The sequence below is a fragment of the Ruegeria sp. CK3 genome (genome assembly GCF_056536565.1).
In genome coordinates, this window is sequence record NZ_JBQFPV010000014.1 from 57,672 (window position 1) to 115,342 (window position 57,671).

Below are 57,671 nucleotides of genomic sequence, written 5' to 3' on the forward strand. Positions count from 1 at the left end.
CACCGTGCGAAGGCTGGGCGGACTGGTTTCCATGCGCGCCTTACCGGATGGTCGCGAGGAACCTTATGAATTGAACTGCGCCTTTTTCGAGGCCATGCGCGCGACCTTTGACGGTGAAGACCAATTTCACCTGGCGCGTTTCATCTGTTCGCAGACCATCGTAATGTCACTTGAGGGCATTCCCGCTTTCTACATCCATTCACTGTTGGCTACCCCCAACGACCATGAGGCGGTTGAACGTCGCGGGATGAACAGGGCGATCAACCGGCATCGCTGGCACTATCCGGACCTGCTGTCAAAGCTCGCTGATCCTGGATCGGATCAATCCCGAGTGTTGTCGGAAATGTCTCGCCGGTTGCGCATTCGCGCGCAGCAGTCGGCGTTCCACCCGAATGCGACGCAGTTTACCCTACGGCTTGACGAAAGGGTTTTTGGAATTTGGCGGCAGAGTCTGGATCGAAGCCAATCCATTTTTGCCTTGCACAACGTGTCTGCGGATCACGTGCAGATCAACCCGACAGAGGTAAACCTGATTGCAGAAGAAACGTGGATGGACGCCCTGACCGGCGAGGTCTTTGGTGCCAATATGTCCGAATTCTCACTGGCGCCTTACCAGTGTCGCTGGATCACGAACGCCCCTGCGGTGTGAACTCATCCAGATCCAGCGCGACCGCTTCGCTCAGGTGGTGCAGGAACTCGGCATCTGCGGCATGGACCCGGTTCCATGTCGGGATAAACGGCGTCTCATGGGGGTTCTCCAAAAAGACCCGCCCGGCGCGGATGATGTTTTCGGCAAAGAGCTCGATCGACTTTTCCTCGGTGTGGCGATCAAGCGCCAAGCCGTTCATCTTTGCATCGGTATAGTACCCCTCAAGCAAATCCAGAGCCGAGCGATAGTAGGTCGCCTTGAGGGTCCGGAATGTGTTTGTGGTGAATACGGTGCCATCTGCCGCCAGTTTGCGGAAAATGGCCTTGCATATGTCGGTCGACATCCGGCTTAGCCCGGTGTTGGCATCCTCGGGCGACAGCTTCTGATGCTTGTGATCGTAATTGTCGGCAATCTCGACCTGGCAGACGGATTTGGGCGCGAGGTTCCTCCAGGCCTCAGATAGAACGCCGATTTCCAGCCCCCAGTCCGACGGGATACGTAGATCGGGCAGGGTCGGGGTGCGAATGGCAAACTCGCCTGACAGCGGATACCGGAAACTGCGCAGGTAATCGATGTAGTCTCGATCTCCGATCACCTTCTTCAGCGCGATCAGCAAAGGGCTGACCAGCAGCCGCGTGACACGGCCGTTCAGGTTGCCATCGCCGATGCGCGGATAAAAGCCTTTGGCCATTTGGAACGGGAAGGTCGGGTTGACCACGGGGTAAACCAACCGATCCAGCAAATCCCGTTTGTAGGTCACGATATCGCAGTCGTGTATTGCCATGACCGAGCTGTCGGCGCAGGCCAGCAGATAGCCGATGCAAGACCAGACGTTTTTGCCCTTGCCGGGTTCCTGTGGTGCAAGGCCAAGGTCGCGCAGCCGTTCTTCCAGCTGCAACATCCGGGGGCTGCTGTTCCAGATCACAACATGCTTCTGGGGCAAACGGTCGAAAAACGCTCTTGCGCGTTGGTATTGTTCTGCGTTGGCCTGATCTAGCCCGATGATAATGCGATGCAGGTAGCTGACCTTGGACAATTCGTCGATAATCCCCGTAAGGGCTGGACCTTCCAGTTCTGAGTAGAGACAGGGCAGGATCAGCGTCACCTTGCGCGTTTCGGCAAAGACAGAGACTTCGTGCACCAGATGCTCGGCCGGACGGCTTCGCAGGTTGTGAAGCGTGGTGATGTTTCCGTTTTGATGGAAGTCTGCCATTTGGGCTGCCTGTCTTGGTTAACTGTCTTTGTGATCGGCTGCGGTAAGGGTCAGAATGGCCTCGGCCCAGCCTTCGGGGCCTTCGCGTGTGGTTCTGAATATCCGCCGCTCGGCTTCGGGTGCCTGGACCGGAATGGACGCGCCATGCCCGTTTGCGACAACGACACCGGTGTCGGCGGCCAGGATCATTTCCAGATCATTCGGTGCATCGCCAAGCGCAATGGTTCTTTCGGGTTTCAACTGGCGGATCACGTCGGACATGGCATCCGCTTTGGTCTTTCCGAACGACAAAGTGAGAAATCGACCGCCTTGGCGGGCATGCAGGCCGTACCGCCCGGCCTCGGACAGAAACGCATCAAGATCCTCAGGCGTGCCATCCCACACGCCCGGTTCGCTGAAATGCCGATCCTGGGCTTTCTCTGCCTCGACGAGATCAAGGCCGGTCCTGTCGCTCACCTCCTGCACGCTCATATCTGCAAAACCGCGAAAGCCGGGTTGGAGGTGTTGCAGGATATTCAGAATGTTCAGATATTCAGAGGGTCCAACGGTTTTTGGGTGGCCCGGTGTCAGAATGCCAGCCCCATTTTCGACGATCGACGGCATGTTCGAAAAGCCTATGGCTTGGCGCAAGCCAATAATCTCGGCAGCGGTTTTACTGCTGGCTAGCACGAGCCCCGCGCCAATGTCCCGAAGCCGCTTTAGCGCGGGTTGTGCGGCGTCCCAGCTATAGTCTTGATGGTTCAGCAGAGTACCATCGAGATCGGAGAAAACCAGAAGTGGCAGGCGTTGGAGCATGGCTTCTGACTAGCATCCGAGATTGCGCGGCTACATCTCAAATCAGAAGAAGACGCGAGTTTTCTGTTTAAAAAATCAGCATACAGGCGAGAACGATTAAGAATTAGGCAATCTAGGCCGGTAAGTTCTGACTTAACCCGCTCCCATGCGCACTGGACGGGCGGGAAATGAAAACGGATAAAGCTAAGAAAGCGTATCCGGGCATTGAACTTTGTGTCTGTTCCGGATCACCTGCACGACAGCGCGAGCGAAGGACGCCAACCATGCCCAGCAACGTAGAACCGAGCATCCGCCAGCTCAAAGCGCTTGAGGCGGTTGCCCGCACCGGCAGTTTCACGGCTGCGGCAGAAGAGTTGGGCGTCTCTCAACCCACGGTTTCCAACCTGATCGTCGCCTTGGAGCGGCAAACCGAGTGTCGCTTTTTGCGGCGGGGCAACAAGGGTATTGAAACCACCGAAATGTTCGAAACACTGCGTCCGCAGATCAAGGCTCTGCTGGCGTTGAAGTCCGAGGTCGATCTAGCGATTGGCGCGCGGAAAGACCTGAAGTCGGGCAGTTTTTGGGTGGGCTATTCAACCTATCAGATCGCTATGCCTCCAATTGCCCGATTTATCCAGACCCATCCGGGTGTCACCCTGAATGCGCGTGCCATGGCCAGCCTCGACCTGATGCCCTTGCTGCGCACGGGTGATCTGGATGTCGCCTTTGTCACCGCGCGCGAACCGCTGGAGACGATGCATTGCCAACAAGTTGCCTCGTTCCGGATCGGCATTGTGGCCCAAAGCGAAGGCACGTTGCGGGACGTCGAAAGCCTCAGTTGGGCCGATGTCGGGAAACTGAGACTGATACAGCGTGAGCCGAATGCCGGTACGCGTCAGATTTTTGAACGCGCAGCCTCAGAAGCTGGTATCGCGCCGGATACCATTCTGGGCCTCGGCTCCTGGGGGTCGATCACCTCTCTGGTCCGGGCTGGCGTAGGCGAGGGGGTAGGCTTCGAATCGGAGTTGGTGGCCGCCGACAAGGATCTGAAATTCATCCCGATTAACGATCAAAAACTAAGCGCTCATCAGTTTCTAGTTTCGATGCCCGCCATGGCTGCGTCGGCCACCGTCCGGCAATTCTATGAAATTACTCAAGAAACTTTGGCGAGTACAAACGAATAGGAATAGCATAGTTTAAAGCTATAAACCCTCACTCATTATTAAACTGTTACAATAGCCCCTTAACCGGGTCGTCGAACAAACCTGGAGGTTGTCATGACGATCCGTCATATTCTGATGTCCACTGCCGCGACGATGATTGCGGTTCCCGCGCTGGCAAATTGCCCGGTCCCCACCGTCGCTGATCCAAAGGGGCTAGAGCCCGCGTTCCCGCAGCAATTGGAACTGGCCGAGCTGCAATCGACCGCATCCTGCACCCTGGAATTCTCGGAAAACCCGGCGATTGCCGACCTTAACGGCAAAATCCTTGGCAACGCCGACTTGGCCGCTGTCGCAGACCGCCTGCCGGCCGAGCCTCTGGTCGTGATGCCCTATGAGAGCATCGGCCAATATGGCGGCGCAATTACTGGCATTTCGAAAGCGACCGAGTCCGGCACGTCGGACCTTCTATCCGTACGCCACGTGAATTTCGTGCGCTATGCGGATGACTTGCAGACGGTTGTGCCCAACGTCGCCAAGGCTTGGGACTGGAACGAAGACAAAACCGTTCTGACGATCACGCTGCGTGAAGGCCACAAATGGTCGGACGGCGAACCCTTCACCGCCGAAGATGTTGCCTTTTGGTACAACGACCTTCTGTTGAACACCGACATTCTGGAAAAAACCCCGGATCGCTGGCTGTTTGCAGGCGAGCCGATCAATGTTGAGGCGGTTGACCACGTGACCGTCCGCATGACCTTCCCGGTGCCGACGCCGGGCATTCTGAACCGTTTTGCCGTCGACTATGGCCAGCCGTTCCAGCCCAAGCATTTTCTGGGCCAGTTCATGCCCAAATACAACGAAAACGCCGATGCGCTGGCGCAGGAATACGGTTTCGCCAACGGCGCCGAGGCAGTTGATTTCTACTACGGCGGCTCGGATTGGAAAGACGTTCCCTCGCCGCTGCTGAAAGACGCCGACAAAGCCGCTGCGATTGGCCGTGCGGTTGTGCCGACGCTGGAAAGCCACATCGTTGTAGAAGAGACCTCGGAAGGCCGCAAACTGGTGGCGAACCCCTATTTCCACCAGGTCGACACTGCGGGCAACCAGCTGCCCTATATCAACGAAATCGTTGAGAGCTATGTCAGCGACAAGGAAGTTCAGAACCTTAAGGTCATGAACGGAGAGGTTGTCTGGAAACAGCAGGCGATCTTCCTGGAAGACTTCCCGCTGCTGAAAGAGAACGAAGGCAAAGGCGGCTACACGATCCAGTTCGCGCCGACACTGGGTGAAAACGTGTTCTTCTCGTTCAACCGCACCCATAACGACGAGGTGCTGCGCGAAATCTTCAACGATGTACGCTTCAACCGTGCCATGTCGTTGGCGATGAACCGTGATGAAATCAACGAGATCGTCTATCTGGGTCAGGGTACTCCGATGCAGGGTGTTCCGGCCGAGCCCAAGACTGTGTCGTTTATCTCGGATGACGTGCTGACCAAGGACATTGCCTATGATGTCCAAGGCGCCAAGGCCCTTCTGGCTGAAATGGGCCTGAGCGACAGCGATGGCGACGGCACGTTGGAGCGCCCGGACGGCAAGCCTCTGGTCATTCGCCTTGTCTATTCCTCGCAGGGTGTGCCGGTGAAAATGATGGAGCTGGTGCGGGATTACTGGACCGCCGTGGGCGTGCGCGTTGACCTGAAAGAGGTTACCTCGGACGAATACCGCGCATCGGGCAACAACAACGATCTGGACCTGACGACCTGGAAGTATGACGGCAACGCCGGCCCGACCATCTCGCAGGATACCACCGTTTTCGTGCCGCCCTTTGGTGACTTCTTCAACCCGGGCACCGGTGCCAAATGGGCAACATGGAAACAAACCGATGGTGCCGAAGGCGTCGAACCCCCAGCCGATATCCAGAAGCTGTGGGAGCTGAGCGAGCGGTTCATCCAGGCTGAGTTCGGCTCGGACACCAGCAACGAAATCGGGGCGGAAATCGTCAAGATCCACACTGACAACATGCTGAAGATCGGCACCGTCGGTGACATCGTTGCCCCCTTCCTGTGGCGCAACGACCTGCAGAACGTCAAACCCATCAAGTCGAAAACCTACGACTTCTACTGGACCTACCCCTACCGCCCCTCGCAGTGGTGGCTGGAACAGTAACCCCCATACGGGTTTGACACTTTCCTCCGGGGCGTTTGCAGCAGACGCCCCGGAGTTTGCAGTCCAAGCTGCAATCTCGGGACAGACGCATGCTCAGATTCACCGCCGAACGATTAGTAGGAATGGCCATCACGATGCTTCTGGTGTCGATGATGGTATTCCTGATCATGGAAATCCCGCCCGGAGACTACGCGGACCGCTACGCGTTCCGGAAATACTCGGGCACCGGGGTCAACGTAACCGAGGCCGATGTGCAGGCCATCCGTCAAGAGCTGGGTTTGGACAAGCCGATGTTGCTTCGGTATTTCGACTGGATTGGCGGTATCGTTCTGCGCTGGGATTTCGGGCAGGCATTTGCCTTTGAAACCTCGGTCACCAAGGTGATCGGTGACAAGGTTTGGCTGACCGCAGGCATCCTGTTCGCGACGCTGATCCTGACCTATCTGATCTCGATCCCGGTTGGGATCTACGCGGCCGTGCGGCGCGGTTCGGCCATTGACTATGGTCTGACGATTTTCTCGTATCTGGGCCTCGCGCTGCCGAACTTTTTGCTGGCGCTGGTCATGCTGTATTTCGCCAACCGCTGGTTCGGGGCGGATATCGGTGGCTTGTTCTCGGCCCAGTATCAGGACGCCCCGTGGAGCGTGGCCAAGGTCTGGGACATGCTCAAACATCTGTGGTTGCCCGCGGTGGTTCTGGCCTGGTCAGCGGTGGCCTATCAAATCCAGACCGTGCGCGCGACCATGTCGGATGAGCTGAACAAACTGTCCGTCACCGCAGCCCGCGCGCGTGGAGTGCCCGAGCGAAAGCTGCTGATCAAATACCCGGCCCGACTGGCAATCAACCCGGTCGTTTCGACCATCGGGTTTGACGTGAACCGCATCTTTTCCGAGCTGCCCATCGTGGCCGTGGTTCTGGGCCTGACCGAACTGGGTGAGCTGCTGCTGAAAGCGTATCTCGACCTTGACATGAACGTTGCAGGCGCGATCCTGCTGATGCTGACCTTTGCCATCGTGTTCATGAATTTCCTTTCCGATCTGCTGTTGGCGTGGCTTGACCCGCGCATCAAGCTGGGGGCGTGACATGACCGATATGACAGATCCCGAGATGACCCCGGCCCAGCGCCGGGCTGCGGAAAAAGAACGTCAGCAGCTGCTGAAATACTATTCGGCCTCGCAATGGACCCTGATCTGGTGGCGCTTCAAAAAGCACCGTGCCGCGATGTTTGCCTCGATCCTGCTGGGGCTGATGGCGCTGGCCGGTTTGTTTGCCGAGATCGTCGCCCCCTATGGCCCGGTCACGCGCGATACCTCCTACATCGAAGGTCCGCCGCAAATCCCGCGCTTTTGCGATGACAATGGATGCTCTATCGTGCCCTTTATCAACGGCACCAAGACCGAGCGTGATCCGGTGACCCTGCGGGCCGTCTCGGTGCCCGATCCCGACGTGCGCAACTATCTGGGGCTGTTCGTCAAAGGCGAACCGGTCAAGGTTCTGGGCTTTATCCCAACCGACCGCCACCTGATCGGCTTGCAGAACCCGGAGGCCAAGATCCATTTCTGGGGCACGGATGATCTGGGGCGGGATGTGTTCTCGCGCACCATCTATGCCACGCGGACGTCACTTTCGATTGGTGTGATCGGGGTGCTGATCTCATTTGTACTGGCGCTGATCATCGGCGGGATTGCCGGATATTTCAGCGGTCTCATCGATAACGTCATCCAGCGCGTGACCGAGGTGATCCGCGTTGTACCCATCATCCCGCTTTACATGGGTCTGGCCGCCGCCATGCCTAAGGAGTGGTCGACCACACAGGTCTATTTTGCGATGACACTGATCCTTGGCCTCTTTGGCTGGCCGACACTGGCACGGCGCATCCGGTCTCAGCTTCTGTCGATCCGGAACGAAGACTATGTGGTTGCGGCCCGACTGGCCGGCGCGCGCCCCAAGCGCATAATCGGTCAGCACATGCTGCCAAGCTTCACCAGCTTTATCATCGTCGATCTGGTGATCTCGTTCCCCTACATGATCCAGTCGGAAACCGCGCTGTCCTTCGTTGGCCTGGGCTTGCGCCCGCCGTCGGTCTCGTGGGGTGTTCTGCTGCAACAGGCGCAATCGGTGCGCGCGATCGAGCAAACCCCTTGGCTGTTCATTCCCGCCGTATTCGTGGTGGTGGCCGTTCTGGCCTTCACCGTGATCGGCGATGGGCTACGCGACGCGGCTGATCCTTATGCGGAGGCGAAGTGATGGCAAACATCCTCGACGTCAAAAACCTGACCCTGTCTTACCGCACCGATGAAGGGCTGATCCAGCCAGTGCGCGATGTTTCATTCTCGCTTGAGAAGGGCAAGACGCTGGGTATCGTGGGCGAAAGTGGCTCGGGCAAATCCGTGTCGACCAAGGCGGTGATGCAGCTGCTGCCCGGCATTGCCAGCATCGATCAGGGGTCCGAGATCAACTACGTCATGAAGGACGGCAAATCCGTCGATCTGGCTAAAATTCGCCCCCATGATCCACGGATGGGCGTGATCCGCGGCGGCGAGATCGGGATGATCTTTCAAGAGCCGATGGCCAGCTTTTCGCCGATCTACACCATCGGCAACCAGATCATGGAAGCGATCCAGCTGCATCGCGGGCTGAACAAACGGCAGACGCGCGAGCTGGCGATTGAGATGTTGGACAAGGTGGGTATCACCAACCCCTCTGCCCGCGTGGATCAATTCCCGCATGAGATGTCGGGTGGCATGCGCCAACGGGCAATTATCGCGCTGGCCCTCTCGGCGGGTCCGCAGTTGCTGATCGCGGATGAGCCGACGACCGCGCTGGACGTGACCATTCAGGCGCAGGTTCTGCAACTGATGCGTGATCTGCAGACCGAGCTGGGCATGAGCATGATTTTCATCACCCACGATCTGGGTGTGGTCGCTCAAGTCGCGGACGACATTGCAGTGATGTATAAGGGCGAGATTGTCGAGCGCGGCACCGTTCGCGAGGTCATCAACAACCCGCAACAGGCCTATACTCAGCGCTTGCTAGACGCGGTTCCGCGGTTGGATAAGGTCGTCCCGCCCGCGCCGTTGAAGAAGGCCAGAAAGCTGATTGACGTTAACAATTTGGGCGTCGAGTTCGAGGTGCGGAAGAAGAAACTGTTCCGAACCGAGGTTGAAACGGTCCGCGCGGTTAGTGACATCACCTTCGACATCCTCAAGGGCGAAACCGTGGGTCTTGTCGGCGAAAGTGGGTCGGGCAAAACCACCGTTGGTCGCGCGATGCTACGCGCCATTGATCCCAGCGAAGGCGAGGTGATCTTTCACCGCAAGAAAAAGGGCGATATCGACCTTGCCCACGCCTCCGAGGCTGAGCTGCGCGCGGTGCGCAGCAAGATCAACATGGCGTTCCATGAAGGGCCGGTTCAGTTGCACAACATCGGTGGCAACTTGCTACGCAGCTTCCGCCCAGAAATGAGTCTTGTCTTTCAGGACCCGTATTCCTCGCTGAACCCGCGCATGACGGTGCGGGATATCATCGCCGAACCGCTTGTGGCCTCGGGCCTGATGACAGACCGGGATCAGATCGACGAGCGGGTGCGCGAGATCGCGGCGCGTTGTAAAATCGATCTGGAGCATCTGCGCCGCTTCCCGCATGCGTTCTCCGGTGGGCAGCGGCAGCGGATCTGCATTGCGCGCGCGCTGGTTTCCAAGCCCAAGTTTGTTGTTTGCGACGAATGCGTTTCGGCGCTGGATGTGTCGATTCAGGCCGAGATCGTCGCGCTTTTAAAGGACGTGCAGGCCGAACTTGGTGTCAGCTTCCTTTTCATCGCTCATGACCTGGCGGTGGTCGCACAGATCTCGAACCGGGTGGCGGTGATGTATCGGGGGCGGTTCATGGAGTATGGCCCGACTGACAAGATCTTTTTCAACCCGCAGCACCCTTACACCAAGGCGTTGCTGTCCGCTGTGCCGCATCCCGATCCTGACGCCGAATTCAAACCGATCCGTTTTGAAGGCGCCATGATCCACCCCGTTGCCTCCAATGGCCCGGACGGGGTGTCGCTGCGTATCCCGAAACAGCCCTCGGACGAGCCGATCCAGCTGGTAGAGGTGGAGGAGGGGCATTTTGTTGCCTGTCATCTGGACCAGCACGTGACCACGGAAAGGACCAAGGCGCTTGAACCCGCTTAGCCGGTCGAAATGCCCTTGCGGGGGTCACTGGAAAACTGTAGCCACGCCATAGCTCAAACCTATGTTATGGCAGCCGTCATATAGAAGATGAATGACATGACTGATCAAACCCAAAAACTGCCATCGCCGCATTTCGGTGAGCCGTATCTGTTGACTCCGGGCCCATTGACCACGTCGCTGCCAGTGAAAGAGGCGATGCTGCGCGACTGGGGCAGTTGGGACGCCGATTTCCGCGCGATGACGGCCGAATTGCGTCGTCGCCTGCTGGATATTCTGGGTCAGGACAAAGCCCGCTATGACTGTGTGCCTTTGCAGGGCAGCGGCTCTTACGTGGTTGAGGCGATGCTGGGCAGCTTTGTGCCCAAGGACGGCAAGGTTCTGGTGTTGTGCAACGGCGCCTATGGCAAACGGGCGGTGCAGACGCTGGGGTATCTTGGCCGCGATTGCGCCATAATCGACATGGGGGACTATCTGCCACCGCGCGGGGATCAGGTGACAGATGCGCTGCAGGCCGACCCCGCGATCACGCATGTGCTGGCCATCCATTGCGAGACCAGCTCGGGCATCCTCAACCCGCTGCAAGAGATCTCTGACGCCACGCAAAAGGCTGGCCGCAAGCTTTTGGTTGATTCCATGTCGGCCTTCGGTGCTGTTTCGCTCGAGCCGCATGTGATCCCGTTTCAGGCCATGGTCAGCTCGGCCAACAAATGCATCGAAGGCGTGCCGGGCTTTGGGTTCGTGATCGCCGAAACAGATGCGATCAAGGCGGCGGAAGGCAACAGCCATTCGCTCAGCCTGGATGTTCACGCCCAATGGGCCGCGATGGAGAAGACGGGCCAGTGGCGCTTTACCCCGCCGACGCATGTGGTCGCGTCCTTCATCGAAGCGCTGCGCGCGCATGAGGCCGAGGGCGGCGTCGCTGCACGGGGCGCGCGGTATCTTGAAAACCGCAAGACGCTGGTCAAAGGGATGCGCGCGCTGGGCTTTGTCACATTGCTGGATGATGAGTGGCTGTCGCCGATCATCACCACTTTCTTCTGCCCAGATCATCCACGTTTTGCGTTTCCGGATTTCTATAACCGCATGAAAGCGCGCGGATTTATCCTGTATCCTGGCAAACTGACCGCAGCCGAAAGCTTCCGGATTGGCCATATCGGACAGGTCGATGCGCATGTGATGCAAGCGGTCGTTGACACCGCAGCCGAGGTGCTGCGTGACATGGGGGTCGACTGTGCCAGACCCTCGGACGAAACACTCAAACAGAAACAGGTTGAACCTGCCTGACGAAAGGAAAGACAATGAGCAAATTCAAAGCCGCCGTGTTTGATTGGGCGGGGACAATGGTCGATTTCGGATCATTCGCGCCGATGGGCGTGTTTGTGAAGGCCTTTGCCAAGTTCGATATCGAAGCCACGATCGAGCAGGCCCGCGCACCGATGGGCGCGCCCAAATGGGATCACATCCGCTCCATGATGGATATGCCCGAAATCGCCGCCCAGTGGGAGGCAAAATACGGCAACGCGCCCACTGATCAGGATGTCGACAAAGTCTATGAGATCTTCGTGCCGATGAACGAAAAAGTCGCCGCCGACTACGCGGATCTGGTTCCGGGTGGTAAAGCTGCGATTGATGATCTGCGGTCCATGGGCCTCAAGATCGGATCGACCACGGGCTATACCCGCTCGATCATGGAGAACGTCCTGCCGGTCGCCGCCGCTCAGGGCTATGAGCCGGACAATCTGGTCTGTTCCGACGACCTGCCCGAAGGCCGCCCCGGCCCGCTGGGGATGTATAAATGCATGGTTGATCTGGTGGCCTACCCGCCTGCGGCGATCATCAAGGTCGATGACACCGAACCGGGCATCAAAGAGGGTGTCGCTGCTGGCTGTCTGACCGTCGGCGTATCCCTGTCCGGCAATGCGGTGGGTAAAACACCGGAGGAACTGGCTGCTCTGTCCGCAGATGAGGTTGACGCGCTGCGCCAGCACGCGACCAAGATCCTGAAGGACGCCGGAGCGGACTATGTGATCGACACGGTTGCCGATCTGCCCGCGCTGATCCGTGAGCTGGACAGCGCAGAGGCCTGACCCCATGCTGAAGAAGGCTCCGCGCAATTTTCTGTTCATCGTCATCGATCAGTTCCGCGCGGACCTTCTGGCGGGCGCTTTGGGACAGCATGTGCCGCTGCCCAACATCCGCGCTCTGGCCGCGCGAGCGGTGCATTTCCGCAACCATCATACGGTTGTGGTGCCTTGCGGTCCGGCGCGCGCAAGCTTGCTGACGGGCCAATACGCCATGAACCATGGATCGGTTCAGAACGGCGTTCCGCTGCGGCGCGATATCCCCAACCTTGCAACGGCGCTGCGCTCCATCGGGCGAGAGCTGTTGCTGTTCGGCTATACGGATACGCAGCCTGATCCCAGAGGCTTGCACCCGAATGACCCGGCGCATCTGTCCTACACAGGGCCGATTCCGGGGATCACCGAGGTCACCGAGATGCGCGAGGAAGCGTGGGAGTGGCTCGCCCATCTCAGATCGCGTGGTTATGACGTGCCGGATGCGAGCGGCCTGAATGCGCTCTACAAACCTCAGAACGACACTCTCGGAGGGCCAGCGCTCTATGACGCGCAGGACAGTGATACCGCGTATCTGACCGACCGGGTTTTGACGCATCTTGACGTTCGCAAATCTCAGCCTTGGTCTGCCATGGTCACCTATATCCGGCCGCATCCTCCGTTTGTTGCCCCCGCGCCGTATAACGATTTGATCAACCCGCAGGACATCCCGCCACCGGTTGAGGCCACTTTTGAGCATCCGTTCTTTGAAGCCTATCATTCCCGCCCAAGCGGCACGGATATGTTCTGGGGTTTTGACGGACAGCAAAATGCCATGACGCCCGCGCAGATCGCGCTGTGCCGGTCCACCTATCTTGGGCTTGCCGCCGAGGTCGATCACCATATCGGTCGACTTTTTGAGTGGTTGCGAAATGTGGGTCAGTTGGACGACACGCTGATCGTGTTGACCGCCGATCATGGAGAGATGCTGGGCGATCTTGGCCTTTGGGGAAAACAGACCCCGTTCCGCGCCGCGTCCCACGTGCCCCTAATGATCGGACATCCGGATATTGAGCCCGAGGATATCGACGCATTGACCCAGTCGATTGACGTGGCCCCAACGGTTCTGTCGGTGCTTGGGGCTGCTTCGCCCTCCGAGATGCAGGGCTGTAACCTTTTGGCGCCAGACCGAGCCTACGGGCTAGAGGCCATGGTCGAGCTTGAGCTTGGATCAGAAAACGGCCGGGGGCGCTTTGAAGCCGCGTGGCAGAGCTCGCCTGATCATTGCCGCGCTCTTGCGTTTGAGAAAGACGGATATCGGCTTGCGCATTTCGCGACGGATATAGAGCCGATGCTGTTTGATGTCGAAAATGATCCCGATTGCACCCGGAATCTCGCGCGGGAAGATCTGCCCCGGCTGCATCACCTTCGGGCTGAGGCGCTGTCACACAGAATGAGAAAATGCTCTGTCTGAGGTGACCTCAGGTCCTGACCCCCAAAGCTTCATACGGTTGAAAAAGCGAAGGAATTAACTCGGAAGCGGGGAATTCCGGAGCTTTTCAGAAATGCTTGCCGCAGTCTCAACAACCGACGCGGCGAAGGTTTCAAGCTTGTTGTCGGGGAATCTGGTGATGGGCCCGGATACTGAAACGCCAGCGATGACATTCTCCAACGAGTCGAAGACAGGCGCTGCGATACAGCGCATGCCCGGAAAACGCTCTTCATCGTCGATCGCCCATCCTCTTTGGCGGGATGTCTGCAGCTCGTCCTTGAGCTGTTGTTTGTCCGTAATCGAATTGGGCGTCTGCTGAACCAGTGTCAGTGGGTCCAGTAGCTTTTCAAGTGCTGTCTCGTCCATATGCGCCATGATGGCTTTGCCGACACCGGACGTGTGAAAGTAAGCTGCGGTTCCATTCTTGATCGAGGCGCGGATTGGGTTTTCGGATTCCACCTGAATCAGATACAGCAACTGCCCACCTTCCTCGATGGCAAGGTTCACGGTTTCTCCAGTTTCCTTGGACAGTTTGCGCATCGCGGCTGGTGCGACCTCCAGCAGATTCGAGGTTTCCTCAAACGTGTTGCCGATCCGATAGGCCTGCGGTCCGACGCGCCACATACCATGTTCGGCATCGTGGACCACCATGCCTCGCTGTTGAAGCGTGGTCAGAAGCCGATGCGCCGTTGCCGTTGGAATGCCTGTCGTTCGTGCGATGTCGACAAGCGTCGCGCCCCGCGCATCTGCGACGGCAATCAGGACACGAATCCCACGATCCAGCGCCCCGACCAGAGAACCTGCGGGCTTTTCTTCATTCGCTTTCAGGCGCGGGCGCCCGCGTTTTGCAACTGTCTTTGGTTCGTTCATTTTTGGCGCGTTTGTCATCTGGCTGGTTGTGAAAAGAGTCTAGCTTGTTCGCAAGTGCAAAAAAATGAAAATAATAATTTTCTTAAAAACAAATAGTTGCGTGCATTTTGGCTCTCAAAATGAAAGAGTTTCCAAAATATTTTGAAAAATCGCGAATCTGGCTTATCGTAGATTCTATCCGCTGGAGGGCGGGTTTGGTGCCAATGCTGAAGGGATATCGGCGACGGCCCAGTCTAGGGAGGAAACATGACAAAATCTTTGAACCGCAGAAACTTTCTGCGTGGGTCCGCTGTTGTAGGTGCTGGTGCGCTTGCTGCTCCGGCTGTCCATGCGCAGGAAGGAACGACAATGAAGATGCAGGCAGCCTGGGGCGGCGGCATCTTTCTTGAGAACGCGCAATCCTACGTCAACCGCGTCAATGAAATGTCCGGTGGCAAACTGACGATCGAACTTCTGCCTGTGAATTCGGTCGTGAAAACCAGCCAGATGCAGGACGCGGTCCACCGCGGCGTTCTGGACGCGGCGCACTATGTTCCGGCCTACTGGTACTCGAAATCCAAGACAGCATCGCTGTTCGGGACGGGTCCGTGCTTTGGCTGGTCCAGCCAGGAGGTTCTGGGCTGGGTGAACTATGGTGGCGGTCAGGAACTGTTTGACGAGCTGATGGGCATCCTTGGCCTGAATGTTGTGTCGTTCTTCAACTCGCCCATGCCTGCGCAACCACTGGGTTGGTTCAAAGAGGAAATCACAAGCTCGGATCAGATGAACGGTCTGAAGTACCGTACAGTTGGTCTTGCGGCAGATGTTCTGCTTGAGATGGGCATGTCCGTTGTGCAGCTGCCCGGGGGCGAGATCCAGCCCGCGATGAAGTCCGGCCTGATTGATGCGGCCGAGTTCAACAACCCCACATCCGACCGCGACTTTGGTATGCAGGACGTGTCCAAACACTATCACCTGGCCTCGTTCCACCAGAGCCAGGAGTTCTTCGAGGTCACGTTCAACAAAGACAAGTTCAACGCGCTTGCGCCCGAGCTTCAGGCGATCCTGAAATACGCGTCCGAGGCCGAGAACTCGAACTTCTACTGGAACAACACCAAGCGCTACGCTGACGATCTGGTGACGCTGGCCGAAGAGCAGGGCGTCAACGTGTATCGCACGCCCGACAGCGTGATGCAGGCCCAGCTTGAGGCTTGGGATGTTGTTGTCGAAAGGATCTCGAACGAAGATCCGTTCTTTGCCAAGGTCGTCGACAGCCAGAAGGCCTATGCGAAGACTGTCATGAACTACCTCAACCTCAACCAGCCGGACTACAAGCTGGCGTACAAGCACTATTTCGGCTGAGGCCTGACAACTCTTTAAAAACGGAAGGTCGCGCTGGTGCGCGGCTTTCTGAACTGCGGGCGGAACAGGCGAGGAACTGACCTTGATCAAGACAATCCACGCCATCGAAGGGCTAAGCCAATGGGTCGGCAAAGCCTTCGGTTGGTGCATCCTAATTCTGACACTTTCGGTGTCCTACGAAGTGTTCGTCCGGTACGTGCTGAACAAGCCGACCGTCTGGGCGTTCGATATGATGGTGCAGATGTATGGCGCCCTGTTCCTGATGGCCGGGGCCTATGCGCTGGCGCAAGACGCTCATGTGCGCGGCGACGTGCTGTACCGCCTTTTCTCGGTCCGCTGGCAGGCGCGGGTCGATTTCGTTCTGTATATTATCTTTTTCTTCCCCGGCATGTTTGCCCTGTTCTGGTACGGCTGGGAAATCGCTAAGGACAGCTGGCGTTATGAAGAAGTCAGCTGGAACAGCCCCGCCAGAATTCAGATCTATTTCTTTAAAACTCTGATCCCGGTCGCCGGTGTTCTGCTGATGTTGCAAGGGCTTGCCGAGATGGCAAGATGCTGGCTGGCGATGCGAAACGGCGTCTGGCTCGACCGTCTGGATGACGTGCGCGAGACCGAAGACATGCTGATGGAATCAACCGTCGACCGGATTCATACAACAGGCACCAAGCAAGGAGGTCGCAGCGATGACTGACCCACAAGTCGCCATCCTGATGCTCAGCCTCTTTATTGTGCTGGTGCTGCTGGGCTTTCCGATCGCGTTCACACTGCTCGCCATGGGCGTCGCGTTTGGTTACTATGCCTACTACCAGTCCGCGCCTGAGAGCATTGCGGACATCTTCAACAATAACATCTTCTACCTGCTGAATCAGAACACCTATTCGGTGATGGAGAATGACACGCTTGTTGCCATCCCCTTGTTCCTGTTCATGGGCTACGTGGTCGAAAGGGCGAATATCGTCGACCGGCTGTTCTTTTCGCTCTACATGGCGGCCCGCAACCTGCCTGGGTCTCTGGCGATTGCGGCGCTGCTGACCTGTGCGGTGTTCTCGACTGCGTCGGGGATTGTGGGCGCGGTTGTCACCCTGATGGGTTTGCTGGCCTATCCGGCAATGGCCAACGCGGGATATCAACGTAGCTTTGCCTCGGGCGTGATCTGTGCAGGTGGCACCTTGGGCATCCTGATCCCGCCGTCGATCATGTTGATCGTCTACGCCGCCATTGCCGAGCTTTCTCCGCTGCGCCTCTATGCAGCGGCGGTCTTTCCGGGCCTGATGCTGGCGGGTCTCTACATCGTCTACGTGATGGTGCGCGTCTGGCTGAACCCGTCGCTGGCCCCCAAACCGCAGGAGGATGACGTTCCGCCAAAACGGCAGATCTACATGGACCTGCTGATCTCATTTGTGCCGTTGACCGTTTTGATCCTGCTGGTGCTTGGCTCAATCCTCGGCGGTCTTGCAACACCGGCCGAAGCGGCGGCGATGGGTGCCTTGGGCGGGCTTGTGCTGGCAGTGCTCTACCGGTCGCTCAGCTGGGACAAGGTCAAGCAAAGTGTCTTCCTCACGGCTAAGGCCACCGCTATGGTGTGTTGGCTGTTCGTGGGCTCGTGGACCTTTGCGTCGATCTTTTCCTATCTCGGCGGGCATGACGTGATTGAGCATTGGGTTGTTGGTATGAACCTTCAGCCCTGGCAGTTCCTGGTGCTTGCGCAGTTGATCATCTTCCTGCTGGGCTGGCCGCTTGAATGGTCCGAAATTCTGATCATCTTCGTGCCGATCTTCCTGCCCATGCTCGAGACGTTTGGCGTCAACCCGTATTTCTTCGCGATGCTGGTGGCTCTGAACTTGCAGACCTCATTCCTGACACCGCCGATGGCCATGTCGGCCTACTATTTGAAGGGGGTCCTCAAGAACCAGATCCAGCTGATGGAGATCTTCCGAGGCCTGATGCCCTATCTGGCCATCGTGATCCTGTGCATGGTGTTGATGTATCAGTTCCCGGGTATCGCGCTGTGGCTGCCTGACTACCTGTTCGGGGTCTGGGTGCCATGACCAAACACGATCTGTCATTGTTCTCGGCGGTTCAATCCGCCGAGGGCATTCGGGACGGGCGTATCTTGTCCGAAGCGCTGGTTGAGGACTGTCTCAAACGCATCGAAGAGACCGACAGCACCATCCGCGCCTGGGCTTACCTGGATGCGGGCGTCGCGCTGGATCAGGCGCGTGAGATGGATCGCATTCGCAAGGCCGGACGGGCGACAGGCCCTTTGCACGGCTTGCCTGTGGGGCTGAAGGACATTGTCGATACACAAGACATGCCCACGCAGCGGGGCACGCCGATCTTTTCGGGTCGACAGCCGGAGGCAGATGCTAGGCTCGTAGAATGTCTGCGAGAGGCCGGTGCCGTCATCATGGGCAAGACCAAGACGACCGAGCTTGCCTTCATGCATCCGACCGACACCACCAACCCTTTTGATGCGACCAGAACACCAGGGGGTTCGTCCAGCGGCTCGGCTGCGGCTGTCGCGGCAAGACATGTGCCTCTGGCCATCGGCACGCAGACCGGGGGCTCGGTTATCCGACCGGCCTCTTACTGCGGCGTCTATGGTTTCAAACCCACCCGGGGAATGATCTCGCGACATGGGGTTTTCAGGACGTCGGTCTCTTTGGACCACATTGGGGCGTTCGCAAACACGCTGGAAGATATCGCTTTGCTGACAGACGTGGTCGCCGGATATGACCAGCGCGATCCCGCCAGCTTTGCCCGGCCGCGAGCGGATATGCTCTCCAGCGCGCAGGCGGAGGTTCCGGTCGAACCGAACATTGCCTGGCTGCAATTTCCATTCAACGACCGCCTTGATGAAGATGCGCTTGAGGGGCTGAACGCTGTTATTGATGGGCTTGGCGGTCGGGTCGAGCGTTTTTCGGTATCGCCGCAACTGGCCGATCTGATCACCGTTCACAAAACGATCTATGACTTTGAGATTCGCCAGAACATGGCCGAAATCTCGAATGCGTATTGGTCGGACCTCAGCCCCGAGATGCGGGCCGCCATCACCCGCGGCGGAGATATCAGCGAGGCCCAATATGAAGACGCCTTGGCCGTCATGGCGTCCGCTCAGGGCTTCTTTGCCGAGTATTTCAATGAATTCGACGCAATCCTGGCCCCGGCAGCAACCGGCGAAGCCGTGCCGCTGAGTGCGGGCCATACCGGAGATTCCGTTTTCTGCCTCACCTGGACGCTGGCAGGTTTGCCCTGCCTCACGCTGCCTTTGTTGGTGGGGCAGAATGACTTGCCCATAGGTGTCCAGCTGATCGGCGCGGTCGAAGAAGACGATCGGCTTCTTCGCACTGCTTCATGGGTTCAAAGAACCCTCAGAACGCAAGAATAAAAGGGAGAGTAATCCTATGTCACGACTGACAAATATTCTCATGGGCCTCATCGGCACCGGCCTGATGATGGTGTTCGTTCTCGGCCTTGCCCACAGTATCTCGACCGGTTTCGCCGGGTTCTGGGGCGGGTTTCCGTTCTTGTGTATTGCGGTCTTCGTCATAGCCCTTGCGCTGTACAATTTCTGGGAAGACGCGATCAAAAAGGACTGACCCCATGAGCGATAGACCCGTTCTCTGGCTGCCGCGCCGGGTGTCCGATGCCACGATTGCGCGCGCGCGGCAAGGCTATGACGTGATCCTTAACGAGGCCGACACGCCAGGCACGGCAGACGAGATCATCGCCATGAGCGCGAAGGTCGACGCGATGATGCCTTGTCACTCGGAACATTTCTCGGCTGAGGTCGTCTCAAAGCTTGATCCACGGCTTAAGATCGTGGCGAACCATTCAGTGGGCGTAGATCATTGCGACCTTCCGGCGCTGGCTGCGAAGGGGATTGTCGTGACAAACACGCCCGACGTCCTGTCAGACGCCACGGCTGAGCTTGCGATGTTGCTGATGCTGGGTGCCGCGCGGCATGCGGTCCGAGGGGACCGCCTGATGCGCACCGGTACTTGGGACAGCTGGAGCCCGTCTTTCATGGTCGGCAAACAGCTCACCGGCGCTCGGCTTGGGATTGTCGGTATGGGTCGTGTGGGCCGCGCGTTCGCAGAAAAGGCGCGCGGGTTTGATATGGAGGTTCACTACTTCAACCGCACCCGCCTGTCGCCTGAACAAGAGCACGGAGCCACATACCACGACAGCATCGAAACGTTGTTGATGGTGGCGGATTTCTTGTCACTGCATTGTCCTGCAACACCGGAAACCGTGAACCTGATGGATGCCCAAAATCTGGCAAAACTGCCTGACGGCGCGGTTCTGGTGAATTCGGCGAGGGGTGCGCTTGTTGACGAAGACGCGCTTCTGCACGCGATCGAAAGCGGCAAGCTGGCGGCTGCCGGGCTTGATTGTTTCAAGAACGAACCGGGTGGAAACCCAAAATTCGCCGAGCACGAAAACATCTTCATGTTGCCGCATATCGGCAGTGCCACAACCAAAACCCGAGACGCTATGGGCTTTCGAGCGTTGGACAATCTGGATGCTTTTTTTGCGGGTCAAACACCGCGAGACCTTTTGTAGTAGAGGACATAAGTAATGGCTAAACTTGCTTTTCTCGGCCTGGGCGTGATGGGCTATCCGATGGCAGGCCACTTACAGGCTGCAGGCCACGACGTGACTGTTTTCAACCGGACGGCAGCCAAAGCCGAAGCCTGGGTTGCCGAACATGGTGGCTCGATGGCCGCAACCCCGCGCGAGGCGGCCGAGGGGGCAGAATTTGTCATGACCTGTGTGGGGAATGACGATGACCTACGCAGCGTTTGCACCGGGGCAGACGGAGCTTTCTCCGGGATGTCGCAAAGCAAAACGCTCGTGGATCACACGACCGTTTCAGCTAAAGTCACACGCGAGTTGTATGCGGCAGCGAAGGATCAGGGTTTGGGCTTTGTAGACGCGCCGATTTCGGGCGGTCAGGCGGGGGCCGAAAACGGTGTCCTTTCGATCATGTGCGGCGGGGATCAGTCTGTTTACGATGCAGCCGAGCCGATCATGCAGGTCTATTCGAAGATCTGTCGTCGGATTGGCGAAAGCGGTGCGGGTCAGATGACGAAGATGAGCAACCAGATTGCGATCGCCGGTCTGGTTCAGGGTTTGAGTGAAGCCCTGCACTTTGCCGAGAAAGCCGGTCTGGACGGGCGCGCGGTCGTCGAGGTTATCAGCCAAGGCGCAGCTGGAAGCTGGCAGATGGCGAACAGGTACGAGACGATGCTGGACGACCACTTTGACCACGGGTTTGCCGTAGATTGGATGCGCAAAGATCTGGGGATTTGTCTTGATACTGCAAATGAAACCGGGGCGAGCCTTCCGGTGACGGCGTTGGTCGATCAGTTTTACAAGGATGTTCAGAAACTCGGCGGCGGCCGCTGGGATACTTCGTCTTTGCTAAAGAGACTTCGGGCTCTGGATTGAACAACACGTCTGCGATTTCGATGCCTCCCAGCTGAGCGCTTGCAAAGCAAACCGAGGTAGGGTGGCGATTCGCCTGACACGCAGTCCAAGCGCCAGATGGTTCGCTAGCCCAGGCGCTTCTTGAACCTCAATGTTGCTGCCAGCAATCCGAAAATGGCAAAGCCGATCATCCACAGGATCTCCGAGCGCAGATCATAAAGCGAGGCGTCGCGCAGAACCACGCCTCGGATCATTTCCATAAAATGCGTGGCTGGCAGCACCTGTGCGATGATCTGTACCGGTTGAGGCATGCCGTCGAACGGGAACATGAACCCGGACATCAGGATGGACGGCAGCAGGATAAAGAGGGTCATCTGCATCGACTGAAGCTGGTTCTGGGCCAGCGTGGAAATCACCAGCCCCAGCGAAAGGCTGGCAATGATGAACAGCAGCGTCACCACCAGCAATGTGCCCAGCCCTCCGTTAATTGGGACGTCAAACAGAAGATGCCCAAGCCCCAGAATGATCGCGACCTGGATCAGGCCCAGAAAGATGTAGGGGATGATCTTGCCCAGCATCAATTCGATCGACTTGATCGGTGTGTTGATCAGCATCTCCATATTCCCGCGTTCGCGCTCCCGAACGATCGCGGCGGAGGTGAACAGGATCATCGTCATCGTCAAGATCACCCCCACAAGACCTGGCACGATATTGACTGCGGATCGCTGTTCAGGGTTGAAATACAGTGTCACTTCAAATGTCGGAACCTGCCGGTTAGCAGGCAGCCTTAGCAGTTCGGTCAAGGGCATTGTCCGCAGGGATTTGATTGCGCTTGCCACCATGGTGTCCGAGCCATCGACGATCCAATGCGCAACAGGTCGACTACTGGTTTGATCTGTTGAATTGGGCAAGCCAAGCCCAACAGACGGGCTGCGGGCAAGGCGCTGGCTAACGTCCGGAGGGATGATTAGCGCGGCCCGCACGCGGGATTCCGTGATCGCGCGCTCGGCCTCTTGTGGGGTTGTCAGTTGCTCGGTGACTGTCACGACCTGCGTGGCCTGAACCATCTGCGTCAACATGCGGGACAGCTCGGTTTGGGATTGATCAACAACAGCCACAGGCACGTGGCGCAGGTTGGTGTTGATCGCATATCCGAACAATAATAGCTGGATCAGCGGGATCATGATGACCATGGCGAAGGTCATCCTGTCCCGCCGCAGTTGCAACAGTTCTTTCCTGAGGACGGCTGCGATCCGGCGGGCCGAGATCATGGGTCTTCCCCCCGCGTAGCGCTGACAAAGACGTCCTCAAGATTTGGCCTCTGGGGTGTCAGAGACAGATCAGAGAACCCCTCAAGCTGGGCGCGCAGCATGTCCACCGGCTGAGGTTCGGACTTGTCCACCAGAACCCGCAAGCGAGAGCCGACCTGAGCGGTCGACAATATCTTTGGCGTGCCGTCCAGCTCATGTTTGACCCTACGCAGATCCGGGCCTTCGACCTCCACAACGTCGGCTTGAAGATCATTCATAAGCTGGCGCGGTGATCCGTCCGCTTTCTTGACACCATGCTGGAGGATGGCCAGGCGGTGGCAGCGCTCGGCCTCATCCATGAAGTGGGTAGAAACGATCATGGTCGCACCCTGATCGACCAGATCGAACAATTGCTCCCAGAACGTGCGGCGTGTTTCGGGATCAACGGCCGAGGTCGGCTCGTCCAGAAACAGCAGTTTAGGCCGGTGCAGGATCGTGGCCGCAAGTGCCAGCTTTTGCCGCTGCCCTCCGCTCATGCTTCCGCTGAGTTGATTTACGTTGGTCGTCAGGTCGTAAGTGTGTAGCAGCTCGTCGATCCGATCTTTCGCTGCTTTTGCCGGGATACCGTAGATTTCCGCCGCGAACCTGAGGTTTTCCAGCACGGTCAGGTCGCGGTAGTAGGAGAAGATCTGGGTCATGTACCCGATCTCGTTCTTGAGCGGTTCTGCTGCCTCGGGCATGGACCGGCCCAGAACCGAGATGGATCCGCTGGTCGGTGTCAGCAGCCCGGTCAGCATGCGCATGGTCGTGGTCTTGCCGCAGCCGTTAGGGCCAAGAAACCCGTAGATCTGGCCTGTTCTAATCTCAAGATCCAAATCGTTGACGGCGGTGTTTGTTCCAAACTGCCGGGTCAGGCCGCGTGTCGATACGACGACATCTGTCATGGCATGGGAACCTGCACTGGAACGCCGGCTGGCAGATCCGGCGACGCGGTGGGCAGGTCAATCTCGGCCAGATAGACAAGCCGCGTTCGGTCATCTTGGTTCAAGCCATAGTAGGGCGTAAAGGACGCGTCATCGCTGATCCAACGGACCACGCCGTCCAGCGGGTCATCCAGCCCATCGACATTCACCTTCAGCGCATCGCCGGGTTTCAGGTTCACCCGATGCGGTTCGGGTACATAAACTCGGGCATAGGGTGTCTGTCCCGTGACCAGAACGGCCACGGGGCTGCCGGTTGCCACCCGTTCACCAAGGTTCCAGGGCAGCGAGTCCAACACGCCGTCGCGTGTTGCGACAACGGTCAGATCCTCCAATACGGTCTGTTCCGCATCGACTGATGCTTCGGCTGCGCGGACGTTTGCTTCGGCGACGGCGAGATCTTCGGGGCGGGTGCCGTTCTGAAGCTCTTTCAACGTTTCCTGAGCACCGACCAATTCGGCGCGTGCCGAGTCCCGTAAGGCCAGATCATTTGCGACCTGCGCCTCGGTCACGACCGAGTTTTCCACCAAACGGGCATTGCGTTCATAGATTGCTTCAGCATCGGCCAATCGCGCGGTAGCTCCGGCGACTTTGGCTTGGGCAATTGCGATCTCTTCCTCGCGCGGCCCAACCTGCAGCTTCAAAAGGGTGGCTTTTGCTTTTTCCAGTTCCGCCTGAGCCAGGTTCAGCTTTGCGGTCTGCAATGTGGGATCAAGTTGAACCAGCGTATCGCCGGCCGCAACGACTGAGCCCTCGGCAACGGGCAGATCGACGATGATTTCGCTGGCCGTCGCGGTCAATGCGACGCGGTCGCGTGCCAGTACGCCAAGGGCCACACTCGTATCCGAGGCAGAGCATCGGTCCAGAACCGCAGGCAGTATTGCTGCCAATATCAAAGGTATGGGGATCGACAAATTCAGCACGGGGTCCCTCCGGGTGTTAACCTCTGGTCGCGTTGGGCAGTTTGTTGAACCATACAATCATGAAATCGGAATTGTATATATTGTCCAGCCATCCACGGAGGCCGCGCCGATCATGCAATGCGTTGCGCCGGCCTCAAGCCTTAAGCTTGTCCTGACAAACCATTTCCCTGCTATGCCTTCGGCAGTGTTGGATCAATGGGGTTCTCAAGAGCATCAAAAGTCAAAACGCGCGCTGTCATAGCGGGCGAATAGAACGTCACAGTCATCAGACTCCGGTCGAATGGGTCTAGGGAAATCCAGAATTTCAAACCCGTTCTGACCCATGAAAGAGACCAGCTCTGAGAACCTGTATCCACCCAAATAGCGCCGTTTCACATTCGCTTCGGCCAACACAAATTCGGCTCTTTTCAGGGTTTCTGTTGCGCCTTTCATGACCTCCAACTCGAACCCTTCGGTATCAATCTTGATGCCGATCGGGCCCTGCAGGTCTGCCGTCAGACTGTCCAGCCTGCGCATTGGTACCTCGCGCGTTTCAAACGATGCGAACTGGTCTTTATTGCGTCCTTCGAACTCCATGGCTGTTGCTCGGCTTGTGCGGGTTTTCGTAGCCGTCGAGGGGATGTTGACTGTGATGTTGCCGTCTTCGGGACCTAGGGCGCAGCACTCGAACCGAAAATCCAGTTTGCCTTTGTATTTTTGGACCCTTTGCTGGGATTCGATCAACGGGTCCACAAGCAGGAACTTTGCTTGCGGAAAGGCGTCGTAGATCATCGGGGTGCCCTGATCTACGCCAATATCGATGACGGATTCAGGCTGAAACCCGAAGCCTCTCAAAACTGCGGCGGTGGGTTTGGTCTGTTCGATCTCAAACCCCCGGCGCGACAAGGCTCGAAACAGTTTGCGTGGGCGGATTTCGGCGCCCGGCTCTTTTGGCGCTAGGTCTACCCCCAGCTCACGCAAGTGACGAAGGAACAGGCGAGGTGTCGAACGTGTCATGTCGTGGGCCGGTCTGGTTGGTGTTCAAGAAGGATGTTCATCAGCTTGGGGCTTATCACCTCGGGCGAGTGTATTTGCGCATGGTTCAAACAGGCTTGTCGCAGCCTCTGATACTCTGAGGTTTCCATCTGCAGCGATCGGATCATGGCGCGGATCAACCCTCGGGGCAAGCTTGGGTCATAGAGTGTTGTCTCATGCAGTTCCGGCGGCGTAATTTCTTTCATTTCACGCAGGGCAGGGCCGATGATCGGTAATCCGAAACTTAAGGCCAGTGAAACAGTGCCCGAGCTGAAAAGCTCGGAATAGGGGGCCAGAAAGAAATGCGCGTTCGAGAAGATTTGGGGGATCTCTTCATCCGGGATACGGTCGGTTCGGAGAGATATGTTCTCATTCCAGCCTAGGCGCCTCAGCAACCGTCTTTGGCTGCTGAAAGCCTTGCCATACATGTTCAGACGATAGTCATAGTCCCGCTTTGTCAGCTTAGCGGCGGCGTCCCGGATGCGCTCTGCCCCTTTTTCTCCTCGAAACATTCCGAAGAACAAAAACGCGGTTGGGCTGCGATCCGGCATGGCGCGCGCCAGCGTGATGTCTTGCGGCTCATACGACCCGAGGTAGCTTGGATGGGAAATCACATGAATGCGGCTTGGGTCGGCCCCGTATTCCGAGATCATGTGATCGCGGGCATGGGAGGCGTGAACGTGGATGGCGTCGGCCCGTTTGACCAGCGATTGGCGGGCTTGGCGAAAGCCGTCAAGGCTGATCACCTTGTGCGGGCGGGCATTGTGAATGGTCCAGACCAGCCGACCGCCCCGCGCACGGTAGCTGTCAATCGACAGTTCCGCCTTGTGCAAAAGGTCCGTGTTGTTTTGCGCATCTGCGTCACGACCAAAGATCCGGTCATCCCAATGTAGATGGGTTACTGGGTGTTTGGCCGCATCCAAATTCAGAAGTGCGCCTTTGCCGCCGCCGACGAACTCGACCCTGTCCGCCGCGCAGCGATACATCAGATTGCGCTGATAGGGGTTTCCGTCGGCGGTCGGAATGTTGAGGACCTGCACCGGATTTCCACCGTTCACAAGGACCCGCCGATTTCGTCTTGGGCGGGCGTGGCGTATTTCTTTCTGGGGTTCGGTGAAACTGTCACTTGGCTCATATCTACCCAAATTAAAGGGTCTGTTATCGACTGCATCCAACGAAATTGGATGCTCGGCGTATGCAGGCTTGCTTGATGATGGGGGTGATAGCAACCCTTTTCTGCCAGCAACCTCGGCCTTGGCCAAGCGCATGGTCGCCTGGGCAGGGGTCCCTGCTCAGCTATGGGCAACCTGACCGTCGAACAGCGGTTTGCGGTTCCCGCAGTGACGCTCGATAAGCTTCGAAATCCACTTGCCCTTTTCAGGCACCAGCCGTGCCGTCAGCGGCTGAAAATCAACCGCCGCACATTCTGGGAAAAGCTCTTTGATCTCTTGCCGCGCTTGGGGCGAGATGGCCTGCATGGTCAGCGGCCCTAGAAAGAGGCTTTCCGTGGGCGTGCCGTTGGACCAAATGATCTCATGCTGATCGAACAAGATGTGGTGATACCGAACTCCACCAGACAGGTCGTCCAAAACATCGACACCGCTCAACGGCAGCAATTTCTTCGCGGGCAGCAGGATATCCTTACAGTCAAACATCCGTTTGGCGATGGCTGAGGAAACCAAAATCCGGTGCTGAGGCGACACGATCAGATCGCGCTGCGGATAGCCAGGACCCAGCGCATTCGCCCTGATCACAATGGGTTTGAGGTGCGGTTTGTCCTCAAGCTGAGTTTGGCTCAGGCCACGAGAGCCAATCCAGCAAACCGGCCGCAGCCCGTTGTCATACGTCAGGACCTGATCGCCGACCTTCAGGTCCTCGACGCGAACAAGCCCCTCTGATGTTTCGATCAGTGTTCCGGATGCAAAACAGGGTACATCCTCGAATTCACCGCTCGCATTGGTCGGGCCGGTCACGACCTGATCGATTTCGATGGTGTTGTCACCATCCTCGTTCCAGGCTGCCGCGATTGCGTCGGTGTTCACGGTCAGGCCGTTGAACAATTCCAACGGGACAAGCGCGCCATCGTTGGACTTCACACCGAACAGGGCGATGGTCCCGTCCGGGTTCACCTCGAGCCGGACAACAGGATCAGTGTCCGAATTTTGAAGCTGCCATACGGCAGGCGTATTCACCTCGTACCGGTCGCCATCTGCAAATCGCACGGTTTGACCGGAGGTTCCGCTAATCTGGAACTGTAGCTCATTGGGTGCTCCGGCAGGGCCGCCGACAAAAAGATCAACACCGTTGATCTGCACGCTGAAGCTGTTGTCGAGCAGCCTGAAGTCGATAACAAAACCCCCGCCGGGGGTTGTGTCGGTAAATGTGGTGGATGCGCCGCCGACGATGCTGAAATCTGGCATTCAAGTCTCGTTTCAACCTGTAACCTGTTTTCCTTCCGTAGACGCGTAAACCCTTGCTTCTTCAAGACAGAAATTCGTTCATTTTGTGAAAAATTCGCCCCTGACGTCAGGTCCATTGGTTTTGGTTCTGCCCTAGACCGACGTGGGAATCCGCGGGCAGCGTCCTGACGCATATTCGGGGCGGGAGCGCGCGCCACTCAATGGCGTGTCGTGCTCAGGCGGCCTCATCCAGAGTGCGCAAAATCCAATCTCTTACCTTTCGCGCATCATCGGACAGAGGGGTTTTCTTGGACCAAACCAGATAGAACCCTTTACCCGTCGTCCATTGCCAATCGGATCGGGCGGCCAGAAGACCCTGATCTACAAGACGGTCGGTCAGGTGTTTCCAGCCGAAGGCAAACCCCTCACCGGCCATCGCCGCCTGCAGGACAAGCGCATAGTCATTCAGCCGCAGCCCCGTGTTCGGAACTGCCGTCCTGATTGAGAAATTGGCGAACCAATCGCTCCAACTCGGACGCTGACGAATGGGTTCTTCCAGATGAATGAGGCGTTGGGACAGGAGATTGGGCAGGCTTCTCAGATCAACTGCGGCGGCCATGACGCGGGGCGAGGCGACGGGATAGATCGCCTCGGGCGCGATCAGGGCGCTTTCGCAATCCGCCCAGTTTCCATCCCCCAGACGCACCGCAAGGCTGATGTTTTCCGCGTCGATATCCGGTTCCCGGTCACTGGATTGCAGGCGCAAGTCGATCTTCGGATGCTGGCTTTGCAGATCGGCAAGTCGCGGCATGATCCAATAGTTGTTGAAGGCCGTTGATGCGCTGAGGGTTACATAGCCCGCCTGTTTGGTCTGCTGAATGGACTCAACCGACAGGGCCAATTGCTCGAATGCCCGCGAGACATCAGCCAACAGCCGCTCACCCGCTCCGGTCAGTACGACCTGACGGTGACCGCGGGTGAACAGGGGCGTTCCCAGGCCTTCTTCCAGCCTACGGATGGCAACGCTGACGGCGGGTTGTTGCACGTTCAGCTCATGCGCGGCGCGGGTAAAGGACTGAAGGCGGGCGGCGGCCTCGAATACGACCAGATTGCGGGGTGAGCCAAGCTGCTTCCAGAGTTCTTGCATAAACTGCTTTTATGCTAAGCATTCAAATTTTCAAGCGTCACATGCGTTTTCTTGTCGATTAATATGCACCAAACAAATGGAGTGCTATGTATGGCTCGGCGCGCACGTCAATCCCGTTCCCGCGGTTCCGAGGCCGGTTCCGTCCCGGCCTCCCCCTATATCCAACGAAAGTTGGCGTTTTTTGATCCTCTGAACGAGGAAGATTTGGTCCGTATTGAGGCTCAGGTCGACTGGATTTTCCAGGACGTGGGAATCGCCTTCCGCGACGACCCCGAAGCGCTGGAGCTGTGGCGCCGTGAAGGCGCGCGGGTCGACGGTGATATCGTGCGGGCCGACGCGCAATGGATTCGCAGCCTGTGTGCCAAGGCGCCCAAAAGCTTCAAACAAGTCGCACGCAACCCCGAGCGTTCGGTCGTCATAGGTGACGGCAATCAGGTTTTCGCGCCGGTCTACGGCGCGCCTTTTGTGCGTGATCTGGAAGGCGGTCGCCGTTACGGCGACATCGCGTCATTCGAAAAGCTGGTGAAACTGACCTACCTGCATCCGAACCTGCACCATGGCGGTTTCGTGACCTGCGAACCCTGCGACGTGCCGGTCAGCAAGCGTCACCTCGACATGATGTTTGCACACATGACCCTCAGCGATAAACCGCATCTGGGTGCCATCACCGAGATGAGCCGCGCACAAGACAGCGTTGACATGGCCGAGATCATCTTTGGCGCGGATTTCATGGAAAACAATTGCGTCATCATGGGCAACGTGAACACGAATTCTCCATTGCTGGTTGACCGCGTTGTTACCGAAGCGGCACGGGTCTATTCGACGCGCGGCCAAGGCATGATCGTGGTTCCGTTCATCCTGTCCGGCGCGATGGGTCCGGTCAGCACTGCCGCCAGTGTCGCACAGGCCATGGCCGAGGCGATGATGGTCTGCGCTTACGTCCAACTGCTGCGCCCTGGCGCGCCTTTTGTTCTGGGCAACTTCCTGTCGTCCATGTCGCTGAAATCCGGCGCACCGACCTTTGGTATGCCCGAACCAGTGATCTCGAACTACGCCATCGGCCAACTGGCCCGCCGTGCTGGTCTGCCGCTGCGTTGCGGTGGATCGCTGACGGGTTCCAAGATCGAGGACGCGCAGGCCGCCTATGAATCGGCGGATTCGATGCATTCGACCATGCTGGCCGGTGCAAACTTCGTTCTACACTCGGCCGGTTGGCTCGAAGGCGGCCTGTGTACTGGTTTTGAAAAGCTGATCATGGATGCAGACCGTCTTGGCTCATACCAAAAGGTCCTCAGCCAAGGGTTAGACACCAGCGACGACGCCTTCGCTCGTGACGCCTATGATGAGGTCGACGTAGGCGGTCACTTCCTCGGCTGCGCGCATACCATGCGCAACTACCAGACCGCATTCTACGAACCCAAGCTCAGCGACAGCGAAAACGTCGAAAGCTGGGAAGAGGGCGGTTCCAAGGACATGCGCCGCCGCGCCTATGAGCGCTGGAACCAGATGCTGAACGAATACCAGCCCCCCGCCATGGACGAGGCCAAGAAAGAAGAACTGGCCGCCTATGTGGCCAAACGCAAAGAAGAGATCCCGGACGCCTGGTACTAAAACCGGGATCCCTTCATCTGGCCAGAAATATCCTCGGGGGGAATCGCGCCGAACGGCGCGATGAGGGGCAGACAGCCCCCCTTCCTCCATCACCACAAGAAAACGACACAGGAAACTCCAATGCCTGAGATTCAAAAAGACGAAACCACGTCTGGTAAAAAGCTGCCTTCCCACGCCAAGGTCGTTGTCATCGGCGGCGGCGTTGTCGGCTGTTCGATCCTCTTTCACTTGGCCAAGTTCGGCTGGAAAGACGTTGTCCTGTTGGAACGTGACGAGCTGACATCCGGCTCCAGCTGGCACGCGGCGGGTCAGATCCACACGATCAGTTCGGACCCCAACATCTCGCGCCTGCAGAGCTATACTATTGATCTGTACAAAGAGATCGAAGAAACCTCGGGCCATTCGGTCGGTATGCACATCACCGGTGGTTTCTACGCGGCCTCGACAAAGGAATGGTACGACTACCTCAAGCGTGAACGCTCGAAAGCGCGTTACATGGGCCTGCATCAGGAATTCATCAGCCCGCAGGAACTGGCCGAGCGTCACCCGCTGATCGACCCCAAACACTATCACGCCGCCCTTTGGGACGAGCAGGACGGCGATGTCGATCCCTCGGGCGCAACCTACGCCTTCGCAAAATCCGCCCGTCACCACGGTGCGCAGTATTTCACCCATTGCGGCGTGACCTCGATGAGCCAGCGCCCCGATGGCAGCTGGGATCTGACCACCCCCAAAGGCGTCATCAACGCCGAGCAGGTCGTGAACTGCGGCGGCCTCTGGGCGCGTGAAGTGGGCCATATGTCGGGCATCCACCTGCCCGTACAGCCGATGGAGCACCACTACCTGATCACCGACGCGATCCCGATGATCAAGGACCGCATGGAGAGCATGGGCGAAGCCGGTCGTCTGCCCGCAGGCATCGACTATGAGGCCAACATCTATTTCCGTCAGGAACGCCATGGCATGCTTCTGGGCACCTATGAGCCGAAATCGACCCCGTGGAAGGTCGATGGCACGCCTTGGGATTTCGGCCACGAGCTGCTGCAACCCGATCTGGACCGCATCGCCGACCGTCTGGAAATGTCGTTCGAGCGTATCCCCGCCATTGGCGAATCCGGCATCAAGGACGCCATCAACGGCCCGTTCACCTTCGGCCCCGATGGCAACCCGATGATCGGCCCGGTTCCGGGCATGAAGAATTACTGGGTCGCGGTGGGCGTCATGGCAGGCTTTTGCCAAGGCGGCGGCGTTGGCCTGACCATGGCCGAATGGATGATCGACGGTGAGCCTTCGATCGACGTCTGGGCGATGGACGTGGCCCGCTTTGGCGAGTTCGCAACGCCGGACTGGGGCACCATCAAATCCTCGGAAAACTACGAGCGTCGTTTCGTGATGACCTTCCCGAACGAAACGCTGCCCAAAGGCCGGATGCAGAAAACCACCGCGCTCTATGACCGTCTGGTCGAAAAGGGCGCGGTGATGGGGCAGGGCTTTGGCCTGGAAAACGCCCTGTGGTTTGCCAACAATGCCGAAGACGCCCATGAAACCCCGACCTTCGAGCGGAACCGCAGCCACGATTATGTCGCGCGCGAAGTCAAAGCCGTGCAAGAGGCCGTCGGCGGTATCGAAATCGCCAACTTCGCCAAGCACGAGTTCAAGGGCGCTGGCGCGCGTGAATATCTGAACCGCACTCTGGCCGGTTACGTCCCGAAACCGGGCCGTCTGGCGCTGACCCCGATGCTGACCGAAAAGGGCCGTCTGTACGGTGACCTGACCGTGGCATGCCTGGGTGACGATCACTTCATGCTGTTCGGTTCCGGCACGATGCAGGACGCACACAGCCGTTGGTTCGAAAAGGACCTGCCTGCGGATGTGTCCTATGCGAATGTCTCGGATGACTGGCATGGGATCGCTCTGTCGGGCCCCAAATCGCGCGAGCTGCTGGCCCGTATCACCCGCGACGACGTCAGCGCCGATGCGCTCAAGTTCCGCGATCTGCGTCAGACCTTTGTGGGCGGGGTTCCGGTGATCTTGAACCGTATCTCGTTCTCGGGCGAGCTGGGCTTTGAGATCTACTGCAAGCCGATGTACCTGCTGCGTCTGGCCGAGGCGATCGAAGAGGCCGGGGCCGATCTGGGTTATCGCTGGTACGGCGCGCGTGCGCTGATGTCGCTGCGCCTTGAAAAAGGCTGGGGCGTCTGGACCACCGATTTCCGTCCTGACTTCAACGCGGTCGAATCCGGCATGGATGTCTTCATCAACTGGAAGAAGGACTTTGTCGGCAAGGATGCGACGCTGAAGTTCAAGGAGGATGGCGTTGCCCGCAAGCTGGTTACGATGACCATCGACGTGGACGGCATCGATGTCTCGAATGACGAGGCGATCCTGAAAGATGGCGAAGCGGTCGGTTATGTCTCGTCCGGCGGCTACGGCCACCGCGTCGGCAAGTCGATGGCGATGGGTTACGTCGCAACCGAGAGCGCCGCTCCGGGAACCAAGCTGCAGGTGGAAATCCTGGGCGCGTTCTACGACGCCGAAGTTCTGGGTGCACCCGCCTATGACGCCAATGGCGCCAATATGCGGACGTAAGAAAGGAAAGCCGGAATGGGTCGTCCCGAGATCAATTTTGCAGATGCAAGCACACGGGTGAATGAGCTGAATCGCTTCATTTTCCTGCTGACGCCGGGGTTCTCTGCTTTGGACCTTGGGGCCGGGATCGACTCATTGGGGGCGGCGAATGCCGCCTCCGAGCAGGCTATTTTCGAATGGAATATCGTCAGCGAAACCGGCGAAGCGGTGACCTCATCCTCGGGGATGACGGTTGCTGTTGATGGCGGTTTGATCAAGACCCGCCGGGGCGATTGCATTGTCATTTGCGGGCCGATGACCGTGGATCGGTCGATCTCGAATGAGTTGAAATCCTGGTTGCGGCAGGGGCGTCGGTTCGGCGTTCAGCTTTGCGGCATCGGGGGTGGGTCCGGTATTCTGGCTATGGCCGGAGTGGCCAGCGGCCAGAGCCTGAGCGCACATTGGAAACAGCAACCCGTGATGGTTGAGCTGTTCCCCACTGTGGAATCCAACTGCTCGGTCTTTGTAGATGAAGGCCCGATTGCGACCTGCGGCGGAGGTGTCACCACGCTCGATCTGTTCTCATCGCTGATCGGTCAGGCCTGTGGTCAGACTGTTGCCTCCCGCGTGGCGGATCAATTGCTTTATGCGTCGGTGCGTCCAAAGGACGGCAGGCAGACGCAGACGGATCTGTTCCGCTTTGGCCGCCGTCATGAGAAGCTGGCGACCGCCATCATGATCATGCGCGAAAACCTTGAAAACCCGCTGTCGCCCAGTGTCGTGGCCGAAAGCGCGGGCCTCTCGACCCGACAGCTTGAGCGCCTGTTTCAGCGGTATGTGGGCACGAGCCCAAAAAACTATATGACGCGCCTGAGGCTCGAGCGTGCGCGCACCCTGTTGCAGCAAACCGATATGCGGGTGCTGGATGTGGCCATCGCCTGCGGCTTTGGCTCAGCCAGCTATTTCTCCAAATGCTTCCGCCGGTATTTCGGAACCTCTCCGCATATGCAGCAGAAGTCGGTCTGAAAGACCGAGCTTTAGTCCGAAAACCTGCTCTTACCCCGCGCTGGGCGAACCTTTGTGGTGCAGAATACGCCCAATCGTGTTCATGAGGATCTGTGCCGCCAGAATGGCGGTGCTGCCCGTGTGATCATAGTCCGGGGCCACTTCGACCAGATCCATCCCCACCACATCCCCACGCTGGGTCAGACCGTCGAGCAGTTCCAGCACTTCGTAGTACAGGAACCCACCGTGGCTGGGTGTACCGGTCCCGGGCGCGATGGAGGGATCGAAACCGTCAATGTCTATGGTGACATAGTACCTGGCGCCCTCCGGTATCCGGTCCAGAACGGCCTCGGTCCCCAGTTCGCGCAATTGCCGGACGGACAGGATGTCTGACCCCATACGACGGGCGTCCTCATAGCCCTCTTTTGCGGTCGACGAGACGTTGCGGATGCCGATTTGCGTCAGGCCCGAGACATAGGGTTTCTCCGCCGCACGCCGCATTGGGTTTCCGTGCCCAAACCGAACCCCGTGCCGTTCATCCACGAAATCCAGATGCGCGTCGATCTGAACTATGTGAATGGGGCCGTTCTTTTCGCAATCCGCTGCGAAGGCATCAATGCAGGGGATGTTGACCGAATGATCTCCGCCCAGAACCACGGGCAAGGCCCCGGCCTCAAGGCATTTTTCGACACCGAGTTTTATGTTCTCGTGGCTTTTTTCGGTGCTGGTATGCACGATATCCGCATCGCCCAGATCCACGATCCGGGTGGTTTCCGACGGCAAGTAGGTGATGTCATCCTCGTGGTCGTATGCGCCGCCATGCCCGAAGGAAAACAGGGTCGAGGCTTCGCGGATGGCCCGTGGGCCGAACCGCGCGCCGGGCCGAAACTGTGTGCCAAAGTCGAATGGAGCGCCCAAGATCGCGACATCAGCGTCGATCGCATCCCAGTCGCTGACATAGGGATATTTGCCAAAGGTCGAAATCCCGACAAAGGGCAAGTTTAACCGACCGCCTTCATATCCATGTGCGCTCATTCTTCCGTCTCCAACCACTATTCTTGCGCCATAGTGTGGGATAATTTTCCGAAGGGCCATAGGGTTGTGGAGAAGAGGGCGAAATCTATCGCCCCCTCAGCGCATTACAAACGGGTTCGACATGGGATGATCTGATGTATTCAGCCAAACGGTCTTGGTGCGCGTATAGTCCTGAATGGCCTCGATCCCGGCTTCGCGGCCATAGCCGGATTGGTTGTAGCCGCCAAACGGCGCGATGGGTGACACCGCACGATAGGTGTTGATCCAGCAAATACCGGCCTTTAATCGGGACGAAACGCGATGCGCGCGGGCGACATTTTCGGTGAATACGCCCGATCCCAATCCGAACGGGGTGTCGTTGGCCAAAGCGATTGCTTCTTCTTCGGTGTCGAAGGGCAACAGGGACATGACGGGCCCGAACATCTCGACCTTAAGGGTCTCGGTCTCGGGTGATGCACATTCGACCAGAGTCGGGGCCATGAAGTTGCCGGGCCGGTCGAGGGGCGCGCCGCCAAATCGAATGCGCGCGCCCTGATCGGCGGATTTAGCCAGTACCGTCTTGATATTGGCGATCTGTGCATTGGTGCAGAGCGGCCCGATATGGGTTGCGGCGTTCAACGGATCACCCACAACAACGTCTTTCATTTTCTCTTCGATCCTGGCGGCCAAGGCCTCCAGAATTGGGCGATGTATCAAACCGCGTGATCCGGCGACGCAGCTTTGCCCGGAGGCCCCAAAATTACCTGCGATCAGGCCATTGGCGGCCCCGTCCAGATTGGCATCGTCAAATACTAAAATCGGGGATTTTCCGCCCAGCTCCAGCGTGGTTACGGCGAAGTTTTCGGCCGAGTTGCGAACCACATGGCGCGCGGTTTCGGGACCACCGGTAAAGGCGATGCGATCCACGTCGGGGTGTCGGGTTAGGGGGATCGCGCAGTTTTCTGCGTCGCCCGTGATAACCGAGACGACGCCGGGCGGGAAGCCCGCCTCCTCGACCAGACGCGCGAATTCCAGCATCGGAGCGGGCGCAATCTCAGAGGCCTTCAGCACCACCGAACATCCGGCGGCAAGGGCTGGTCCCAGCTTGGTTGCCGTCAGAAACATCTGCGCGTTCCAGGGCACAATTGCGACGACGACGCCGATCGGTTCGCGGCGGGTAAAGACATGCAGGTTGGGCTTGTCGATCGGAAGCACCGCGCCTTCAATCTTGTCGGCCAAACCAGCATAGTAGCGATAGTAGTCGCCGACATAGGCCGTCTGGCTTGCGGTTTCGGCCAGGAGCTTTCCGCTGTCTTTCGTCTCAATCTCGCCAATGCGATCGGCGTTTTGTTCGATCAGCTCAGCAAGCCTGAACAACAGTTTGCCGCGTGCAGTTTGCGTCAGATCCCGCCAAGCCGGGTCATTCAGGGACCGACGCGCCGCCGAGATGGCGCGATCTACATCCTCTGGTGCCGCGCAGGCGAAACTCGCCCAAGCTTCGCCGGTGGCAGGGTTTTGCGAGGTCATGACCTGCCCGTTGGCGCCCTCGGTCCAGGTTCCGTCGATGAAAAGCTGATAGTGTGGGTTCTGTTGCATCACGGGTCCTCACTGAAACTTTGGCATCACGTCGTCGATGAACCGGGCCAGCGAAGCGCGCTTGCGCTCAAAGCTCATGCCGCTGTCCATCCAGAACGAGTATTCATCATAACCAAGGTCTTCATAGTGCTTCAGGCGATCCGTGACCTGCTCAGCCGTGCCAACTGTCAGATCACGGCCGATGTTTTCGGGGGCCATCATGGTGTTGGCGGCCATTTCCTCATCCGTCAGAGTTTGGATCAGCCCCTGATGTACGGGTCGCTTGTTCTGAAACCACGCACCGAAATAATTGTAAAAGCGCGAAAGCTCACGCGTGGCCTGATCCACATCAGCGGCGTCCTGCCCGACATAGGTGTGGTGAAGCAGCATGATCTTGGGGCGCGGCCCGTCATAGTTGGTGCAGGCATCATTGAAGCGGCCCATCAAACTCTCAATCTCTGCGTTGCCTTGCCAGAGAGGCGTGACCTGAATGTTGAAGCCATTTTGGACGCCGAATTCATGGCTGTTCGGGTCGCGGGCCGCGATCCAGATCGGTGGCCCTCCGTCCTGAACGGGTTTCGGGGCAGAGGTGGTGGCGGGGAATTGGAAATACTCTCCGTCATGGGCGCAGTCGCCTTCCCACAATTTGGGCAACAGGGGGGCGATTTCCCGCATGCGCTGGCCCGCGTCCCAGGCATCCATGCCAGGGATCAATCGCTCATATTCATAGGAATAGGCCCCGCGTGCGATACCCAGTTCGATGCGTCCCCCGGTCATCAGGTCGGCTGCGGCGGTTTCACCGGCCAGTTTGATCGGGTGCCAGAAGGGCGCGATGACGGTGCCGGTACCAAGGCGGATGTTTTTGGTGTGATGCGCGATATCGACTAGGGACATCAATGGATTGGGCGCGATGGTGAAATCCATCCCGTGATGCTCGCCCGTCCACACCGCTCGCATACCGGCGTCATCCGCCATTTTGCACAGCTCGATAAACTCTTCATACAGTTTCTCATGAGGCTGTTCGGGGTTGAGCCGCTCCATATGAGCAAAGAGGGAAAACTCCATCATTCAGTCCTTTCCGAGAGAGTATGTACATCGCCCCGCTGTGCGTCGCCGAGGTATAGCGAAAAGTCGCGGGTCAGGCTTTCAAACGCAAAGCGAGACATCATGGTGGCGATGGCTGGGGTTGCGAAAGTCAGGTTTGCAAGGTTTTCGATGGCAACCGATTCAAGGTTGTTGTTGAGCGGTAGGGTCGATGCCGACGCGAGCGTGTAGACATGGTGCGTCGTGGCATCGTCGTAGACGGAATAGACGGCACCCAAATGCGCCGTGATCCCGCGCTTTGCCAAGTCTTGCTGCAGGCTTTCGCGCAGGGCTTGATGATCCGACAAGCTGATCTGCGGCGGGCGGTATCCGGACGCGGTTTTCTCCAACAGCACTTTTTCGTCGCATTCGATGATAGCGCCGCAGACAACGGTTCGGTCTGCGGCCTCGAATGCGCCGCGTTCAAGGCCGAGGCTGAAATACTGCCCGTTGGCATATCCGAGGCCTCGGGTTTCGGCATGTGAGTAGGCCTCAACCTCTCCGATCAGAATACAGTGATCTCCGGCCTCGATGGTCTGATGGGTCCGGCATGAAAACGTCGCGACCGCGCCGTCCAGAAGAGGGACACCATGAGCGTTCAGCTGATGCGCGGTTTTCGCAAATCGATCCCCTTTGAACCCGGCGAAGGTGTTTGAGACATCCTCTTGCCCCTCAGCCAGAATGTTCACCGCGAAATGCTCGCAGCACGTGAAGGCATCGTAGGAGGACAGGTTCTTGCCCGGGCAAACCAGCAAGAGCGGCGGGTCCAGAGAAACGGATGAGAAGGAGTTGGCAGTGAACCCCAACGGAACGCCCGCGGCATCGCGCGTCGTCACAACTGTGACGCCGGTCATGAAGCTGCCAAAGGCGCGCCGCAGGTCGCGAGGATCGAGACTGGTCATTGTTGCACCTCATTCAGAAAGGTTGACAGTGCGGCGTTAACCTCTGCGGCGTGGGTCATCGGCATCATATGAGCAGCGCCCTTGATGATCTGCGCCCGCCCGTTCGGAACAAGCTCCGCCATGGCGCGTGACATGTCCGGGGTCGAGTTGGGCTCAAGATCACCCGTTATAAACAAGGCGGGGTAGGTGAGCGTCTTCAAATCGTCCCGGCGCGGGATCGGACTGTTGGCAAATACCGTATAAGCTTGCTTGTAGGCCGCTGGATCTGTGGTCGTCAGCCAGGTTCGGCACGCAGCACATTCTGGCGGATCAGTGTCACCAAACCAACGCTGTAGAGTGACCGTCGGATCACTTGGTGTTTGACCGTCAAGTGCGGCGGCGCGGGTTGTAACGGCCTTTGTGGCCTCGGAACTGCGTTCGAAAATGGCGTTCAGTGCAACGACACCGGCGACATGTTGCGGTGCCCTTGCCGCAAGATCGAGCGCGATCATTGCGCCCATGGAATGACCAACAACGACCGTTGGTCCCCCCAGTTGATCCAGAACGCTTAATGTAGCTTCGGTGTATCCCGACAACTCTGCGCGCGTGCTGCCTATTGGGCTTTCACCATGACCTGGCATGTCCGGTGCGGTCAGACGCGCCACCGATGCCAGCGCGTCCAATTGGGCGCCCCAGGCCTCTGCGCGCAATCCAACGCCGTGCAGCAGCAGGACATTCGGTCCCGCTCCGGTCTGGATTGCTACGAGCCCGCCGATCTCAGACCGCGGCCGGGTTGTCCACGTCATGGCCCAAATCCTTGAGGTCCTGATAGCGGTCGCCAATGCGGTGATGCGGCCTGCCCGAGGTCGCCGCGCCAAGCACCACAACAATCTCGTCGTCTCGTGGTGCGTCGGGGATCGAAAACTGGATGGTCAGATAGTGCGAGCGCCGCCCGGCGTCGTTCTTGTCCATCAGCGGCACCATGATCGGAGCGTTCGCGGGCCCTCGGGTGTTGGTAAAGGCGAGATATGACTTTGCGTCGACGGCCTGCCGGTAGTGGTTGCCAAAGCGCAGAGTGTGAATGAGGCCTGAGGCATGCTCGACCTCGCCATTCAGACCAACCACTGCGGCCTTGCCATAGGCCTCGATCGCATCGCCGCTGCCAGCCAGCGCAATCATGCGCTTGGTCATCATCTCACCCAGAACGGGACCGTAGGCCTGAATCTCGGGCTTCAGGTCTTCGACATATCGGCCGGCCCATGGGTTGGTGACCACAGCGGCCACTGCGAACATGCGCCATGGGGTTTTTGCGGGGCGAAACCCCTCGACCAGAACCTCTTCATCATAGGTTACGATTTTGCGTATTTCCGGCTGCATAAAACTTCTCCTGTCGCGCGGGCCGACGTTAGAAACGGGGCTGGTTTTTGACAAATGATAGAATTATGTGCTTTGACATTAACAAGACTAATGACTGGCTTGGCCTATGGCAAAATCACTTACCCCTCTGACCTGGTTCCGTTCCTTCGAGGCCGCCGCCCGCACGCTTAGCTTTACCGCTGCGGCCGAGGAAATCGGTCTGACGCAATCTGCGGTCAGCCAGCAGGTGAAATCGCTTGAATTGCGGTTGGGCGCATCCCTTTTCGTGCGCCATCCGCGCAGTCTGGCGCTGACGGATGCGGGGAGAAAGCTGTTGCCCGAGGTGGGCAAGGCGCTTGAGGCGCTGGCCGTTGCTGCCGGGCAGTTCGACACCAACGCGTCCGGAGACGTTCTGACGGTCGCGACCTCGGTCAGTATCGCGCAATGGGTCATCGCCCCACATCTGCCCGCGTTTGCCCATCAGCACCCGGATATCCGTGTGCGGCTGCTCAGCGCGATTTGGCCGGACGATTTCAATGCTTCTCAAGCGGATGTGCAGGTGCGGTTCGGATCGAAGAAACAGGTGGGGCAGGGCGCTGTTCGTCTGATGCCGGACCGGCTTGTTCCCTTCAAATCCCCGGCCCTGTTGGGGGACATTTCGGACCTGCCACTGATCGAGGCGGTAGGGACTTCAGGCGGGTGGAGTCGATGGTTGGAAAGCCAAGGGTTACAAAGCCAGCCCACCGTTTTTGTGGATACTTTTGGCATGGCGCTTCAATTGGCGGCGCATGGGGGTGGCGTGGCTTTGGTGAGCGAGCTTTTGGCGAAACACGCGCTTGATACGGGCTTGGTCGAGCGCGCGCATAGCGGGTCGATCGACAGCAATGAGGGGTATTTCCTATCCGCCAATACCGCGAACCCGGCAGCGGGATTGTTTCATGACTGGCTCTTGGAGCAGATCGGTTAACGATCAGGAGAGTTGACAGATCAAGGGCGATCGGATCACGTCAGGCAAAAAGGCGGGGAGTCACATGAAAATCGTTGCGAATACACACCGGGCAGGTCCCAATCTTGCGCCCTCGGCCCCTTATCCGTCGACAGATGCGGCCCGCGTTGCGGCATTGTTGTCGATGTGCCCGGCGGCGAAAGAGACACCGTTGGTGGATGCCGCAGGCCTCGCCCCGGTTGCGAAGCTTTGGGTCAAGGATGAACGCGCGCGCATGAATCTGGGCTCGTTCAAGGCCCTCGGTGCGGCTTATGTGGTTGCGCGCCATGCTGCCGAAGCCTCTGATGCGCCGGGTGCAGACACATTGGCAGGGTCAACCTACGTGACCGCCAGCGCTGGCAATCACGGGATGAGTGTTGCGGCGGGCGCGCGGATGTTTGGCGCAAAAGCTGTTGTCTATATTGCCGAGACGGTGCCCGAGAGCTTTGCCGCCCGACTAAAAGGCCAAGGTGCCGACGTGGTTCGCAGTGGGTCCGATTATGCAGCCAGCATGCAAGCCGCAAGCGACGCGGCTGACGAAAACGGGTGGACCTTGCTCTCGGACAGCTCATGGGACGGGTATTTTGATCTGCCGTGGACCCTGATGGAGGGGTATCTGCAAATGGCGTCTGAGGCGGTGGACCAATGCCCCGAAGTGCCGACTCACATCATGTTGCAGGCCGGTGTTGGTGGTCTGGCCGGGGCTGTTGCTGCCTACGCCCGCAAAGCCTGGGGTGACGCGCCGAAAATAGTCGTGGTCGAACCTGAAGCCGCGCCCGCCCTGCAGGCCAGTATCGAGGCCGGGTCGTGCGTGTTCGCCGATGGGCCAGATAGCATTATGGGGCGTTTGGATTGCAAGGAGCCTTCGCTGATCGCGCTGAACGGACTGGCACGCGACGCCGACCTGTTCCTGACACTTTCGGACGAGGACGTATCCGAGAAACTGGCCGCCATGGCCGCAGCGGGGTTGGAGACAACAGCCTCGGGCGGCGCTGGGCTCGCAGCAGTTCTGAATGACCAGGCGCGGGCCGAATTGGGAATGACCGAGACCTCGCGCGTGCTGTGTATCCTCTCCGAGACCGCAGAATGAGGGGGTTTGCGCCATCCGAGTTTGAAGCGCGTACCAAGCGCGCGCAGCATTTGATAGATGCGGCGGGCCTATCTGCGCTTTTGCTGACAACCGAGACGGATGTACGCTATTTTACCGGGTTTCTGACCCGGTTTTGGGAAAGCCCGACCCGCCCGTGGTTCCTCATTGTGCCAGCCGAGGGCAAGCCGATCGCAGTGATCCCGTCGATCGGGGCAGCCCTTATGGCGCAGACATGGATCGATGATATCCGCACGTGGAGTGCGCCTGATCTGAAAGATGACGGTGTCTCCCTGCTATGTGACACGCTGGCGGAAGTGACACCCGAAGAGGGGCGAATTGGGATCCCGGATGGGCATGAGACGCACCTCCGCATGCCTTTGGCAGACCTTGAACGTCTGCGCCGCCGGCTTGGACCAAGGGTGCTGACAGGCGACAGCGGCATCCTGCGCCGGTTGCGTATGGTCAAGTCCGAGGCCGAGATTGCCAAGATCGAAACCGCCTGCAGCATTGCCGGTCGGGCCTTCGCCCGCGTCCCCGAGATCGCCGGAGAGGGAGTGCCGTTGGATGAGGTGTTCCGCCGCTTTCAGATGCTGTGCTTGGAAGAGGGCGCCGATTGGGTGCCCTATCTTGCAGGCGGTGCGGAGCAGGGTGGCTATGCCGATGTGATTTCACCAGCCTTTGGCGTACCGCTGGCGCTGGGCGATGTGTTGATGTTGGACACTGGTTTGGTCTGGGACGGGTATTTCTGTGACTTCGACCGAAACTGGTCAATCGGCCCGCCTCAGCCTGATGTGGCAAACGCCCATGCTAGGTTAATCGAGGCATCGGATGCTGCGTTCGAAATCGCTCGTCCGGGCGCAACCGCAGCGGATTTGTTTCATGCCATGAACGCGGTTCTCACGGCGGATGCAGAGGGTACGGATGCGGGTCGCCTGGGCCATGGTTTGGGAATGTCCCTCACCGAATGGCCGTCCCTGATCCCGTCGGACAACACCGTTCTGGAGCCGGGAATGGTTTTGACACTGGAACCGGGCATCGCCGTTGGCGACAAAATTCTGGTGCATGAGGAAAACATAGTCATCACTGACAGCACCCCACGGTTTATCAGCCCGAGGATCGGGCCGGAGATGATGCAGCTATGACCCATGTCCCTTACACTCTGGACGAAGACGATCCAAACGCCTCGCCGCTTGGGCTGATCGTTTTGCAGGTCGATGAGACGCTAGAGCCTGAATTCGGCGCATATTTCGCGGACCGCAAATATCCCCTTCACGTCACGCGTATTCCCAGCGGGATCGAGGTGACGACCGAAAGCCTTGCCGAGATGGAGAAGGCGCTGCCCGCAGCAGCGCGTTTGCTTCCAAATGCGCGACCCTACAATGTTGTGGGTTATGGCTGTACCTCGGCCAGTTCTGTGATCGGGTCAGAGCGCGTGGCAGAACTGGTCAAACAGACATGCAACACCCGTGAAGTAACGAATCCTCTGCGCGCGGCGATTGCCTGCGCCGCCGACCTCGGTGTTTCGAAATTTGCCCTGCTGTCGCCTTACATCGAAGAGGTCAACATACCGCTGCGTACTGCGTTTCAGGCCAGTGGAATAGGCATGGATGTTTTTGCAAGTTTCGGGCAGGCAGAAGAGGCCAAGGTGGCGCGGATATCGACGGAATCCGTGGTCGAGGCGGCCTCCGAATTGGGGGCAGATCCGGCGGTCGAGGCGGTGTTCCTGAGTTGTACCAACCTGCGAACTCTCGACGCGATACCGAAAATCCAAGAGCGGATCGGAAAACCTGTTTTGTCGAGTAATCAATGTCTTGCGTGGCATATGCGGCGCTTAAACGCTGTGCATTGACAGGTAAGTGTGAACTCAATTTTGGCAAAAGCACCATAACTTGTTGCCAAGTACGTATCGCTTGGTCTTAACTGTGGATCACAGATCAATGAAATCCGAAAGCCTCGGGTAATCATTTGACGAAACAGGGGGTCTTGTGACCGGTACAACGAACGACGCCGCGTTTGTCGAATTTCAACGCGTTCAGAAGTCTTATGATGGCGAGAATCTCGTCGTTAAAGATCTCAACCTTGCAATGCCGAAGGGCGAGTTTCTGACAATGCTCGGGCCGTCAGGTTCAGGCAAGACAACTTGCCTTATGATGCTCGCCGGGTTTGAAACCGCTACCCATGGTGAAATCCTGCTGGATGGAAAGCCCATCAACAATATCCCGCCGCACAAACGTGGGATTGGCATGGTGTTTCAGAATTACGCTCTGTTCCCGCACATGACGGTGGCCGAAAACCTTTCGTTTCCTCTGGAAGTTCGCAAGTTGGGCAAGTCCGAGCGCGACGAAAAGGTCAAACGCGCTTTGGACATGGTGCAGATGGGTGCCTTTGGCGGGCGCCGTCCGGCGCAGCTTTCCGGTGGTCAGCAACAACGGATCGCTCTGGCACGGGCCCTGGTGTTCGAGCCGGAACTGGTTTTGATGGACGAGCCGCTGGGCGCGCTGGACAAACAGCTGCGCGAGCACATGCAGTTCGAAATCACCCGACTGGCGCATGAGCTGGGCATCACCACGGTTTACGTGACCCACGACCAGACCGAGGCGCTGACGATGTCAGACCGGGTCGCGGTGTTCGACGATGGCCGCATTCAGCAGCTGGCCCCGCCGGATCAACTTTACGAAGAGCCCGACAATAGCTTCGTCGCGCAGTTCATCGGCGAGAACAACACGCTGGAAGGTGTGGTCAAATCCATCGACGGCGACGGCTGTGTGGTGCAGCTGGATGACGGATCAGAAATTGATGCGGTGCCGATCAATGTGCACAATCCGGGCGAACGGACCAAGGTTTCGATCCGGCCGGAGCGTGTGGAATTCAACAAGGATCGTCTGCATGCCGACGCGCATACGCTGAAGGCGACGGTCAAGGAATTCATCTATATGGGCGACGTGTTCCGCTTCCGCATGTCTGTAGCGGGCAATGACGAGTTCATCGTCAAGACACGGAATGCCCCCGATGCTATTCGCCTGCAACCCGGTCAAGAGATCGATATCGGTTGGCTGGCCAAGGATTGTCGTGCGCTTGACGCATAGACCAAGCCGCGCGGCACAAGCGCGGTTACACTGAGGGACCGGCTGGCGAAAACCCGTGCGTCGGCTGACCATACAACAAACGGGAAATACTGGGAGTTTTACATGAAACCAACAAAGACACTGCTGACTGCAGCGGCTCTGGCAACAGCGGCCGGTGGCGTTTCCGCCGAAGAGATGACCATCGTCTCATGGGGTGGGGCCTATTCCAAATCGCAGCTCAAGGCCTATCACGAGCCCTATTCGGAAAAGACTGGCGTCACCATCCTGAACGATGACAGCTCGGCCGAAGCGGTTGCCAAGCTGCGCGCGATGAATGAAGCCGGGAACATCACTTGGGACGTGGTTGACGTTGTTGCGGCGGACGCGATCCGTCTTTGCGACGAAGGTCTGGCGATGGAAATCGATCCCGATACCATGCTCGCCCCGGCACCTGATGGCACGCCCGCATCCGAAGACTTCGGTGACCTGCTGGTCAGTGACTGCTTTATCCCGCAGATCGTTTACTCGACCACATTCGGCTACCGCACCGACCTGGTCGGTGACACACCGCCGACAGACGTCTGCGCCGTGTTTGATCTGGAAAACTACCCGGGCAAGCGCTCGCTGGAAAAGCGTCCGATCAACAACATGGAATGGGCTCTGATCTGTGACGGCGTTGCCAAGGACGACGTGTATGACGTGCTGGCGACTGCAGAGGGTCAGGACCAGGCTCTGGCCAAGCTCGACACCATCAAGGACAGTGTTGTCTGGTGGTCGGCAGGTGCTGACACCCCCCAGCTGCTGGCTGATGGTGAGGTCATCATGGGCTCGACCTATAACGGTCGTCTGTTCAGCGTGATCGAAGAGCAGAACCAGCCCGTTGCTATGCTGTGGGATGCGCAGGTGTTCGATCTGGACGGTTGGATCATCCCGGCCGGTTTGAGCGAAGAGCGTCAGGCACGCGCACTGGACTACATCATGTTCGCGACCGACACTCAGCGTCTTGCGGATCAGGCCAAGTACATCTCGTACGGTCCGGCCCGTGCCTCTTCGGCTCCGCTGGTAGGTCAGCATGCTGATCTGGGTATCGACATGGCACCGCATATGCCGACCGATCCCAACAACGCCAAGAACACGTTCTTGTATAACTACGAGTTCTGGGCTGACTACCGCGACGACATCGACGCCAAGTTCCAGGCGTGGTTGGCGCAGTAAGCGTCTGATTTCATGACAAAGTCGGGGGCGGTGCGCCGCCCCCGGACCAAAGAAAACCCAAGGGGCACTGATGACTGACGCAAGCCAAAACGCCGGACCTATGCTGGCAGCGGACGGAACGCCGCTCAAGCAATCGCTGGCACGTTCGTTGAGGCGACAAAAGCTGCGGGCGCTGATGCTGGTGGCCCCTCTGCTATTGTTCGTGCTGTTCTCGTTCATCGTGCCGATTGCATCGATGCTTTTCCGGTCGGTGGAAAACAGCATTGTGCAGCAAACCCTGCCCCTGACGGTCGAAGCATTACAAAGCTGGGACGAAAACAGTGGCGAACTGCCTGACGAGGCCGTCTATGATGCCTTTGTCCGGGACATGGTCGTGGCTGTCGACAACAAGACACATACCCGACTGGGCTCGCGTCTGAACTATGAAGAGACAGGCATGTCCTCGATGTTCCGCCGCTCGGGTCGTAAAATGGGCAAGCTGGATCCCGAAACAGATGGGCCGTTCAAGGATCAGGTGATCGAAATCCACGAGGGCTGGGGCGAACCGCAGACTTGGGCGGTGATCAAGACTCACTCGCCCGCCGTGACGAATGGCTACTTTCTGAACGCGGTCGATATGCGCCGCACGCCCGAAGGCGCGCAGGCGCAGCCCGAGGACAAGCAGATCCTGATCAAGCTATTCGGGCGTACTTTGTTCATGTCACTGGTGATCACCGCGTCCTGTATCTTGTTGGCCTATCCTGTCAGTTACCTTTTGGCGACGCTTCCAATGCGGGTGTCAAACTTACTGATGATACTCGTTTTGTTACCTTTCTGGACCTCGCTATTGGTGCGAACCTCGGCGTGGAAGGTCATGCTGCAACAACAGGGTGTGATCAACGAAACGCTAGTCTGGCTTGGGTTGGTGGCCGATGACGCCCGACTTGTCATCATCAACAACCAGATCGGTACGATCATCGCGATGACGCATATCCTGCTGCCCTTCATGATCCTGCCGATGTATTCGGTGATGCAGACGATCCCCGAATCCTACACCCGCGCCGCGAAATCCATGGGCGCGACGAATTGGACGACCTTCTGGCGCATCTATTTTCCGCAATCCATTCCGGGCATCGGCGCGGGGTCGATCCTCGTGTTCATTCTGGCCATCGGCTACTACATCACGCCCGAGATCGTGGGCGGCACCAAGGGCGTCTTCATCTCGAACCGGATCGCCTACCACATCTCGTCCTCGCTGAACTGGGGGCTGGCGGCGGCGCTGGGCACGATCCTGCTGGCCGTCGTGCTGTTGCTCTACTGGTGTTACGACAAGATCGTCGGCATTGATAACGTGAAGCTTGGATAATCGACATGGCCGCACTTACTCCGATTTCCCGCAAACCAATGTCCATGGTGCTGCCGAGCGTTGCGTTGGCAGGGGCCTTCGCCGGTGTCTTCGTTGGCGCAGGTAATGGTTCGATCCTTCTGGGCATCATTGGCGGAGCCGCCCTGATCGCGGCACTGGCTTGGATCTACATCGCTGTTCTAAAGAATGAGAATCTGGCCCGCTGGATCACCATTTTGGGCTTCGGCATCGCCGGGTTTCTGATTTCGGGTCCCATGGGCGGCGTTCTGGGCCTGCTGGGCGGCTGGTTCTTCGCATGGTTCATCTACTGGCTATATGAGGGCCGTTATCGCCGTAAATTACTGCCGTATCTGACTGCGAAGCAGGTGTTCTATCACTACCTGTTCCGAGTGATCTGCGGTGCAATCTTCGTCTTCCTGATCACGCCCATCCTTGTGGTTCTGCCACTATCGTTCAACGCGCAGGACTTCTTTACCTTCACGCCCGAGATGTTGCGACTGGACCCCGAGGGGTATTCGCTGAAGCATTACCGCGACTTCTTCACCAACAATGAATGGCAGCGCAGCTTCAAGAACTCGCTGATCATCGCGCCAATTGCGACGGTGATCTCTGTCTCGCTGGGCACCCTGGCGGCCATCGGCCTGAGCCAGAGCCATGTTCCCGGTCGCCGCGCCATCATGGGTATCCTGATCTCACCCATGATCGTGCCACTGATCATCTCGGCCACTGGCATGTTCTTTTTCTACAGCGATATCGGCCGCTTCATGGAAGGCACGCTGGGTATGAACAAGAACTTCGTTGGCTATGTGAAGGTCATCCTCGCGCATGCCGTTCTGGGCATCCCGTTCGTCATCATCACCGTGACCGCCACGCTGGTCGGCTTTGACCGCTCGCTGACACGGGCGGCGGCGAATATGGGCGCAGGGCCGGTGCGGACCTTCTTCAAGATCCAGATGCCGCTGATCCTGCCGGGCGTGATCTCAGGTGGTTTGTTTGCCTTCATCACCTCGTTTGATGAAGTGGTCGTGGTGCTGTTTGTCGGCTCGGCCAGCCAAAAGACCCTGCCATGGCAGATGTTCACTGGTCTACGCGAACAGATCAGCCCGACCATTCTGGCGGTGGCGACGATCCTTGTCGTGATCTCGATCGCGCTGTTGACAACGGTCGAATTGCTACGCCGCCGGTCCGAGCGTCTGCGGGGGCTTTCCCCCGCTTGACGCAAGCGCGCGCCTGATCTAACGATTTAACCGTTCATCCCAGCCGCGATGGCGTCGCGGGCGCACTGGGATGATCGGCTCTCGGACCCCGAGACCGCCTGTCCTGAACGCCGGGACAAGTGGCCGGGTTTGCCACCCGGCAAAGATGAGAGACCTGAACATGACAAATCGCCCCGAATTCTTCACCTGCCACAATGGCGACAAAGCCCCCCTGCCGTTCAGCAAAGGTGAATACGACCGCCGCCTGGACAAACTGCGCGCTATCATGGCCGCGCGGGATATCCCCGTGGTGCTGCTGACGTCGATGCAGAACATCGCCTATTACTCGGGCTTTCTGTACTGCGCCTTTGGCCGGCCCTATGGCTGCGTAGTCACGCAGGACGCCTGCACCACGGTTTCGGCCAATATCGACGCGGGCCAGCCGTGGCGCCGCTCCGTCGAAGACAATGTGATCTATACCGATTGGAAGCGCGACAATTATTGGCGCGCGGTGGCCAGCCTGATTGGTGGCGCGAAACGGATCGGGATCGAGAGCGATCACATGACACTCGCCGCGCGCGATACGGCTTTGGCGATGCTGGGCCTGCCTGAACTGGTTGACATCGCGCCCGACACCATGGCGGTCCGTATGGTGAAATCCGCCGAAGAGATCGAGTTGATCAAAGGTGGTGCCCGAACCGCTGATGTGGGCGGAGCGGCCATCCACGCCGCCATCCGCGAAGGCGCAACCGAGATCGAGATCGCCATGGCAGGCCGCGACGCGATGGAGGCGGAGATCGCCCGCGCGTATCCCGACGCGGAATACCGTGACACTTGGGTCTGGTTCCAATCCGGCCTTAATACCGATGGCGCGCATAACCCGGTCACCAAACGGGCGCTGCAAAAGGGCGATATCCTGTCGCTGAACACCTTCCCGATGATTTCGGGTTACTACACGGCACTGGAGCGTACCCTATTTCTGGGCGAACCCGACGCCGACAGCCTGCGCATCTGGAAGGCTAACGTCGCCGCGCACGAGCTTGGCCTGAGCCTGATTAAACCCGGCGCGACCTGTTCGGGCATCACCGCTGAGATTAACCGCTTCTTTGAAGATGAGGGTCTGCTGCAATACCGTTCCTTCGGCTATGGCCACTCCTTCGGTGTGCTCAGTCACTACTATGGTCGCGAGGCGGGTTTGGAACTGCGCGAGGATATCGACACGGTTCTGGAACCCGGCATGGTCGTGTCCATCGAACCGATGCTGTGGATCCCCGAAGGCCAGCCCGGAGCCGGAGGCTACCGTGAGCATGATATTCTAGTGGTCGAAGAAGACGGGGCCGAGAACATCACTGGCTTCCCCTACGGTCCCGGCCACAACATCATCGACGCGTGATACTAAGGGGGTGGGGCGTGTGCCTCACCCTTTGCCACAAACACGCCGAGTGCGGTCTAGGCCTGATAAAACGGATCCAGCTTGGCCTTGGCTTTTTCGTTTACGATCGGGATATAATTCAAGCGTCCGCTGGCAGATTGTGGAATAGCTTGCTTTAGAGCCTCAAGGTCCCGCACTGCCAAAACGACAGCATCGCCGGTTTCTCCGCCAAAACCTGCGATCTCTTCTTCGGTGAAACCGATCAGTTGAACGACGTCTTTGGCAAGAAACAATTTGACCTCAACGGATTGCGATAGCTTGAGAATTTCGTCCTTCAGCCGCTGGGCTGTTTGCGCAGGCATGGTAACGACGGCCATTTTCGGTCCTGGTTGATTGGGGTACGCTGTAATTGATCACACTACAGGAAAAAGATACTAGGGTTGTCAATTTAAGGATGCATTAGTACGCACGAGATAGAATATCGTTATTCTATGCAGTTTAAGCGGTTTGGGAGAAGCAGTAGTGCCATTCCTATTTGATTGGTCAACTCTGGGCAGTGCGAACAGTTCGACCGTGCTGACAGACGGTTCGAACTCGTCGACGCTAACCGTGGCCTCTGATCCAGGGGTATTCTTCAATGGGTTTCTTGGTGGAAACCTGTTTGTTTCGGGCATCCCCGGCCCTGCTACATCAGAGGTGACGTTTTCAACCGCTGTTAAAAACGTGACGTTCGAAATTCTGGATCTGGACAGCAACGAATTCTCTTTCGACGATAGAGTGACGGTTCTGGCGTTTGATGTGAACGACAATCCGGTCCCGGTTGTTTTCTCCAACCTCAGCCCATTTCACGTCCAGACCGGCAACACGGTCGAAGCCAACGGGAATGTGTCTCCGGGTGTCGAAGGACCGGGCGCGCCAGATTCGCTGACCGTTTCCATTGCAGGCCCGGTGTCCCGGATTGAGGTCATCTTTGAAGGGGGTCTGTCTTCGGGTGCCAATACCGGTGCAATCGGCTTTGGTGATATCTCCGGCGATATTCTGTGTTTGTGCGCGGGAACCATGATTGAAACGCCGAACGGCCCAACCGCTGTTGAAGATTTGTCTGTGGGGGATGTCGTTCTGACCAAGGGAAATGGCCCGCAGCGGTTGCGGTGGGTTGGTTCCAAGACAGTGGACTTTGCGGCCCAAGGTGTAGCTGCGGAAAAACTACGACCTGTCCGTATCTCTGCCGGCGCGCTTGGGCAGGGGCTTCCGGCAAAAGACCTGCTGGTGTCCAGACAACACCGCATGTTGGTGTCTTCCAAAGTGTCCGAGCGTATGTTCGGCAGTCCCGATGTCCTTGTGTCGGCATTAAAGCTGGCCGCGTTACCTGGGATCTACGTGGATGAAGACATAACCGAGGTCGTCTATTTCCACCTTCTCTTCGATCAACACGAGGTCATTTTCGCCGATGGTGCTCCCTCGGAGAGCTTGTTCACAGGCCCCGAAGCAATCAAGGCGATATCGGAAGAAGCCCGAGAAGAAATCTTCACCCTTTTCCCGGAAGTGAAACGTCAGGGCTACGCCCCGGAAACGGCATATCCCGTGCCAGCCGGTCGTTTGCAGAAGAAATTCGTCGAGCGGCATCTGAAGAACGGAAAGCTGGTTCTCGAGGACACGCCCATGGCGTCAGACCGCCTGCATTAAGCGTTCACAATTCGATCTAGCCGGAGTCGTCTCGAAAGTTTGAACTGGAGTGGTCGTCTTCGGCCTCTGCGATTGACCAAGGCCCAGGTGCATTTTAGCTGGAAATTGCCTCGGAAAATGCAGTCAGGCGATCACTCAGATCGCTCTGCCCATCGGCACCGATTATCATGTAGCCATAGCCATCTTGCGCCCAAGTGGCCGTTGCCAGACCGCTGAGAACGGCAAGGTTCACATCCTTGTCCGATGCCCCTGGCCCTTGACGGATCACGCAAAAGGCAAAGGGCCGCCCCTGATCATCCGCAAAGACGACCTGAACCAGTGGCTTTCCCTTGAAAGACAGAACCTGAGCGCGTTTCAGCTCTGCACCCGGCAAGGCGCTCAGGGCTTCGCGATTCAGTGATCGGCCTAGCGTGGCTTCGGCCTGAGCAAACTGGGCCTCAAGCGCCTCGGGAGCGGTGTCCAGAGTGGCAATTGTTTCAGGTACATAGAGCGATTGGTAGATCGCCGCCTGCTGCGTCCAACCTAGCGGCGCGGGTCGTGTCGCCCACAACGTCGCCGAGACCGCCACAATCGCGACCGAGGCCGCAACGGCCAGCAATCGAAAAGGTTGAGACGCGGGTTGAGACGTCGCGCGGTCCGGCAAGGTGATCTGAGGCGCATCCTGCGGAACATCCTTGAAGACCGAATGCACAACGGGTCCAAACGGATCAAGCGCCATCAGGCGCTGTTCTAGTTCTGGATCGGCTTCGACCGCGCTCTCGATCTCTTGCGCGTCGGTCTCGTCCAGATTTCCATTCAGATACGCCATCAGCGTTTCATCGGAAAACGTCATTTGCCACCCCGTCGAACGGCGTCCGCAGCCTCGTGCTGCATCACGGTTTTCAGTTTCTGCCGAGCCGTAGAAAGCCGGCTCATGATTGTTCCAATCGGCACCTCAAGCAAGGCTGCTGCCTCGCGATAGCTATACCCTTCCACGAAGACAAGCATCACGGTCTCGCGCTGTGCTTCTGGCAGGTGCATCACTTGAGTAAACACTTCAGCCGCGAAAATATTCGTTTCTGAATCCGGTCCTGTTGCAATTAATTCGGTTTCTGGGGTCATAGACAAGGCCTGCGCCTTGCGAACGGATCGCGCGCGCACCTCATTCAGCCAGATCGAACGGCAGATCGTCATCAGCCAGCTGTCCAGCCTGTCATGGGATGTCACCTGATGGTGACGCTCCAGCGCGCGCAGGCATGTGGATTGCAAAAGGTCGTCGGCCACATCCGAGGCGCCCGACAGGGCAAGCCCGAAGCGCCACACGCGTTTCGAATGCGTCTGGATCGCGCCGCGCACGGCCTGTTCCGAGCTGATTTCACCACTCATCGAATAAATCGCGACCTGTGTGTGTTTGTCTTTCACGGACCGGGCCCGCGGGGTCAGAAATTACATAACCTGAGGAGAAATGAAATGAAACTTCTGTTGAAAGCAGTCACGATTGCGTCTGCAATTGTTGCAACCCCGGCTCTGTCGGAAAGTTGGACTCTGTCCTCGGAGGCCTCTCATCTGGCCTATGGCACGATCAAGAAAGACACAGTGGGTGAGGTCAATTCCTTCACCGGGCTGAGCGGTTATGTCAGCCCTGATGGCAAGGCCGAGATCGAGATTGATCTGTCCTCAGTAGAAACCAACATCGACATTCGCAACGAACGGATGATCGAATACGTGTTCCGCAAGGCGGGCACCGCTGCTTTGACCGCTAAATTCGACATGGATGAGGTCTCGGGACTTGCCGTGGGCGCATCATCGATCATCGATGTCGAGGCCGCGTTGTCTCTGGTCGGGACCGAGATCGAGTTCGACGCTGAGATGTTCGTGGTGCGACTGACCGAGACGTCGGTGATGGTTTCTACCAATGATATGGTTTTTCTCAGCACCGAGGATGCAGGCGTGGATGCAGGCGTCGACAAGTTGATGGAACTAGCCGACCTGCCCGGCATCACACGGACCGTACCGATCACCGCGCGGCTTGTGTTTACCATGGACGACAACAAGGCCGAAACCGCGCCCGCCGCCCCGGTTGCAATCGCCGCGGTAGAGGGGGATCTGAAAGCGGGTAAGAAGGTCTTTCGCAAATGCAAGGCCTGCCATCAGCTGAAAGAAGGCCGCAATGGCGTAGGGCCCTCGCTGTTCAATGTGGTGGGTGCATCTGCGGCGCAGGTGGACGGGTTCAAATATTCCGACCCGCTTGCCAGCGGCGATCTCGTCTGGACGCCCGAGAATCTGGCGGCGTTTCTGGCCGATCCAAAAGGGTTTCTACCCGGCAACAAAATGCAGTTCCCCGGCCTGAAGAAAGAGGCCGACATCACCAATGTCATCGCCTACATGCAGGATGAGGCTCAGGGCTGAGGGAAACAAAATGCGGTGTGGCAGACCCTGCCACACCCGTTGGATGCGCGTTAGGCGCGGCGCTTATTGCACGAATTGTTCTGCAACAACTTCTCCGAACTTGTCGAAGAACTTGCCGGATAGCTTTTTAGCCGTCCCTGCAATCAGGCGGCTGCCTAATTGTGCGATCTTACCGCCGATCGTGACCTTGGCGGTGTACGACAGAACCGTCTCATCCCCGTCGGCGGTCAGGGATACATCTGCGCCGCCTTTGGCAAAACCAGCCGCGCCGCCTTTGCCTTCGCCGGACAGTGAAAACGCATCTGGCGCCTGGGAGTTATCCAGCGTCACTTCGCCGTTGAAGCGGGCCTTGACCGGGCCGATTTTCAGGACGACTTTGGCCTCTAGATGTTCGGGCGAATGCTGGATCAACTCTTCGCAGCCCGGAATGCATTCGCGCAGCACATCGGGATCGTTGAGCGCACGGTAAACGGCATCCTTGGGGGCAGCGATGCGGATTTCGTCAGTGAGTTCCATCTGGGGGGTCCTTTTTCAACAACATTTCGGAAAGACAAGGAGGGCTTTTTCGGTTGCCTCCTCCGCGGTCAACTCGGGCTGCGCCGCCTTGAAAGCGTGCAGCCAGCTAAGCCATTTTCTCATCATGGGATGTCTCCTGGGCTTTATCAGAATTTCGCCACATGATGATTTCAGCCAAAATCGAAAGTGCGATTTCATGCGGGTCGATGGCGTGGATATCCAACCCAGCGGGCGATTTCAGGCGCTTGGTCTGCTCTGTGCTCAGCCCTTGTGAATCCAGTTTGGCACACAGCACCTCGGCCTTGCGGCGACTCGCAACCATAGAAACGCGGCGCGCGGGTGATTGCAGCGCGGCTTTCAATGCCGCTCCGTCGCCTTTGCCTTGCGACGCCACCACAACAAAATCACGCGCTTCAACGCCCAATGCGTTCAGGTCTTTGGGATCAAAGGGGGTGTATTTCACCGTGTTTTCAGCACCCTCAGGCAAACACACGCGCAACCCAGCCAGTGCCGCATGGGACGCCAACGCCTGCGCGATCGGAGAGTCTCCGAATATGATCAAGCGCGGAGCGTGTTGATAGGGTTCGATCAGCATGTCCACTGTCCCTCCGGATGGGCACCCGCTTTTGTAGGTCTGAACACCGTCCGGGTCGGCCATTGACACAACCTTGTCCGAGGGTTTGACGCGGATCATTTTTGGCTCACCCGACACCAGCGCCTCTTGTGCTGCGGCGCGTACGGCCCGTTGTACGCAGGCACCCCCCAGATGGCCTAGAACCGTACCGTCGCGGGTGATGGCCGCCTTGCCTCCGGCCTTGGCCGAGGTCGCATCGGCGGTGCGCAGAACTGTCGCCACGCAAAAGGCATCGCCGGTACGCCGCAGCTCTTCAATCGTGTCGAAAATGTCGAAACCTGCCATCGGTGTATCCTTTCACAGTTTTCTGAATTCGGGTTCCAGCGCCGCTAGCGCCTCAAGCGTATTGGCGGGCAGATGGGCGTCCAGATGGGGTTCTGCGGCCTGCATGGCAGCGGCAACGGGTTGGTAATTCTGCCAACCTTTCAGAGGGTTCAGCCAGACGACCCCGCGCGCTTTGCGTTGGATCCGTTCAAGAACCTGCCCCAAGGCCTGCGGAGCCGTGCTGCAATACCCATCCGACAAGATTAGCACGATCGTCCGTCCGTTCAGCGCCCGCGCGCCGTAGCCGTCCAGAAAGCTTTCGAGACTGCCAGAGATATCGGTCCCGCCGCCAAACCCCTCAGCCATCAGTGAAAGCCGTCCCGCAGCGCGGATTGAGTCGTGATCGCGCAGCGCGTCCGTCACGCGCATCAGACGGGTGTGGAACAGATAGGCGTCGGCTTCGGTTCCGCTGCCGATCAGGCCCTTGAGAAACGCCAGGAAAACGCGGGAATAAACGGTCATCGACCCACTGACATCGCATAGCGCAACGATCCGCATCGGTCGCGGCGGTCGCGCACGGCGATAGAGGTCTATCGGCTCTCCACCCCGCGCCAGGCTGGCCCGTTGTATCCGCCGCATGTCCAGCGTCCGACCACGCTGTGCCTGTTTATGGCGGCGCGAGCGGCGGTCGCGGATCGCCCGGGCCAGCTGGGTTGCGGCGCGTTCAGCCTGTCTCAGCGACTCGTCATCCATCAATTCGCGCAGATCCCGGCGCAACAGGTTGGCCGTTCGGGTCGCGATCAGCTTCCCATCCATCCCTTCGGCCTCCCCGTCGCCCGGATCAGGAGTGGCGGCTGCCTGATCTGTATCCGTTTTCGGATCCTGTTCGTCTTGTGTTTGCTGCTGCCAGATCTTCGGTTTTGCGGACTGCACCCGTACATGTGCGGTCTGCGCTGTCCCACTGCGCTGCTTGCCGACATTGAACCAGTAGGCGTCGAACAGCTCATCAAAGCGTCGCCAATCCTCGGCGCTGCCTGTCAGCAACACGCACAAGGCCTGCCTGGCCTGTGTCGCATCGGTTGCTTCGACCGCCGCCAAGGCGGCCAGCGCGTCACAGGTTTCGGCGGGACCCACGCGCAATCCGTTCATCCTAAGATGGGCCATGAAGCCGCTCATGCGGTCCGCCAAGCCTGCCGCGCGGGAAGGGAACCGGGTGACCTGCATCACGCAACCTTCCCGATCAAGCGATCCAGAACCTCAGGCGGAGCGGCATCATAGTCGGCGGTCGTTTTCAGCAGACACACCAGTGTCGCCTGCACTTCGCCCCGAGACTGGGCCATGTCGTTCACACCTAGCCCAGACAGGGCGGCGGCCCAGTCCAGCATTTCGGCAATGCCCGGCGTTTTCTCGAGGTCTTCCTTGCGCATGGCCTGAACAACCCCGACGATCTGACGTGCCAACAACCCTTCAACAGAGGGCATACGCGCCTTCAGAATGGCCATCTCTGTCTCACGCGAAGGATAGCCGAGATAGCTGTACAAACACCGCCGCCGCAATGCGTCGGAAAGGTCCCGCGTGCCATTGGCCGTCAGGATCACAATCGGGCGGGAGCGCGCCTTGACTGTCCCAAGCTCCGGAATCGTGATTTGAAAATCAGACAATATCTCAAGCAGATAGGCCTCGAACTCCTCGTCTGCACGGTCAATCTCATCAATCAAGAGAACCGGAGGGTCGTCTTCACTGATTGCCTCCAAAAGGGGTCGTTTCAGGAGG

Annotated in this window: 53 protein-coding genes (2 of these 53 cut by a window edge); 30 read left to right on the top strand and 23 right to left on the bottom strand. The window is 58.3% G+C overall.

The window, feature by feature from the left end; all coding sequences use genetic code 11:
• A protein-coding gene (locus ACR0C3_RS20340) for a sugar phosphorylase (RefSeq protein ID WP_480760220.1) crosses the window boundary here: on the top strand, positions 1-649 show its end. Its footprint begins 1,094 nt before the window's first position; only the last 649 of its 1,743 coding nucleotides appear in the window; its start codon lies off the left edge, out of view; it ends in the stop codon at positions 647-649.
• On the opposite strand, the gene ACR0C3_RS20345 is transcribed toward ACR0C3_RS20340, so the two are convergent.
• Together ACR0C3_RS20345 and ACR0C3_RS20350 are read right to left on the bottom strand one after the other, a co-directional pair.
• On the bottom strand, positions 627-1,862 hold the full coding sequence (locus ACR0C3_RS20345; protein WP_480760222.1) for a glycosyltransferase family protein: 1,236 nt from the start codon (positions 1,860-1,862) through the stop codon (positions 627-629). The two genes, ACR0C3_RS20340 and ACR0C3_RS20345, sit on opposite strands and share 23 nt — an antisense overlap.
• A gap of 18 nt (positions 1,863-1,880) precedes the next feature.
• Positions 1,881-2,657: an HAD-IIB family hydrolase gene (locus tag ACR0C3_RS20350; RefSeq protein WP_480760224.1), complete on the bottom strand. Its 777-nt coding sequence runs from the start codon at positions 2,655-2,657 to the stop codon at positions 1,881-1,883.
• A 263-nt stretch (positions 2,658-2,920) separates the two neighbouring features.
• On the opposite strand from ACR0C3_RS20350, the gene ACR0C3_RS20355 reads away from it, so the two are divergent.
• From ACR0C3_RS20355 to ACR0C3_RS20390, 8 genes are all read left to right on the top strand, one after another.
• Entirely contained in the window at positions 2,921-3,820 is a 900-nt protein-coding gene (locus tag ACR0C3_RS20355) for a LysR substrate-binding domain-containing protein (RefSeq protein ID WP_480760226.1), read from the top strand.
• Between the two features lie 93 nt (positions 3,821-3,913).
• Positions 3,914-5,965, top strand: a complete 2,052-nt coding sequence (locus ACR0C3_RS20360) for an ABC transporter substrate-binding protein (RefSeq protein ID WP_480760227.1) — start codon at positions 3,914-3,916, stop codon at positions 5,963-5,965.
• A gap of 89 nt (positions 5,966-6,054) precedes the next feature.
• Positions 6,055-7,047 (top strand): ABC transporter permease, encoded by a 993-nt coding sequence (locus tag ACR0C3_RS20365; protein ID WP_480555242.1) that lies wholly within the window; start codon positions 6,055-6,057, stop codon positions 7,045-7,047.
• Position 7,048: 1 nt separating this feature from the next.
• Positions 7,049-8,212, top strand: coding sequence for an ABC transporter permease (locus ACR0C3_RS20370; protein WP_480760228.1), 1,164 nt, complete (start codon positions 7,049-7,051; stop codon positions 8,210-8,212).
• Positions 8,212-10,146, top strand: coding sequence for an ABC transporter ATP-binding protein (locus tag ACR0C3_RS20375; RefSeq protein ID WP_480760229.1), 1,935 nt, complete (start codon positions 8,212-8,214; stop codon positions 10,144-10,146). The genes ACR0C3_RS20370 and ACR0C3_RS20375 overlap by 1 nt, the downstream gene beginning before the upstream one ends.
• A 96-nt stretch (positions 10,147-10,242) precedes the next feature.
• Positions 10,243-11,430: a 2-aminoethylphosphonate--pyruvate transaminase gene (locus tag ACR0C3_RS20380; RefSeq protein WP_480760230.1), complete on the top strand. Its 1,188-nt coding sequence runs from the start codon at positions 10,243-10,245 to the stop codon at positions 11,428-11,430.
• Between the two features lie 14 nt (positions 11,431-11,444).
• Entirely contained in the window at positions 11,445-12,233 is a 789-nt protein-coding gene (phnX, locus tag ACR0C3_RS20385) for a phosphonoacetaldehyde hydrolase (protein WP_480760232.1), read from the top strand.
• A gap of 4 nt (positions 12,234-12,237) precedes the next feature.
• Positions 12,238-13,674, top strand: a complete 1,437-nt coding sequence (locus tag ACR0C3_RS20390) for a sulfatase-like hydrolase/transferase (protein WP_480760233.1) — start codon at positions 12,238-12,240, stop codon at positions 13,672-13,674.
• 54 nt (positions 13,675-13,728) lie between these two features.
• Here ACR0C3_RS20390 and ACR0C3_RS20395 read toward each other — a convergent pair whose 3' ends face one another.
• Positions 13,729-14,562, bottom strand: coding sequence for an IclR family transcriptional regulator (locus ACR0C3_RS20395; RefSeq protein ID WP_480760234.1), 834 nt, complete (start codon positions 14,560-14,562; stop codon positions 13,729-13,731).
• Between the two features lie 246 nt (positions 14,563-14,808).
• On the opposite strand from ACR0C3_RS20395, the gene ACR0C3_RS20400 reads away from it, so the two are divergent.
• The 7 genes from ACR0C3_RS20400 (at position 14,809) to ACR0C3_RS20430 (ending at position 21,357) form a co-directional block, all read left to right on the top strand.
• Positions 14,809-15,903, top strand: a complete 1,095-nt coding sequence (locus ACR0C3_RS20400) for a TRAP transporter substrate-binding protein (protein WP_170380352.1) — start codon at positions 14,809-14,811, stop codon at positions 15,901-15,903.
• An 82-nt stretch (positions 15,904-15,985) separates the two neighbouring features.
• Positions 15,986-16,594 carry a TRAP transporter small permease subunit gene (locus ACR0C3_RS20405; protein WP_170380353.1) on the top strand — a complete coding sequence of 203 codons (609 nt, stop codon included), beginning with the start codon at positions 15,986-15,988 and terminating at the stop codon, positions 16,592-16,594.
• Positions 16,587-17,951, top strand: a complete 1,365-nt coding sequence (locus tag ACR0C3_RS20410) for a TRAP transporter large permease (protein WP_480760235.1) — start codon at positions 16,587-16,589, stop codon at positions 17,949-17,951. Before ACR0C3_RS20405 ends, ACR0C3_RS20410 begins: the two co-directional genes overlap by 8 nt.
• Positions 17,948-19,291 carry an amidase gene (locus ACR0C3_RS20415; protein WP_480760237.1) on the top strand — a complete coding sequence of 448 codons (1,344 nt, stop codon included), beginning with the start codon at positions 17,948-17,950 and terminating at the stop codon, positions 19,289-19,291. Before ACR0C3_RS20410 ends, ACR0C3_RS20415 begins: the two co-directional genes overlap by 4 nt.
• 16 nt (positions 19,292-19,307) lie before the next feature.
• Positions 19,308-19,502, top strand: a complete 195-nt coding sequence (locus tag ACR0C3_RS20420; protein ID WP_170380356.1) for a hypothetical protein — start codon at positions 19,308-19,310, stop codon at positions 19,500-19,502.
• A 4-nt stretch (positions 19,503-19,506) separates the two neighbouring features.
• Positions 19,507-20,469: a 2-hydroxyacid dehydrogenase gene (locus ACR0C3_RS20425; RefSeq protein WP_480760238.1), complete on the top strand. Its 963-nt coding sequence runs from the start codon at positions 19,507-19,509 to the stop codon at positions 20,467-20,469.
• Positions 20,470-20,484: 15 nt separating this feature from the next.
• Positions 20,485-21,357: an NAD(P)-dependent oxidoreductase gene (locus ACR0C3_RS20430; protein WP_480760239.1), complete on the top strand. Its 873-nt coding sequence runs from the start codon at positions 20,485-20,487 to the stop codon at positions 21,355-21,357.
• A gap of 104 nt (positions 21,358-21,461) precedes the next feature.
• Here the strand turns inward: ACR0C3_RS20430 and ACR0C3_RS20435 are convergent, their stop codons facing one another.
• The 7 genes from ACR0C3_RS20435 to ACR0C3_RS20465 all read right to left on the bottom strand — a co-directional run bounded on the left by ACR0C3_RS20435 (position 21,462) and on the right by ACR0C3_RS20465 (position 29,049).
• On the bottom strand, positions 21,462-22,607 hold the full coding sequence (locus ACR0C3_RS20435; RefSeq protein WP_480760241.1) for an ABC transporter permease: 1,146 nt from the start codon (positions 22,605-22,607) through the stop codon (positions 21,462-21,464).
• Positions 22,604-23,530 carry an ABC transporter ATP-binding protein gene (locus ACR0C3_RS20440; RefSeq protein ID WP_170680147.1) on the bottom strand — a complete coding sequence of 309 codons (927 nt, stop codon included), beginning with the start codon at positions 23,528-23,530 and terminating at the stop codon, positions 22,604-22,606. Before ACR0C3_RS20440 ends, ACR0C3_RS20435 begins: the two co-directional genes overlap by 4 nt.
• A complete protein-coding gene (locus ACR0C3_RS20445; protein WP_480760242.1) occupies positions 23,527-24,489 on the bottom strand; it encodes an HlyD family secretion protein in 963 nt (320 codons plus the stop codon). Before ACR0C3_RS20445 ends, ACR0C3_RS20440 begins: the two co-directional genes overlap by 4 nt.
• 213 nt (positions 24,490-24,702) lie before the next feature.
• Entirely contained in the window at positions 24,703-25,485 is a 783-nt protein-coding gene (locus tag ACR0C3_RS20450) for an FkbM family methyltransferase (protein WP_480760244.1), read from the bottom strand.
• A complete protein-coding gene (locus tag ACR0C3_RS20455; protein ID WP_480760245.1) occupies positions 25,482-26,561 on the bottom strand; it encodes a glycosyltransferase family 4 protein in 1,080 nt (359 codons plus the stop codon). The genes ACR0C3_RS20450 and ACR0C3_RS20455 overlap by 4 nt, the downstream gene beginning before the upstream one ends.
• A 234-nt stretch (positions 26,562-26,795) precedes the next feature.
• Positions 26,796-27,923, bottom strand: coding sequence for a Hint domain-containing protein (locus ACR0C3_RS20460; protein WP_480760246.1), 1,128 nt, complete (start codon positions 27,921-27,923; stop codon positions 26,796-26,798).
• Positions 27,924-28,137: 214 nt separating this feature from the next.
• Positions 28,138-29,049 (bottom strand): LysR substrate-binding domain-containing protein, encoded by a 912-nt coding sequence (locus ACR0C3_RS20465; protein WP_480760248.1) that lies wholly within the window; start codon positions 29,047-29,049, stop codon positions 28,138-28,140.
• Positions 29,050-29,139: 90 nt separating this feature from the next.
• Between ACR0C3_RS20465 and ACR0C3_RS20470 the strand changes: the two genes are divergently transcribed.
• The 3 genes from ACR0C3_RS20470 (at position 29,140) to ACR0C3_RS20480 (ending at position 34,254) form a co-directional block, all read left to right on the top strand.
• Entirely contained in the window at positions 29,140-30,660 is a 1,521-nt protein-coding gene (locus ACR0C3_RS20470) for a trimethylamine methyltransferase family protein (RefSeq protein ID WP_480760249.1), read from the top strand.
• Positions 30,661-30,780: 120 nt separating this feature from the next.
• Positions 30,781-33,249, top strand: coding sequence for a GcvT family protein (locus tag ACR0C3_RS20475; RefSeq protein WP_480760250.1), 2,469 nt, complete (start codon positions 30,781-30,783; stop codon positions 33,247-33,249).
• A 15-nt stretch (positions 33,250-33,264) separates the two neighbouring features.
• A complete protein-coding gene (locus tag ACR0C3_RS20480) occupies positions 33,265-34,254 on the top strand; it encodes a GlxA family transcriptional regulator (RefSeq protein WP_170490462.1) in 990 nt (329 codons plus the stop codon).
• Between the two features lie 30 nt (positions 34,255-34,284).
• Here ACR0C3_RS20480 and speB read toward each other — a convergent pair whose 3' ends face one another.
• The 6 genes from speB to ACR0C3_RS20510 form a co-directional block, all read right to left on the bottom strand.
• Entirely contained in the window at positions 34,285-35,268 is a 984-nt protein-coding gene (speB, locus tag ACR0C3_RS20485; RefSeq protein ID WP_480760252.1) for an agmatinase, read from the bottom strand.
• 96 nt (positions 35,269-35,364) lie between these two features.
• Positions 35,365-36,843 (bottom strand): aldehyde dehydrogenase, encoded by a 1,479-nt coding sequence (locus ACR0C3_RS20490; RefSeq protein ID WP_480760253.1) that lies wholly within the window; start codon positions 36,841-36,843, stop codon positions 35,365-35,367.
• Between the two features lie 9 nt (positions 36,844-36,852).
• A complete protein-coding gene (locus ACR0C3_RS20495; RefSeq protein WP_480760255.1) occupies positions 36,853-37,887 on the bottom strand; it encodes an LLM class flavin-dependent oxidoreductase in 1,035 nt (344 codons plus the stop codon).
• On the bottom strand, positions 37,887-38,807 hold the full coding sequence (locus tag ACR0C3_RS20500; RefSeq protein WP_480760257.1) for a flavin reductase family protein: 921 nt from the start codon (positions 38,805-38,807) through the stop codon (positions 37,887-37,889). Before ACR0C3_RS20500 ends, ACR0C3_RS20495 begins: the two co-directional genes overlap by 1 nt.
• Positions 38,804-39,592 carry an alpha/beta fold hydrolase gene (locus ACR0C3_RS20505; RefSeq protein ID WP_480760258.1) on the bottom strand — a complete coding sequence of 263 codons (789 nt, stop codon included), beginning with the start codon at positions 39,590-39,592 and terminating at the stop codon, positions 38,804-38,806. The genes ACR0C3_RS20500 and ACR0C3_RS20505 overlap by 4 nt, the downstream gene beginning before the upstream one ends.
• Positions 39,564-40,163: an amino acid synthesis family protein gene (locus tag ACR0C3_RS20510; protein ID WP_480760259.1), complete on the bottom strand. Its 600-nt coding sequence runs from the start codon at positions 40,161-40,163 to the stop codon at positions 39,564-39,566. The genes ACR0C3_RS20505 and ACR0C3_RS20510 overlap by 29 nt, the downstream gene beginning before the upstream one ends.
• A gap of 106 nt (positions 40,164-40,269) precedes the next feature.
• Here ACR0C3_RS20510 and ACR0C3_RS20515 point away from each other — a divergent pair, with 106 nt between their 5' ends.
• The 9 genes from ACR0C3_RS20515 (at position 40,270) to ACR0C3_RS20555 (ending at position 50,431) form a co-directional block, all read left to right on the top strand.
• A complete protein-coding gene (locus tag ACR0C3_RS20515; protein WP_480760260.1) occupies positions 40,270-41,109 on the top strand; it encodes a LysR family transcriptional regulator in 840 nt (279 codons plus the stop codon).
• A 64-nt stretch (positions 41,110-41,173) separates the two neighbouring features.
• Entirely contained in the window at positions 41,174-42,217 is a 1,044-nt protein-coding gene (locus ACR0C3_RS20520) for a pyridoxal-phosphate dependent enzyme (protein ID WP_480760261.1), read from the top strand.
• The gene (locus tag ACR0C3_RS20525; RefSeq protein WP_480760262.1) at positions 42,214-43,359 is read left to right on the top strand and encodes a M24 family metallopeptidase; all 1,146 of its coding nucleotides are present in this window, start codon (positions 42,214-42,216) and stop codon (positions 43,357-43,359) included. The genes ACR0C3_RS20520 and ACR0C3_RS20525 overlap by 4 nt, the downstream gene beginning before the upstream one ends.
• Positions 43,356-44,066 (top strand): maleate cis-trans isomerase family protein, encoded by a 711-nt coding sequence (locus ACR0C3_RS20530; protein WP_480760264.1) that lies wholly within the window; start codon positions 43,356-43,358, stop codon positions 44,064-44,066. The genes ACR0C3_RS20525 and ACR0C3_RS20530 overlap by 4 nt, the downstream gene beginning before the upstream one ends.
• 136 nt (positions 44,067-44,202) lie before the next feature.
• The gene (locus tag ACR0C3_RS20535; RefSeq protein ID WP_170556042.1) at positions 44,203-45,303 is read left to right on the top strand and encodes an ABC transporter ATP-binding protein; all 1,101 of its coding nucleotides are present in this window, start codon (positions 44,203-44,205) and stop codon (positions 45,301-45,303) included.
• Positions 45,304-45,405: 102 nt separating this feature from the next.
• Positions 45,406-46,497: an extracellular solute-binding protein gene (locus ACR0C3_RS20540; protein WP_170380379.1), complete on the top strand. Its 1,092-nt coding sequence runs from the start codon at positions 45,406-45,408 to the stop codon at positions 46,495-46,497.
• 70 nt (positions 46,498-46,567) lie between these two features.
• Positions 46,568-47,842 (top strand): ABC transporter permease, encoded by a 1,275-nt coding sequence (locus ACR0C3_RS20545; RefSeq protein WP_170556043.1) that lies wholly within the window; start codon positions 46,568-46,570, stop codon positions 47,840-47,842.
• Positions 47,843-47,847: 5 nt separating this feature from the next.
• Positions 47,848-49,059, top strand: a complete 1,212-nt coding sequence (locus ACR0C3_RS20550; protein WP_170640181.1) for an ABC transporter permease — start codon at positions 47,848-47,850, stop codon at positions 49,057-49,059.
• Between the two features lie 160 nt (positions 49,060-49,219).
• The gene (locus ACR0C3_RS20555) at positions 49,220-50,431 is read left to right on the top strand and encodes an aminopeptidase P family protein (RefSeq protein WP_480760265.1); all 1,212 of its coding nucleotides are present in this window, start codon (positions 49,220-49,222) and stop codon (positions 50,429-50,431) included.
• 56 nt (positions 50,432-50,487) lie between these two features.
• Here ACR0C3_RS20555 and ACR0C3_RS20560 read toward each other — a convergent pair whose 3' ends face one another.
• Positions 50,488-50,787 (bottom strand): hypothetical protein, encoded by a 300-nt coding sequence (locus ACR0C3_RS20560; RefSeq protein ID WP_480760267.1) that lies wholly within the window; start codon positions 50,785-50,787, stop codon positions 50,488-50,490.
• A gap of 145 nt (positions 50,788-50,932) precedes the next feature.
• Between ACR0C3_RS20560 and ACR0C3_RS20565 the strand changes: the two genes are divergently transcribed.
• Positions 50,933-52,096: a Hint domain-containing protein gene (locus ACR0C3_RS20565; RefSeq protein ID WP_480760268.1), complete on the top strand. Its 1,164-nt coding sequence runs from the start codon at positions 50,933-50,935 to the stop codon at positions 52,094-52,096.
• A 94-nt stretch (positions 52,097-52,190) separates the two neighbouring features.
• Here ACR0C3_RS20565 and ACR0C3_RS20570 read toward each other — a convergent pair whose 3' ends face one another.
• Positions 52,191-52,928 (bottom strand): anti-sigma factor family protein, encoded by a 738-nt coding sequence (locus ACR0C3_RS20570; protein WP_480760270.1) that lies wholly within the window; start codon positions 52,926-52,928, stop codon positions 52,191-52,193.
• Positions 52,925-53,461, bottom strand: coding sequence for an RNA polymerase sigma factor (locus ACR0C3_RS20575; protein ID WP_480760271.1), 537 nt, complete (start codon positions 53,459-53,461; stop codon positions 52,925-52,927). The genes ACR0C3_RS20570 and ACR0C3_RS20575 overlap by 4 nt, the downstream gene beginning before the upstream one ends.
• A gap of 84 nt (positions 53,462-53,545) precedes the next feature.
• Between ACR0C3_RS20575 and ACR0C3_RS20580 the strand changes: the two genes are divergently transcribed.
• Entirely contained in the window at positions 53,546-54,484 is a 939-nt protein-coding gene (locus tag ACR0C3_RS20580; RefSeq protein ID WP_480760273.1) for a c-type cytochrome, read from the top strand.
• A gap of 63 nt (positions 54,485-54,547) precedes the next feature.
• Here the strand turns inward: ACR0C3_RS20580 and ACR0C3_RS20585 are convergent, their stop codons facing one another.
• The 4 genes from ACR0C3_RS20585 to ACR0C3_RS20600 form a co-directional block, all read right to left on the bottom strand.
• Positions 54,548-55,000, bottom strand: a complete 453-nt coding sequence (locus ACR0C3_RS20585) for an SRPBCC family protein (RefSeq protein ID WP_170556048.1) — start codon at positions 54,998-55,000, stop codon at positions 54,548-54,550.
• Between the two features lie 106 nt (positions 55,001-55,106).
• Positions 55,107-55,919, bottom strand: a complete 813-nt coding sequence (locus tag ACR0C3_RS20590) for an XdhC family protein (RefSeq protein ID WP_475220151.1) — start codon at positions 55,917-55,919, stop codon at positions 55,107-55,109.
• 12 nt (positions 55,920-55,931) lie between these two features.
• Positions 55,932-57,122 (bottom strand): vWA domain-containing protein, encoded by a 1,191-nt coding sequence (locus ACR0C3_RS20595; protein ID WP_480760275.1) that lies wholly within the window; start codon positions 57,120-57,122, stop codon positions 55,932-55,934.
• Positions 57,122-57,671: the 3' portion of an AAA family ATPase gene (locus ACR0C3_RS20600; protein WP_480760276.1), read on the bottom strand. Its footprint extends 317 nt past the window's final position; the window shows 550 of its 867 coding nt (coding positions 318-867); the start codon falls outside the window, past its right edge; its stop codon occupies positions 57,122-57,124. Before ACR0C3_RS20600 ends, ACR0C3_RS20595 begins: the two co-directional genes overlap by 1 nt.

Coding starts and splice junctions, on each gene's coding strand:
- ACR0C3_RS20345 (WP_480760222.1), bottom strand. CDS start 1,862: ATGGCAGACTTCCATCAAAACGGAAACATCACCACGCTTCACAACCTG.
- ACR0C3_RS20350 (WP_480760224.1), bottom strand. CDS start 2,657: ATGCTCCAACGCCTGCCACTTCTGGTTTTCTCCGATCTCGATGGTACT.
- ACR0C3_RS20355 (WP_480760226.1), top strand. CDS start 2,921: ATGCCCAGCAACGTAGAACCGAGCATCCGCCAGCTCAAAGCGCTTGAG.
- ACR0C3_RS20360 (WP_480760227.1), top strand. CDS start 3,914: ATGACGATCCGTCATATTCTGATGTCCACTGCCGCGACGATGATTGCG.
- ACR0C3_RS20365 (WP_480555242.1), top strand. CDS start 6,055: ATGCTCAGATTCACCGCCGAACGATTAGTAGGAATGGCCATCACGATG.
- ACR0C3_RS20370 (WP_480760228.1), top strand. CDS start 7,049: ATGACCGATATGACAGATCCCGAGATGACCCCGGCCCAGCGCCGGGCT.
- ACR0C3_RS20375 (WP_480760229.1), top strand. CDS start 8,212: ATGGCAAACATCCTCGACGTCAAAAACCTGACCCTGTCTTACCGCACC.
- ACR0C3_RS20380 (WP_480760230.1), top strand. CDS start 10,243: ATGACTGATCAAACCCAAAAACTGCCATCGCCGCATTTCGGTGAGCCG.
- phnX (WP_480760232.1), top strand. CDS start 11,445: ATGAGCAAATTCAAAGCCGCCGTGTTTGATTGGGCGGGGACAATGGTC.
- ACR0C3_RS20390 (WP_480760233.1), top strand. CDS start 12,238: ATGCTGAAGAAGGCTCCGCGCAATTTTCTGTTCATCGTCATCGATCAG.
- ACR0C3_RS20395 (WP_480760234.1), bottom strand. CDS start 14,562: ATGAACGAACCAAAGACAGTTGCAAAACGCGGGCGCCCGCGCCTGAAA.
- ACR0C3_RS20400 (WP_170380352.1), top strand. CDS start 14,809: ATGACAAAATCTTTGAACCGCAGAAACTTTCTGCGTGGGTCCGCTGTT.
- ACR0C3_RS20410 (WP_480760235.1), top strand. CDS start 16,587: ATGACTGACCCACAAGTCGCCATCCTGATGCTCAGCCTCTTTATTGTG.
- ACR0C3_RS20415 (WP_480760237.1), top strand. CDS start 17,948: ATGACCAAACACGATCTGTCATTGTTCTCGGCGGTTCAATCCGCCGAG.
- ACR0C3_RS20420 (WP_170380356.1), top strand. CDS start 19,308: ATGTCACGACTGACAAATATTCTCATGGGCCTCATCGGCACCGGCCTG.
- ACR0C3_RS20425 (WP_480760238.1), top strand. CDS start 19,507: ATGAGCGATAGACCCGTTCTCTGGCTGCCGCGCCGGGTGTCCGATGCC.
- ACR0C3_RS20430 (WP_480760239.1), top strand. CDS start 20,485: ATGGCTAAACTTGCTTTTCTCGGCCTGGGCGTGATGGGCTATCCGATG.
- ACR0C3_RS20435 (WP_480760241.1), bottom strand. CDS start 22,607: ATGATCTCGGCCCGCCGGATCGCAGCCGTCCTCAGGAAAGAACTGTTG.
- ACR0C3_RS20440 (WP_170680147.1), bottom strand. CDS start 23,530: ATGACAGATGTCGTCGTATCGACACGCGGCCTGACCCGGCAGTTTGGA.
- ACR0C3_RS20450 (WP_480760244.1), bottom strand. CDS start 25,485: ATGACACGTTCGACACCTCGCCTGTTCCTTCGTCACTTGCGTGAGCTG.
- ACR0C3_RS20460 (WP_480760246.1), bottom strand. CDS start 27,923: ATGCCAGATTTCAGCATCGTCGGCGGCGCATCCACCACATTTACCGAC.
- ACR0C3_RS20465 (WP_480760248.1), bottom strand. CDS start 29,049: ATGCAAGAACTCTGGAAGCAGCTTGGCTCACCCCGCAATCTGGTCGTA.
- ACR0C3_RS20470 (WP_480760249.1), top strand. CDS start 29,140: ATGGCTCGGCGCGCACGTCAATCCCGTTCCCGCGGTTCCGAGGCCGGT.
- ACR0C3_RS20475 (WP_480760250.1), top strand. CDS start 30,781: ATGCCTGAGATTCAAAAAGACGAAACCACGTCTGGTAAAAAGCTGCCT.
- ACR0C3_RS20480 (WP_170490462.1), top strand. CDS start 33,265: ATGGGTCGTCCCGAGATCAATTTTGCAGATGCAAGCACACGGGTGAAT.
- speB (WP_480760252.1), bottom strand. CDS start 35,268: ATGAGCGCACATGGATATGAAGGCGGTCGGTTAAACTTGCCCTTTGTC.
- ACR0C3_RS20490 (WP_480760253.1), bottom strand. CDS start 36,843: ATGCAACAGAACCCACACTATCAGCTTTTCATCGACGGAACCTGGACC.
- ACR0C3_RS20495 (WP_480760255.1), bottom strand. CDS start 37,887: ATGGAGTTTTCCCTCTTTGCTCATATGGAGCGGCTCAACCCCGAACAG.
- ACR0C3_RS20500 (WP_480760257.1), bottom strand. CDS start 38,807: ATGACCAGTCTCGATCCTCGCGACCTGCGGCGCGCCTTTGGCAGCTTC.
- ACR0C3_RS20505 (WP_480760258.1), bottom strand. CDS start 39,592: ATGACGTGGACAACCCGGCCGCGGTCTGAGATCGGCGGGCTCGTAGCA.
- ACR0C3_RS20510 (WP_480760259.1), bottom strand. CDS start 40,163: ATGCAGCCGGAAATACGCAAAATCGTAACCTATGATGAAGAGGTTCTG.
- ACR0C3_RS20515 (WP_480760260.1), top strand. CDS start 40,270: ATGGCAAAATCACTTACCCCTCTGACCTGGTTCCGTTCCTTCGAGGCC.
- ACR0C3_RS20520 (WP_480760261.1), top strand. CDS start 41,174: ATGAAAATCGTTGCGAATACACACCGGGCAGGTCCCAATCTTGCGCCC.
- ACR0C3_RS20525 (WP_480760262.1), top strand. CDS start 42,214: ATGAGGGGGTTTGCGCCATCCGAGTTTGAAGCGCGTACCAAGCGCGCG.
- ACR0C3_RS20530 (WP_480760264.1), top strand. CDS start 43,356: ATGACCCATGTCCCTTACACTCTGGACGAAGACGATCCAAACGCCTCG.
- ACR0C3_RS20540 (WP_170380379.1), top strand. CDS start 45,406: ATGAAACCAACAAAGACACTGCTGACTGCAGCGGCTCTGGCAACAGCG.
- ACR0C3_RS20545 (WP_170556043.1), top strand. CDS start 46,568: ATGACTGACGCAAGCCAAAACGCCGGACCTATGCTGGCAGCGGACGGA.
- ACR0C3_RS20550 (WP_170640181.1), top strand. CDS start 47,848: ATGGCCGCACTTACTCCGATTTCCCGCAAACCAATGTCCATGGTGCTG.
- ACR0C3_RS20555 (WP_480760265.1), top strand. CDS start 49,220: ATGACAAATCGCCCCGAATTCTTCACCTGCCACAATGGCGACAAAGCC.
- ACR0C3_RS20560 (WP_480760267.1), bottom strand. CDS start 50,787: ATGGCCGTCGTTACCATGCCTGCGCAAACAGCCCAGCGGCTGAAGGAC.
- ACR0C3_RS20570 (WP_480760270.1), bottom strand. CDS start 52,928: ATGACGTTTTCCGATGAAACGCTGATGGCGTATCTGAATGGAAATCTG.
- ACR0C3_RS20575 (WP_480760271.1), bottom strand. CDS start 53,461: ATGAGTGGTGAAATCAGCTCGGAACAGGCCGTGCGCGGCGCGATCCAG.
- ACR0C3_RS20580 (WP_480760273.1), top strand. CDS start 53,546: ATGAAACTTCTGTTGAAAGCAGTCACGATTGCGTCTGCAATTGTTGCA.
- ACR0C3_RS20585 (WP_170556048.1), bottom strand. CDS start 55,000: ATGGAACTCACTGACGAAATCCGCATCGCTGCCCCCAAGGATGCCGTT.
- ACR0C3_RS20590 (WP_475220151.1), bottom strand. CDS start 55,919: ATGGCAGGTTTCGACATTTTCGACACGATTGAAGAGCTGCGGCGTACC.
- ACR0C3_RS20595 (WP_480760275.1), bottom strand. CDS start 57,122: ATGCAGGTCACCCGGTTCCCTTCCCGCGCGGCAGGCTTGGCGGACCGC.